Source organism: Mesorhizobium sp. ISC11 (assembly GCF_037162595.1).
GTDB classification, from domain to species: Bacteria; Pseudomonadota; Alphaproteobacteria; order Rhizobiales; family Rhizobiaceae; genus Mesorhizobium; species Mesorhizobium ciceri.
In genome coordinates, this window is record NZ_JAVSPW010000001.1 from 6087567 (window position 1) to 6145237 (window position 57671).

The window sequence follows — 57671 nt, forward strand, 5'->3', positions numbered from 1 at the left end:
CGTTTAAGCGGGCCCCATATCAGATGATTTCAATGTCGGTGTGGACGGCGATTTGTCAGGAAGCAATTCGAGGTATTTTCTGCCGGCTCGAGCTTGCCGGGCAATCAACAATTTCCAGCCGCTTTGCCGCTGCCAGAATCTCGCTTCCCGGCTATAAGAGGCCATGGTTCTTTTCGAACTGACACTCGTTCTGCTGTTGATCGCCGTTGCGCTGACGGCGCTGTCGCGGCGCGTGCAGGTTCCTTATCCCTCTTTGCTGGCGCTGGCAGGGGTGGCCATCGCCTTCGTGCCTGGCGTGCCGACCATCGAGATCGACCCGGAACTGGCGCTTGCCCTGTTCATCGCGCCGGTGCTGCTCGACGCCGCCTATGACACGTCACTGCGCGATCTCAACCGCTACAAGGTGCCGCTTGTGCTGCTGGCGCTTGGTGCCGTCCTTTTCACGACAGCGACGGTGGCGCTGGCCGGCTGGGCGATGGCAGGTCTGCCGATTGCCGCGGCCATAGCGCTTGGCGCCATCGTGGCGCCGCCCGATGCGGTTGCGGCATCGGCCGTGCTTGGCCAGTTCAAGGTGCCGCATCGCATCACTGCCATTCTGCAAGGCGAGAGCCTGCTTAACGACGCCACCGCGCTGCTGATTTACCGAATGGCGATTTCTGCGGCAGCAGGTTCCATTCTGCTGAGCAGCGCCGTTCCGATGATCCTGCTGTCCACGCTCGGCAGTCTTGCGGCCGGCTATCTGCTTGGCCGGTTGTCTCTGATGACGCTGGGCCGGATCGAGGACCCGGCGAGCGGCACTGTGGTGCAATTTGCCGGCACGTTCGGGGTCTGGATCCTGGCCGACAGGATCGGACTGTCGGCCATCATCACCATAGTCGTCTATGCCATGACGATCGCCCGCACCGCGCCGCGCCGCATGCCGGCCAGAAACCGCATCAGCTCTTATTCCGTCTGGGAAACGGCGGTCTTCGTGCTCAATGTTCTGGCTTTCGTGCTGATGGGCCTGCAGGCGCGTACGATCGTCGGCCGGCTTGCCGGGCAGGGGCAGACCGATGCGTTCGTCCTGGCCGGGACCGTGCTCGCCATCGTCATCGTCTCACGCTTCGTCTGGGTTCTGGGGTGCGGCGCGATCATCAGGTGGTTTGACCGTTTCGGCGTGGCTGATCGTCAGCGTGACGCTCCGTCGTTTCGTGGCGGCGTGCTGATCGGCTGGTGCGGGATGCGCGGTTTGGTGACGCTTGCGGCGGCATTCGCCCTGCCGGCTGAATTCCCGGCCCGCGACCCGATCGTGCTCGCTGCCTTCACGGTCGTCCTCGGCACGCTGGTGCTGCAAGGCATGAGCCTGAAGCCGCTGCTGCGCCTTTTGAATCTCAACCCTGACGAAACGGTCGACCGCGAGGTTGCGCAGGCGCGCGTTGTGGTCATGCAGGCGGCGCTCGACATATTGAGCGGCAAGACATCGGACGCTGCGGCCGCGGTGCGCGAGCAATATGCCGCTCAACGCAAGATCGCCAAAAACCCCGACGATGCCCAGGCGGCGACCGAATATGACCGCTTGCGTCTTTATGCGATCAAGAGCCAGCGCGACGCGCTGGAGGAATTGCGCCGCAACGGGACGATTGGCGACGAAGCCTATCATCGCCTTGAGGAAGAGATCGACTGGACCGAACTGGCCGCGTCGCCACCCGGCCGGTTCCAGCCGCTGAATACTTGAGGCATCGCACGCCGTTTTCCGGCGCACGGAAGATACCGAAGTGCTTCGGGATCGGTGCCTGATCCCGGTCAGGGGCAAGGCTGGTCCAAGCCACGTCCATTCTCCTGCACATTGCAACCGCGGCATCGAACCGCTACTGCCAACACGAAATTGAGCCGGATAAGCAATGAAGCTGGTCAGCTACAACATCCAGTACGGGTTCGGCAGCGACGGGCGCTACGATCTTTCGCGCGCCGCGCGCATCGTTGCCGGCGCCGACGTCATTGCACTGCAGGAAGTCGAGCGTCACTGGCAGCGCAGCAATTTCGACGATCAGCCGGAACTGCTTTCCAGCCTGCTGCCCGACTATCACTGGGTCTATGGCCCGGCCTTCGACATGGACGCCAGCGAGCGGCATGACGGCCGCCTGGTCAACCGGCGCCGCCAGTTCGGCACCATGGTGCTGTCGAAACTGCCGATCGTCTGGTCGCGGCTGCATGCGCTGCCGATGCGCCGCACGCAGCGGCCGCTCAACACCCGCAATGCAGCACTTGAATGCATGATCCGCACGCCGGCAGGGCCGGTGCGGGTGTTGTCGCTGCATCTCGCCCATATCGCGGCCGAGGAGCGGCTGGAGCAGATCGACTATCTCCTGGCCGAGCATCGCCGGGCACCGTCCGACGGCGGGCCGTGGAGCGGCGTCGACGACGAGCCCACGCGCAACTGGACCAGCGGCGAAGCGGAGCCGGAAAACCCGCTGGCGGCGATCTGGATGGGCGATTTCAACATGGAGCCGGGCAGCGCCGAATATCGCCACATCGTCGGCAGCACGCCCTACCATCGGGGTGCCGCCTATCTCAGCGGTTTCGTCGATGCCGCCGCCGTTGCCGGGGAGCCGGTTCCGGACTTCCACTTCCACACCCATGTGAAGACCATCGACGGCAGATTGGCAAAGCGCCGGCTCGACCATTGCTTCGTCGGCGGCATGTTCGCCGGGCGGGTGCGTTCGATCGGTGCCGATATCGGCGAGGTTGCGTCGGATCATTTTCCGTTGCGGGTCGACATCGACCTGGAAACGCCCGGCATTGCCACATGACGCTTTTCGTTTTTTTCGCAGTGCTTGCCGCCGCCGCCATGCACGCGATCTGGAATGCGCTGGTCAAGGTTCATCTCGACCGCTTCCTGTCGATCACGCTGATGACGCTCGGCATGGGCGCGGCGGCACTCGTGGTGCTGCCCTTCGTCGAAGTGCCGAAGGCGGAGGTGTGGCCCTACATCATCGCCTCCGTCATTTTCCACATGGGCTACCGCACCTTCCTGATCGGCGCCTACAAGGCAGGCGATTTCGCCCAGACCTATCCGCTGGCGCGGGGCACCGCACCTCTGCTCTCGGCCTTTGGCGGCATGTTCGTCGTTGCCGAGATTCCCGGCCCGTTCGCCATGCTCGGCATCTTCCTGTTGTCGGCCGGCACGCTGGTGATGTCGTTTCGTGGCGGCGCATATCTGGAAAAACTCAATCTGCGCGCGGTTGGCTTCGCACTGGGCACTTCCATCTTCATTGCCAGTTACACGCTGTCCGACGGCAGCGGCGCACGGCTGGCGGCAACCGCGCAGAGCTATGCAGCCTGGCTGTTCATCTGCGATGCTTTTGGCGCCTTGGTGCTGTGCCTCATCTTCCGCGGGCCGAAGGCGCTGCCGGTGTTGGCGCGCGACTGGAAGGCAGGACTGTTCACGGGCGTGCTCAGCGGCGCCGCCTACTGGATCGTCATGTGGGCGATGACCAAGGCGCCGATCGCCTCCGTGGCCTCGCTGCGCGAAACCTCGATCCTGTTTGCCATGATGATCTCGGTCTTCGCTCTCGGCGAAAAAATGACCGGCTGGCGCGGTGCCGCCGCGCTCAGCATCGTCGCCGGTGTCGTTGCGCTCAGGCTCGGCTGATTTCGACCCTAATTGAGTACGGTCATCAACTGGCCACGTCGTTCCGGACTGAAACGTATGACGACGATGATGCAGATGGCGACCACGCCTGCGAACAGCGCCAGGGCATAGCCATAGCTGCCTCCGGCGCTTTCCGCGATTCCTGCCTGATAGGGGCCGCCATAGGACGCGGCGAGATTGCCCGCCTGATAGATAAAGCCGGGCAAGGTCGCCCGCACCGCCCCGGGCGAAAGCTCGTTGAGGTGCACGGGGATGACGCCCCAGGCGCCCTGGACCGCGACCTGCATGACGAAGGCGCCGATGGCGAGCATGAACGGCGTGGTCGAGTAGGCCCATAGCGGGATCGACGGCAAGGCGATCAGGCAGGCCAGCGTGATGGCGTTGACGCGGCCGATCTTTTCGGACAGCGCGCCGAACGCCAGGCCGCCGACGATGGCGCCGATATTGGCGATGATGGTGATCCAGCTCACCGTATGCGGATCGAAGCCGTGCTGCTTCTTCAGGAAGGTCGGGTAGAGGTCCTGCGTGCCATGACTGAAGAAATTGAAGAACATCATCAGCACGACGGCATAGAGCGCGACACCCCAGTGTTTCTGCAGGGTTTCCCACATGCCCGGTCGAGCCGTCTTCTGCGCTTCGACGAAGGCCGGCGATTCCGGCACATGCGAGCGGATGAAGAGCACAATCAGCGCCGGCACGAAGCTGAGCAGGAACATGACGCGCCAGCCGATCGTGTAGCCGCCGATCGTCTGCTGATAGAGCAGGCCATAGACCACCGCCGCCAGCAGATAGCCGGCCGGATAGCCGCATTGCAGGATGCCGGAGACCATGCCGCGTGCGCTCGGCGGAATGGATTCCATGGCCAGCGAACTGCCAAGCCCCCATTCGCCGCCCATGGCGATGCCGAACAGCGCACGCAGGGCGAGGAAGATGCCGAGATTGGGCGAGAAGGCGGCCAGCGCGCCGATCACCGAATAGCTCACGATGTTGAGCATGAGGATCGGCTTGCGCCCGTACTTGTCGGCAAGCATGCCGAAGAAGAACGCGCCGATGAAGCGTGTGGCCAAGGTCAGGAACAGCGCCTTGGAGACCGCGGGCACGTCGGCGTGGAATTCGGTCGCGATATCGGTGAGCAGGAATGTCAGAAGGAAGAAATCGAAAGCATCGAGCGTCCAGCCCAGGAACGAGGCGAGGACGGTCTTCTTCTGCTGCGAATTAAGGGGCAAATCTTCCTCCTCCACCATCATCGATGTGAGGAATTATCAGCCAGTTCAGGGAAGACCGGTGGTCACTTTTTCGCGCGGCTCATTTGATCGAACGCCCCTGAGGTGCGATGAGGAGCGACCGGTGCCATCTGTCGATGAACTCGATCGTGGCTTGACGGTGAGTCTAGATTTCGAGATCAAACACCATCAGCCCGTCCGTGCCGCCTTCCAGGGCAGCGACCAGGCGTGCGCCGGCGCGCTGGTGCGCTTCATGCACAAGATAGGCATCGCGCGCGGCAGCATCGCGGAAGTCGATGGTGAAGCCATGGGTGAAGCCGCGTGCGAACGGCTCCGGGCTGACATTGGCGCTGAATTTTACGGCGTCCATGCCGTCGATCAGCTGTCGCAGCGCCTCGAGATCGGCATGGACCGCCGTGCGCTCGGTAGCGGCGACATCATTGCGAAATCTAGCGAAAACACAGTGCCTGATCATGTCTTGCTCCTCAGCGGCTAAGCAGCCCGGTTTCCGGAAAACACCGCCGGCGGCAGCGGCTCGCGGCCGAGGACCAGATCGGCTCCTTTTTCACCGACCATTATTGTCGGCGCATTGGTGTTGGATGAAGGCACGCGCGGCATCACCGAGGCGTCGCAAACGCGCAGGGCCTCGATGCCGCGCAACCGCAGATCCGGTGTCACCACGGCCATGTCGTCATGGCCCATGCGGCAGGTGCCAACCGGGTGATGGTCGGTTTTGGAGGTGCGGCAGGCATAGTCGAACAGCTCGTCGTCGCTGGCGAGCGACGGCCCGGGCAGCACTTCGCGCAGCACGTAAGGGGCAAGCGCCTTCTGTCGCATGATCTGGCGCGCCAGTCGCAGCCCCTTGATCGACATGGCGCGGTCATAGGGATCGGACCAGTAGTTCGGATCGATCAGCGGGTGGTCGGACGGGTCGGCACTCTTCAGCCGCACCGTGCCGCGTGAGCGCGGCCGCAGGAAGGCCGAGTTCAGGGTGACACCTGGATTGTTCAGCTTCTCGACGCCGGCCTCGATGCCGGATCCCAAGCCGAGATGGAACTGAATGTCGGGCGAGGCGGCGGTCGGGTCGGCGTACCAGAAGCCGCCGGTCTCGAACAGGCTGGAGGCCACCGGGCCTTTCTTCAGCAGCAGATATTGCAGACCGGCCCAGGCCGTGCGGTGCAGCTTGGCGTAGTTGTCATAGGTGTGATCGCCGGTGCATTCGGCGATGACGAACAAATCGAGATGGTCCTGCATGTTGGAGCCGACGCCGGGCAGGTCATGCACCGGCGTGACGCCGACCGACTTCAGATGGTCTGCGGGGCCGATCCCCGACTGCATCAGGAGCTTCGGCGAGCCGATGGCGCCGGACGAGACGATCACCTCGCGCTCGGCGCGCAGGATTTTCTTCTCGCCGCCCGGCCTGTCGACCACCTCGACGCCGATAGCGCGACCGTTCTCGACGACGATGCGCGTCACCAGCACATCGGTTCGGACGGTCAGATTCTTGCGGGCGCGGATCGGCTTCAAATAGGCGACTGAAGCGGACGAGCGCCGGGCATCCTTCTGGGTCAGCTGGTAGTAGCCGACGCCTTCCTGGGCAGCGCCGTTGAAGTCCGGGTTGAAGGGGATGCCCATCTCCTGGCCGGCACGGAAATAGGCCTCGCAGATAGGCAGCGGCGAAATCGGGTTGGACACGCCGAGCGGGCCCTGGTCGCCATGAAAGTCGTTGGCGTAGCGCTGGTTGTTTTCGGCGCGCTTGAAATAGGGCAGCACGTCGCGATAGCCCCAGCCGGCGAGGCCTTCTTCCTTCTCCCAGGCGTCGTAGTCGCGGGCATTGCCGCGCGTGTAGATCTGGGCGTTGATGGACGAGCCGCCGCCGACGACCTTGGCCTGCGTGTACCAGAAGACGCGGTCCTTCATGTGCTTTTGCGGCACGGTCGACCAACCCCAGGAAGCAATGCCTTTGGTCATCTTGGCGAAGCCCGCCGGCATGTGGATGTAGGGGTGCCAGTCCTTGCCGCCGGCTTCCAGCAGCAGGACCGAATTGCTGGGATCTTCGCTCAGCCGGTTGGCCATAACGCAGCCGGCAGGACCGGCGCCCACGATGATATAGTCAGTCATTTCCTGATCCATTCATAGCCGTGGCACCGAGAGCGCGCCGTCGACATTGATGATCGAGCCGGTCGAAAAGCCGAGCTTGCCGCCGGCGAGCGTCGCCACCACCGCGCCGATGTCCGATGCTTCGCCCCAGCGTTTGGCCGGAACCAGGCCGCCGTCGATAAGGGCGTCATATTTGGCGGTCACGCCTGAGGTCATGTCGGTGCGGATGATGCCGGGCCGGACTTCGAAGACGGCGATGTTTTCAGGCGCAAGCCGCAACGCCAGGTTCTTCACCCACATCGAAAGCCCGGCCTTCGAGATGCAGTAGTCCGGCCGTTCCGGCGACGCCATTTCAGCACTGACCGAGGTGATGGTGATGATCGATCTCTGATCGCCTGGCGCAGCCAGCATCGCCTTGGCCACCGCCTGGCTGAGGAAGACGGTGCCGCGCAGGTTGATGCCGAGCGTGCGGTCGAAATTTTCCGGCTTGAGGTCCAAGAGGTCACCGCGCATCACGGCGCCGACGCCGGCATTGTTGACCAGGCAGTCGATGCGGCCGAAGGCGCGCATCGCGGCATCGACAAGTGCTGTATGGGTGTCGAGGTCCGCGATGTCGCACCTGACATAGGCGAATTCTGCGCCACGCTTGGTGATGTCGGGGGCAAGTCCGTCAGCGGCTGTTTCGGCAAGGTCGGCGACCAGAATATCGAAGCCGGCATCCGCCAGTGCCTGGGCGCAGGCGAGGCCGATGCCGCGCGCGCCGCCGGTGACGATGGCGGCGGGGCGGGTCATGCGGCGAGGTCCGTCTTGCGGATGTGGTCAGCAACGCGCAGCGCTTGGGCTGCAATCGACAGCGCTGGGTTGACCGCCGCCGAGTTCGGCAGGAAACCGGCGTCGACGACGAACAGGTTCCGGTGGTCGAAGGAGCGGCAGTAGGGGTCGAGCGCCGCCGTCGCCGGATCGTCGCCCATCTTGACCGTGCCGCATTGATGCGACGGCGTGCGCTTGTCGAAGGGGCGCGACAGCACGATGGGATAGCCGCAGGCGCGGAAGTTTTCGCGCATTACCTTGTTCAGCCCGTCGAGCGACTGCATGTTGGAGCGCCGCCACTGCATGACGATGTCCTTGCCGTCGACCATGATGCGGCTTTCCGGGTCGGGCAGGTCTTCGCACATCAGGTACCAGTCGACGGCGTGGCCGGCCATGAAGTCGAGCGCGAATCCCGGCGTGTACTTGACATTGGCCCGCAGCATGTTGCCGTCGATCTTGCCGAGCAGTTGGACGTTCCCCAGCGGCTTACCGCCCTTGCCGTCGGACAGATAGTAGTCGTTGAGCATCAGCGTCTTCTGGTAGACGGCATCGTTGCGGCGGCGCGGATCGATCGCCAGCATGGCGCTGGAATTGTGGTTCATGAAATTGCGCCCGACCTGGTCTGATCGGTTGGCAAGGCCCTTGCCATCGGCCGAAGGCGAGCGCAGCAGGATGACGGCGGAATTGACCGCGCCAGCGGAGAGGATGACCAGTTTCGGCGCGACCTCTTTCAGCTCACCATTCTGCCGATAGTGGATGGCAGCAATGGTTTTGCCGTCGGTCGATGCCTCCAGGTACTCGACATAACAGCCGGTCTCGAGCCGGATGTTGGTGTCCTTCAGGGCCGCCGTCAGCGGTCCTGTCTGCGCGTCGACCTTGCCCTGGCCTGTGTTGGGAAACGCGTCCCAGCCGGTCTTGCCCTCTTTCAGCCAGGTGTCGATGTCGACGCCGAGCGGCAGCGAGGCCGGATGCAGGCCGAGGTTTTTCAGCTCGGCGCGGGCGCGGGCGATCGGCGCCTCGTCGGGCACCGGCTTGTAGGCGTAGGGGATCGAATGGAACGGCTCGGTCGGATCCTCGCCCAGTGCACCGCGCACGCGAAACAGCTGTTCGGCTTTCGAATACCAGGGCTCGAATTCCTCATAGGAGAACGGCCATGCCGGCGAGACCCCGCCAAAGTGCTCCATGGCGGCGAAATCTTCCTTGCGGTAGCGGATCAGCACCGCGCCATAGAACTTCGAATTGCCGCCGACATAATAATAATTGCCGGGGTTGAAGGCGGCGCCGCCGGCCTCACGCCACATCTCCTTCGGCCTATAATGGCCGTCGACGAAGATCGAGCGCGTGTCGCGCGCGTGCGGCGTCGCCGGCAACGGCTCGCCGCGCTCGAGCATCAAGATCGAGGCGCCGCTGCCGGCAAGGCCGGAAGCGATCGTGGCGCCGCCGATGCCGGAGCCGATGATGACGATGTCCGGATTTCTCATGGCCTAAATCGCGTCCCGACGCGCTTTAGTTTTTTGTTTTGATGCATGTCGTTGCCCCAAAACCGGATCCACTTTTGGGCGACATACATTAGCGAATACGGGTCTCGGTCGCCGGATCGAAGAACACCGCCTTTGTCAGGTTGAAGGCGAGCGGCGTGTTGGTGCCCGGCTGAATGTTGGCGTCGGCGCGCAGCCGCGCCACCACGCCCTTGCCGCCGAGATTGGTGACGGCGAAGGTGTCCGAACCTGCCGGCTCGACGACCTCGATGTGACAGTCCGCGGTTGCGATGTGCGAGGCGTTGCGCTCGGCACCTTCCGGATCGGTCAGGGCTTCGGGACGGACACCGAAGATGATCGGCTTGCCCTGGAATGCCGACAGGCCCGCCGGCGCATTGGCCATCGGCAGGTTGATCGGCTCGCGCGCCTCGCGCTGCAGCACGACGGACAACGCATTGCCTGACGTACCGATCGTCGCCGGGATCAGGTTCATCGCCGGCGAGCCCATGAAGTCGGCGACGAAGAGATTGCTCGGGTTGTTGTAGATTTCGGCCGGCGTGCCAAACTGCTGCACCTCGCCGTCGCGCATCACGGCGATCTTGGTCGCCAGCGTCATCGCCTCGATCTGGTCGTGGGTGACGTAGACGATGGTGGTGCCGGTGGTGGCATGCAGGCGCTTGATCTCGATGCGCATGTCGACGCGCAGCTTGGCGTCGAGGTTGGACAAAGGCTCGTCGAAAAGGAACAGTTTGGGGTCGCGCACCAGCGCCCGGCCCATGGCGACGCGCTGGCGCTGGCCGCCCGAAAGCTGGCTCGGCTTGCGCTGCAAGAGGTGGCCGATCTGCAGCACCTTGGCCACCTTGTCGATCGCCTTCTGGCGCTCCGCCGCCGGCACGCCACGCATCTCCATGCCGAAGGAGATGTTTCCGGCCACCGTCATGTTCGGGTAGAGCGCATAGCTCTGGAACACCATGGCGATGTCGCGCTTGGAGGGGTGCAGATCGTTGATGGCGCGGCCGTCGACCCGGATTTCGCCCGAGGTGATCGTCTCCAGGCCGGCGATGGTGTTGAGCAAAGTGGACTTGCCGCAGCCGGAAGGGCCGACCAGCACCAGGAAACCGCCTTTCTCGAGCTCGACATCGATCCCTTTCAGGATCTCGACCTGGCCGAAGCGCTTTCTCAGACCATCAATTTCCAGAAAAGCCATCAGATCATCCTTTGACGGCGCCAGCCATGAGACCGCGCACGAAGTAGCGGCCGGCGAGCACATAGACGAGAAGGGTGGGCAGTGCCGCGATCATCGCGGCGGCCATGTTGACGTTGTATTCGACGACGCCGGTCGACGTGTTGACGACGTTGTTGAGCGCCACCGTCATCGGCATCGCGTCGCCGGTGCCGGCGTAAGCCGAGGCGAACAGGAAGTCGTTCCAGATGTTGGTGAACTGGTAGATCACGGTGACGACGAAGATCGGCATCGAGTTCGGCAGCATGATGCGGCGGAAGATCTGGAAGAAGGATGCGCCGTCGACCTGTGCCGCCTTGACCAGTTCGGTCGGAAACGCCTCGTAGTAGTTGCGGAAGAACAGCGTGGTGAAGCCGATGCCGTAGACGACGTGGACGAAGACCAGGTTGACCGTCGGGTTGCCGAGACCGAAGCTCGTTCCGACCGAGTTCTGCAGTGTGACGCCGAAGCGGCCGAGGCTGCCGAGGATGGTCGCCATCGGCAACAGCACCGACTGGAACGGAATGAAGCAGGCAAACAGCATCAGCCCGAACACCAGCGTTGCGCCGCGGAAACGCCATTTCGTCAGCACGTAGCCGTTCAGCGCGCCCAGCATGGTCGAGATCAGAACGGCCGGAACCACCATCTTGATGGAGTTCCAGAAATAGCCCTTGATGCCGGCGCAGGTGAGGCCGACGCAGGTCTCGCCCCACGCCTTCAGCCACGGGTCGAAGGTCGGCGCCTTGGGCAGCGCCAGCATGTTGCCGTTCTGGATCTCGTCCATGGTCTTGAACGAGGTCACCAGCATGACGAACAGCGGCATCAGGTAAAACAGCGCAAACAGAGCCAGCAGCCCGTAGATGACGATGCGGTTGATGACCTTGACGTTGACGCCGCCGGAGGCCTGGCGGGCGGGAGTGGTGACGGCGCTCATCGCGGCTTCTCCCGCAGTTCCGAATAGAGATAGGGCACGATGATGGCGACGATGGTCATCAGCATGATCACCGCACTGGCCGAGCCGACGGCCATTTCGTTGCGCTTGAACGTGTACTCATACATGAAGTTGGACGGCAGCCACGCCGAGCCGCCGGGCCCGCCGCTGGTCAGTGCGACCACGAGATCGTAGGACTTGATGGCGAGGTGCGCGAGCACGATGAATGCCGACAGGAAGATCGGCCGCAGCAGCGGGATGACGATGCGGCGATAGAGCTGGAAGGTGGTGGCGCCGTCGATCTGCGCCGCCTTCATGATCTCGCCGTCGATGCCGCGCAGGCCAGCCAGGAACATCGCCATGATGAAGCCGGAGGCCTGCCAGACGCCGGCAATGACCACCGTGTAGATGACGAAATCCTTGTTCTTGATCCAGTCGAAATGGAAGCTCGTCCAGCCCCATTGATGCAAGGTCTGCTCGAGACCGAGGCCGGGATCGAGGAACCATTTCCAGGCGACGCCGGTGACGATGAAGGACAGCGCCATCGGATAGAGATAGATCGGCCTCAACACGCCTTCGCCGCGGATCTTCTGGTCGAGCAGGATGGCCAGGAACAGGCCGAGCGCCAGGCAGATTGCGATGTAGAGGAAACCGAAAATACCCATATTGGTGATCGACGTGTACCAGCTCGAGGGCGGGTCGGTATCGAAGGTCCAGCCCCACAGCCGCTGATAGGCGCGCGAGCCGGTTAGGACATAGGACGGGAAGGTCTTGGAATTGGTGAAGGACAGATAGATCGTCCACAGGATGAAGCCGTAGACGAAGACGATGGTGATGGCGAAGCTCGGCGCCAGCACGATCTTCGGCAATGCGTCCTGCAGGCGCGAGCGCACCGAGGCGCGTGGCCGCGCATGCTCCGGCGTCAGCTTGATCTGGCTTGTCGCTACCGTGCTCATGGGGCTCCTCCCGTCGACTCGCGGCCAACCAGCTTCGCGGATCTATGTTCGCGGATCTGGGCCTTCCCCGCCGGAGCGGGGAAGGCGTTTTTGGCGCGTGGCGCTTACTTGGCGTCGTCGATCGCCTTGACCAGCTCGGTCACGGCTTCGTCCGAGGTCTTGATCTGACCATGGACGAATTTGGAGACGACATCCTTATAGGCATTGGCGACCGCCGGAGGCGCGCCATAGCCCTGGGCCAGCGAGCCGAACAGCGTGCCGCCTTCATTGGCTGCCTTCAGGTCGGCGATGCCCTTCTTGCCGCAAGCGTCGAAGTCGGTGTCCGGAACGTCGGTACGGGCCGGGACCGAACCCTTGACGACGTTGAAGGCCGACTGGAAGCTCTTCGACAGGGTGGCGGTGGCCAGCGCGACCTGGGCGGCCTTGCGATCGTCGGGAACATTGAACATGCCGAACATGTCGGAGTTGTAGATCACCGAGCCGTCGGTGCCCGGGAAGCGATAGCACAGGAAGTCTGTGCCCGGGGTCTTGTTGGCGGCGTGGAACTCGCCCTTCGCCCAGTCGCCCATGACCTGCACCAGGGCATCGCCCTTGATGACCATGGCGGTGGCAAGGTTCCAGTCGCGGCCCGAGAAGTTGGGGTCGACATAGGTGACGAGCTTGGCCAGATTGTCGAACGACTTCTTCATCGTGTCGGACTTCAGGGACTCGTCATCGAGGTCGTTGAAGGCCTTCTTGTAGAACTCGGGTCCGCCGGTCGACAGCACGACGGAGTCGAACATGGTGGCTTCCTGCCAGTTCTGGCCGCCGAGAGCGAGCGGGATCACGCCTGCCGCCTTGGCCTTGTCGAGCAGGGCAACGAAGTCGTCGAAGGTCTTCGGCTCGGTGCCGCCGATCTTGTCCAGGACGGCCTTGTTGATCCACAGCCAGTTGACCGAGTGAACATTGACCGGCGCCGCGACCCACTTGCCGTCATAGACCGAAAACTTCTGCAGGGCTGCCGGAACGGACTTGTCCCAGCCTTCCTTCTTCGCCGTTTCGGTCAGGTCGCCCATGACGCCGGCGGCTGCATAGTCGAGCACGGTGTAGCCGAGCATCTGCGAGGCGGTCGGATAATTGCCGGCCGCGACCATCGCCTTCAGCGCGGTCATGGCGGCATCGCCGCCGCCGCCGGCCACCGGCACGTCCTTCCAGGCATAGCCTTCCTTGGCCAGATCACCCTTGAGGACGTTGAGAGCAGCCGCTTCGCCGCCCGAGGTCCACCAATGCAGCATCTGGACTTCCTTGACGTCCTCGGCGTGGGCCGCGAAAGCCAGGCCCGACGCGAGAGCCGTTCCGATAAGCAGTTTGCGCAACATGTACTTCCTCCCTTGTTGCATTACACGACCGGCGGATGCCGCCGGGTTCTTCTCAACTCAGCCGACCCACCACCCGGTGCGCTGGCCGCGATGAAACTGGATTGTCTTTTCCTCGGTATAATCCTCGACGGCGCGTTTGCCGAGTTCGCGTCCGAGACCGGACTGCTTGTAGCCTCCGAAAGGCAGCTCGGGATAACCTTCCATGAATGTGTTCACCCAAACGGTTCCCGAACGCACGCCGCGCGCGACCGACATGCAAGTGTCGATGCTGGCGCTCCACACGCCCGCCGACAAACCATAGGGCGTGTTGTTGGCGATGTGCAACGCCTTTTCAATCGATTCAAAAGTCAGCACCGAGAGCACCGGGCCGAACACTTCCTCGCGCGCTATGGCCATGTCCTCGGTGACGCCGCGGATGATGGTGGGATCGAGGTATTGACCGATATTGGAGGCCAATTGCTTGCCTCCGCTGTAGATGCTGCTGCCCTCGGTCGCGGCTGCCGCAACGTAACCGGCCACCTTGGCCAAATGGTCGGACGAGATCATCGCGCCGACCTTGGTTTGGTCATCGAGCGGATCGCCGACCGTGACCCTGGCGGTAAGCGCCTTGGCGGTGCTGAGAAAATCGTCGGCGATCGCCTCGTGCACGATCAGCCGGCTGCCGGCATTGCAGCACTCGCCGGCATTGAAGAAGCCGCCGAACACCGCCGCATCGGCGGCCGCTTCGAGGTCGGCGTCCTGGAAGACGATCTGGCCGTTCTTGCCGCCGAGCTCCATCGAGACTTTCTTCAGCGACTGCGCGGCGGATGCCATCGTCATCTTGCCGACGCGGGTGGAGCCGGTGAACGAGACCATTTCGACCAGCGGGTGGCTGACCATCGGCGCACCGACATCGGCGCCAAGTCCGGCCAGGATATTGACGACGCCGGCGGGCAGGCCGGCCTGCATCAGGATGTCGCCGAGCACGAAGGTCGAGGCCGAGGTCATTTCGCTCGGCTTGACCACCGCCGTGCAGCCGGCGGCGAGCGCGAAGGGCAGTTTCTGGCTGACGATCAGGAACGGGAAATTCCACGGGGTGATGATCGAGACGACGCCGATCGGTTCGCGCAGGACGACACCCAGCATGGCGTCGCCGAGATTGGCGTAGGTTTCACCATGCAGGGTGCGGGCAAGCGAGGCGGCATAGCGCCAGATGTCGACGGCGCCGCCGATCTCGCCGCGTGCCTGGGCGATCGGTTTGCCCGATTCCAGTGCGTCGAGCCGGGCGATGTCTTCCAGCCGGCCCTCGATCAGATCAGCTGCCTTGAGCAGGATCGCGGCACGTTCGGCCGCCTTCATGCGCGGCCATGGACCCGTTTCGAAAGCCCTGTGGGCGGCAAGCACAGCGGCTTCCACTTCGGCCTCACCGGCCCGCGCATAGTGCGAGACGGTGAAGCCGTGGCCGGGGCTGTTTCGAGCAATCGTGCGGCCGTCGCGGGCATCGACATGCTTGCCGTCGATCAGCAGCTTGTAGCCTTTCGGGGCTTCGGCCGCCTCGGCCGGCATGGCGATCTTCAGGGGTGCGTTCATATGTTTGCTCTAGGATCTCGAAAAGGCCGGCTTCTGCTTGGCCTTGAAGGCATCGACGCCGGCCTTCAGATCGCCGGTCAGGGCGATGAAGCCGCTGGCCAGCGCTTCGGTGGCGGCGGCACTTTCCTCGCCTTCGGCGACCGCGATCATCAGCTTGGCGGCTTCCGTCGCCAGCGGGCCGCGCTCGGCGATCTTTTCCGCCCACGCCTTTGCTTCTTCGTGTGCGTTGCCAGTCGCGACCACCCGGTCGACGATGCCCAGGGCGAGTGCCTCGGGGGCGAGAAGGATCTCGCCGCCCAGCGCCATGCGGCGCACCGTCTGCGCGCCGAAGCGGCGCACGGCGCGCTGCGTACCGGACCAGCCGGGCACGACGCCAATCGAGGTTTCCGGGAAGCCTAATTTCATTTGTGTTTCCGCCACGCGCAAGTCGCAAGCCGCAGCCAGTTCCAGGCCGCCGCCCAGCGCATGGCCGGACAGGACGGCGATTGTCGGCTGCCGCAGCCGCGCCAAGCGGTCGAAGACGCGGTGGCCGTAGCGCACCCACTGCACCTGGAAATCGGCGGCACTCATCTGCGCCCAGGCTTCGACATCGCCACCGGCGCAAAAGCCCTTGCCTTCGCCGCGCAGCAGCACGACGCGGACGCCCTCGGCCATCTCGGCCGCGTCGAGCGCCGTCTCTAGCGCCCGCAGCATCGGAATGTCCAGTGCGTTGAATTTCTCCGGCCGGCGCAGCGTGATGGTACCGATGGCGCCATCCTGCTCGAAGGTGACGAGAGGCTCAGCCACGCGCGCCTCCGAGCGAGGCGCCGCCATTCAGCGACAGGCCTATCGGTTGCTCCTGATAGAGGGCTGCCGGTGTCGTCTTGAGGTCCCTGGCAACGCCCAACGGAATTTCCGACTGGGCCAGCACATCACGCTGCAGATCGATGCCGGGTGCGAGTTCTGTGACGACCAACCCCTCCGGCGTCAGCTTCATCACGCAGCGCTCGGTGACATAGGTGATGTCCTGTCCCTGCGCCACCGCGCGCTTGCCCGAAAACGAGATGTGCTCGACTTCGTTGACCACCTTCTTGACCTTGCCCTCGTGGTCGATGCGGATGCCGCCATCGGCCAGAGACAGCTTGGCGCCGGCATTGAAGAAGCCGGAGAAGACGATCTTCTTCGCCCGTGCGGTGATGTCGACAAAGCCGCCGGCGCCGGCGGTGACATGCGGCCGCGCCGAAAGCTTCGAAACATTCACAGAGCCGTGTCGATCGATCTGCAGGAAGGACAGCAGCGAGGCGTCGAAGCCGCCGGCCTGGAAATAGATGAACTGGTGCGGCGAGGGCATGAAGGCGTCGGCGTTCGATGAGCAGCCGAATTTGAAGTCGAGCAGCGGCACGCCGCCGACCGCGCCCTGTTCGATCACCCAGGTAATTTTGCCGTGCTGGCCTTCCTCGAGAAGGATGCGCGGCACATTGGCGGAAATGCCGAACCCGATATTGACGGCCATGCCGTCGCGCAACTCCATGGCGACGCGGCGCGCGATCACCTTCTGCACGTTCATCTCCGGCGTGCGGAAGCTCGACAGCGGCCGGAAGATTTCTCCGGAGATCGCCGGGTCGTAGGGTGTCAGCGTCGTCTGCAACTGGTCGGGCGCGACGACGATATGGTCGACCAGGACGCCGGGCACGCGCACGTCATGCGGTTTAAGCGTGCCGTTCTCGACGACGCGCTTGACCTGCGCGATGACGATGCCGCCATTGTTGCGGGCGGCGAGCGCCTGTTCCAGTCCGCCGAGATAGGCGCCCTCATGCTCGTAGGTGAGGTTGCCGCGCTCGTCGGCCGACGTGGCGCGGATGATCGACACCTGCGGCACGATGGAGCGGAAATAGAGCCATTCCTCGCCGTCGAACTGCTGCACCGAAACGATCGGCTCGCTGGCGGCGGCGTTCATGGCGCAGCCCTGGTGGCGCGGGTCGGCGAAGGTGTCGAGACCGACCTTGGTCAGCACGCCCGGCCGCTTGGCCGCGGCTTCGCGGTGCATATCGAACAGGATGCCGGACGGCACGTTGTAGGCGGCGACCGAATTGTCGCCGATCATCTTCCAGATCTGCGGCGGTTCGGAAGAGGAGGGGCCGGACGGGTAGGAGCCGCACAAGGTACGCTTCAGCAGTCCCGGCTTGGCCAGATGGTCGATGCCTTTGATGCCATACATGTCGCCGGCTGCGATCGGGTGCAGCGTGGTGATGTTCTTCGGATGGCCTTCTGCGTCGAAGCGTTCGCCGATCGCGGCGAGCACCGCATCGGGGCAGCCGAGGCCGCTCGACGAGGACACCGACACGACCATGCCGTCCTTGACCAGGCCGGCTGCCTGCGCCGCGGAGACCACCTTGCTCAATTCACACTCCCGAGCTTAGGCTCGATTGCGACCGCCTTGCCTGATTTCGCGGTTTGCAATGCTGCTTCAACTGACGCCGATGACCAGATGCTGTCCTCGCCTTGCGCGCGGATGGCGTTGATCATGAACTGCCTGACGATCGTGCTGGCACCGATCAAGCTCCATTTGACGCTCATGCAGCGCCTCCCGAACCGGCCGCCCTGTTTCGAATGCGGCGATCCGGGCCGCAGCTTTCCCTGACCACCAGATTGACCGCGCCGATATGGTCTTCGGCCCGTGTTGTGCGTGACTGGATCATTTTCAACATGACATGGGCGGCGCGTTCGCCAAGACCCGCCGAGTCCACCGCGACGCTGGTCAGAGCCGGCATGTAATGCTCGGCCTCGGCCACATCGTCGAAGCCGACGATGGCGAAATCAACTCCCGGCTCAAGCCCGCGCTTGCGCAGCGCCAGCATGGCGCCAAAGGCGACGGCATCGTTGAAGCAGAGTGCCGCGGTCGGCGGTTCAGCCATTGCGAGAGCAGTTTCGAGGCATGCGATACCACCTCTGCGGCTGGTCTCTCCCTCGACGACCAATGCGTCGCGGTCAGAGATGCCCTGCGTCTCGCAGGCTTCGCGAAATCCGCCAAGCCGCTCGTGATAGACGACGAGATCGGACGAGCCGCCGAAGAAGACCAGCCGGCGATGTCCCTTGCCGATCAGATGAGCGGTGGCGAGATAGGCGCCGCGATGATTGTCGGGCGCGATGACCGGAATGCGGCTCTCGGGAAGCCGGCGCATGGCGAAGACCACCGGCAGACCTGCCGTCTCGATCCGCCTGAAGGCGCCCGGCGTCGTGCCGCGAGCCGGCGACACGATGAGGCCGGCGACGCCTTGCTCCATCAGCGACTTCAGTACTTCTTCCTGGCGCACCGGATTTTCCGCCGTGTTGGCGATGAACGGCACGATGCCGGCCGACTGGAAGACCCGCTCCATGCCGACCGCCAGCTCCGCGAAGAAAGGATTGGTGAGATCGTTGATGACCATGCCGATGACGTTGGAGTGCGCCTTGCGCAGATTGGCGGCGCCGCGGTTGTAGACGTAACCGACATCCTCGATCGCCTTGCGCACCTTGCTCGCTGTTTCGGGCCGGATCAGTCCGCTGCCCTGGAGCACGAGCGATACCGTCGATTTGGACACGCCCGCCTCGCGGGCGATGTCGAATATCGTCGCCTTGGCCCGGTTGGCCATCCAGATGCATCCTCCCGACTGCAGGCCCAAAACTATTGGAACGTTCTAATCTCTGCTCCGCTCGTGAGTCAATCGGGATTTTTCCCGCGCCTCGAACAGCGATTGTGCGTACTCAAATGGCATGCTCCATAAGGCTTTCTTGTTGCAATGCAGCATTTCATCCTGCAGGGAGTTCGAATCTTAAAGGTCCTTGATTTATTGGAACGTTCCATTTAGTACGTTGCGGAGGGAGCGATGGATGGACATTTCCTTGCCTGGTGAGGGTGGCGGCAGCACCCGGTACACGCTGGTTGGCGAGCCCGTGCAGCCTGACATCGGCGCGCGATTTTCGCGTATCGCCTATGCCGCCGCGCACGTCGTTGCCGATCCGCTCGCCATGACCGATCCGTGGTCCAGACCGGTGATCGACTGGGAGAGGACGATGGCGTTCCGTCACCATCTGTGGCGGCTGGGCTTTCGCATCGCCGAAGCGATGGACACGTCGCAGCGCGGCATGGGCTTCGACTGGGCAAACGCGCAGGAATTGATCCGCCGCTCGATCGCCGAGGCGCGCACGGTCGATGGCGCCGATCTCGCCTCGGGCGCCGGCACCGACCATCTGGCGCCCGCCGCCGCCAAAACAATCGATGACGTCATCAAGGCCTATGAAGAGCAGTTCGCTTTTATCGAAGGGCTCGGCGGCAAGGCGATCATGATGGCCAGCCGGGCGTTGGCGGCAGTTGCCAAAGGGCCGGACGACTATGTCAGGGTCTACGACCGCATCCTGTCACAGTCCTCCGGCAAGGTCATCCTGCACTGGCTGGGCGACATGTTCGATCCGGCGCTCAGGGGCTATTGGGGCAGCGAGAATTTCGAGGTCGCTCTCGATACAGTCGTTGCCATCATCGAATGCCACGTTGGCAAGGTGGAGGGGATAAAAATCTCACTGCTCGATGCCGGCAAGGAGGTCGCGCTGAGGAACCGTCTGCCGGACGGCGTCGTCATGTTCACCGGCGACGATTTCAATTATCCCGAACTGATCGCCGGCGACGAGAAAAGGCACTCGCACGCATTGCTGGGTATTTTCGACGCGATTGCGCCGGTTGCCAACGCGGCGCTGGCGAAACTGGCGGAAGGCGACCGCGCCGGCTTTGACGCGTTGATGGCGCCGACCGTGCCGCTGTCGCGAAAGATCTTCGAGGCGCCGACCGAGTATTACAAAGCCGGCATCGTCCTCATGGCCTGGCTGAACGGCCATCAGGATCATTTTGCGATGGTCGGCGGTATGCAGTCGGCGCGCGGCATCCGTCACTATGCCGACGTGTTCCGCCTTGCCGACCAGGCCGGATTGCTGGCCGATCCGGAACTGGCGGTGACCAGGATGAAGAGCCTTTGCACCGTCGCGGGTGTTTGAAGCGCGGAAAGTGGTTCTCATCATCGACGTAACAGGCCAGGAATGCCGGGCGTCGCTAATGTCTCCGCCACAGCCAAAAAGGCGCGATTGCCTCGTCTGGATGAAAAATGGGCTTGGTCGCCCTTCCCAGATCGGCAGGTGGCATTCCTGCGGGATCATGGTGCGTCAGGTCGAGAAGCAGCGGCCCAAGCCGATCCGGATCGACAGTTTCGGCCGACATGGTGTGTGGCTTGTTCTCGTGCGCAACAAGCCAGTGCAGCGCCTGGACCAGTCCCAGCCCCTCGGCTGTCTTGTGTTGCCAGAGATTGTCACCGACCGAAGACAGGACACGGGCCAGCGACGTCCAGCCTTGCAAGGTAAACATGGCGTAGTGCCTGGGGCGCGTGCGGGACAGTTCCCTGGGCAAGGAGCCATCGGCTGCGATCTGGGTTGCTAGTCTCTCCCGAGCATAGAGGCTGATCTTGGCCAGGGTGGCGCTGTCGCCAAGAAACGTGGCGATCGATGCCCGCTGCAAATCGTAATATGTTCCTTGGTTGCTGCTGCTGCAGAAGGCCGTCGCGGCTGCCGGCGCGGTGTCCAGCCATTCGCAGTAGGAACCGAGCCAGGCTCTGAACGCCTCGCGATCCTCGTCGCCCAGTACTCCTGTTCCCTCGAGCAGGCGTACGGCATCCAGGAAGAAATAGAAATCCTTCAGCTCGATGATGCCGTGGCCGGACCCTTCATTGTTGTCGTGGCCCGACCGCACCTGCGCATAGCGCAAATGCGGGTTCATTCTTGTCCTGGGATCGATAAACCATGCGCGAATGAGCCTGGCGGCGTGGACGGCATAATGATGTCCATCAAGCACGGTTGCGGCGAGCGCAAGCACGGTTGTGTCGTCGAAGACGCGCTGCAAGCGTGTGCGATCGTAGGTTTCGCTTCCTGCTGCATACAATGCCGTGCCGGGCACGCGTTCGCCATCGCGCCGGATATAGGGCAGGCCGTCGGGTCTGTCGGGGTCGGGCCACCAGTAAGGCGCGGGGTGAAAATAGTCCTGGGGATCCCCGCTGGGGGCTAGGCCAGTCTTGTCGAGCACGCTGAACGGACCGCGGGCGAGTGCCTGTCCGGCCGCGGTTTCGAGATGGTGCAGGATGGGCCCGTCCTTCACCGCGTGGGCCAGGGCGTCTTCGTCATAAAAGGCCAGGCGGGAGGCATCAAGCCGAGCGGCGACTGCCTTGGCGTCACATTGATCGACCATATCGACGATCGCCTGATCGCGGCTGACCAGACGCGCGACGAAGCCGGCCTTGCCGATCTCCAGATGCGAACGCCCTGAATCCAGGCGCGCCACCCAGCCCGCTTTCTGGAGCAGCCCGGCATCCGCTGCCCGGACCGGGCGTGGAAAATCCCAGGCATCGTCGCGGTAGCGGTCCCAGGGGCCGGGAACTGCCAACCGCCACAGCATCTCGATTTTTGGCCGCCTTCCGTAACCATAGTTTTCGTCGAACAGGTGCGTGGTATCGGCTCGAAATATGATCTGCGGCTCCTCCTCGGCCGGCGGCTGGAAGCTCTGGTCCAGCAGAAGCGCATTGTCGACAATGCGCGCCATGGGCACCACAGCGTAGGGAAGGTGCGGGTTTTTCTCGATCGCGGACCGTATCCGCTGGAACGCAGAGTCTGTCAGGTAGCAGTTCCCGTCCCAGGGCATCAGCCATTTTGCCCTGTCGCGGGCAATCGCGAGCGCGGCGTTGCGAGCCCCATTGTTGTTCATCACATAGAGGTTCTTGCTGCGGCGGATGTGCGTTTCGTAACGCGCGGACTGTCCGCTCGCCCGGCCCTTCTCTGAGAATCGGAGGTCGCCGGCAACAAGCTGCTCGACGTCCCAGGATATCTTCCGGTACTGATCGAGTTCGAAGGGGATTGTATGAAAATTCTGGCGGCGGCTTTCGAGCAGGCCGATGATCCGGGCTTCCTCGTCGGTGTCGACTATTCGATTGACGATCCAGAATTTTTCGCAGGCGTCGAAGACCGGTTCGTTGTCCAGAATGAACAGCACGTTGTCGAATGACTGGCCCTTGCGGTGTCGCGGTTCCAGATCATTGCCGATGATCCGGACAAGCATGAAGCTGTCGGCAATCTGCGAGATCGGCGACGCCGTGTAAGTCTCGCGGGCGGCCTCGATCCGCTTGCCGAGTCCGCGCCGGTATTCAGCATTCTGCTTTGCGGAAATGAGCGCGTTGCCCAATGTCGACCACGGCGACCGCAATTGCGTGCGCACACGGTTCAGTTCGCGATATATCTTCGGCCAGGACGATAGTTTTATCCTACCGGACTGTGAACTCATGACGGCACGCAGGGAGACCGGATCCCGATCACCGCCTCGGGGATGCGCGCGGTTTCGCCAATCATTCCGACTTCGATTCCGGACCATTTCTGAGCGTGAGGCGACCAAGCCCTGAATTGTGCGACACGATCAATCATGGAAAACGTCTCTCGCATGTAACGTTGCAAATGTCCTGTTACGTTCTGCTGCATAAGTGACGGCAGGTTGCCAGGCAACGCCGACAGGACAATGCGATAAATCAAATCCGAAAACCACATAGCATGGCAAATGCCCCGGCATCGGCGATTCGCCTTCACGCAAAGGCAAGCTCGCAAAAGATGCGCCGGTGATCGCAATTTTCTTGGAACCAATCCTCCTGGCGCGCGACCAAGCGATGTGTCCAAACATGGTCAGCTTGTGGCGGCCGCATTCGACCGCCATTGCATCGAATGCATGAGTTATCTGCCACTCCCCGCATATCACCTCACGGCCCTAGCCTCGTCCGTCCTGCATTGTTGAACCCGACAACCCTTTGCTTACTATATGGTTTTCCAGGCCTTGCCGGCTGCTCCTATGCGTGCTTACTTGTGGTTGTTTTCATGAGGGGGATACAATCATGCGTTTTCTACTTGCTGCGGTCGCCATGCTGTCGTTCGCCGCCACCGCGGCTCTGGCCGATCCAGCTTCGGACTTCAAAAGAGCCGATCAGGCATTGAACCAGACCTTCAAGCAAATCCAGAAGCGGCTTACGGATGATTCCGACGGCAAGGCACGGTTCGTGAAAGCGCAGAGAGCGTGGATTGCGTTCCGCAACGCCGAATGCACGTTTCAATCCAGCGGTGACGATGGTGGCTCCGCGGCGCCGATGGTTGCCGCTGCTTGTCAGGCTGACCTGACCAAGGCCCGCACCAGGCAGTTGAAGGCCTACCTGAACTGCCAGGAGGGTGACCTCTCTTGCCCGGTGCCATCAGAATAATCTGGAGTGACAAAATGCCGAATTTCAAGATGAGATATGTGCTGATCGCGCTTGTGCCGTTGGCGGTTGCCGGTTGCGTCAGCGCTGAGGATCAGCGCGCAATGGATCAGCAACAGTGCGCGTCTTACGGCTACAGGCCAGGAACCAACAGGTTTGCCGACTGCATGATGCAACAGACCTCACAACGTTCAGAAGATGAGCAGCGCTCATTGGATCGCATGGCCGCGCAAGAACAGAGAGACAAGGATCGCAAGGAAGCGCGTCGAAAGGACGACAGCTACATCGATCCAAGGCCGAGTTACGACAAGGACGGCAATCCGAATTTCGACACTCAAGGCAATTACCAAGGGTGTCACGGCGCGGGATGCTTGGTCGACAATCCAGACAATAACGATGACGATGACCAGTAGGCTGGCTCCGCGAGGCTCTCCTTCCTGCCCCCTATAGTTCGGACCTCAACCCAATCGAGAAACCACCCTTCGCCAACTTCAAGCACTACATGCGGCGTTGCGCCAGGTGCAGGCTGGAAGTCAATCTAAATGTGAACCGCTCTACCTCGGCGAACAGCCGGGAAATGCCGATCCTGCACACGCGATCCGCGATTCCATCAGCTTGAAGGATGGTTCCGGAACTTTTTGCCGCAATGGCAGGTTCGAGCGACATGACGAAACTATCTGACCCTGGCCCGCCGTTCCCAGCAAGCTGCACGGCGGCCAGGATATCCCGGAAGAGAGCATTTCTATCCATTCTCATACCGCAGGCAGAAGGTTGACCAGTGCGATTTACTCCAGGTGTTCTGGAGGAAGAGCCGGGGCATTGAGCGCTGAACCGAGCCAGCTGCAACGATCATCGAACTCCCCCGAAGAAAGTGCCTGCCTCTAGAAGCGCTTTCGGATCAGGGGCCGTTTCAGGGCAAAGCGGGCGATATTGTCGAGCGTTCTTGGCACCGCCATCTCCCCGATGCCCTCAATGGCGCCCTTGGCCGCTGCGTCCTCACGAAAGCGCACTATCCATTCTTCCGTGAGGCTGTCCCGTTGAATAGTGAATCTCGAATTGGCGGTGTCTTCCGGGACCTGGACGCCCATATAATCCGCCACAGCTTCCAGATAGGGCCGTGGGTCTTGCTGCAAATCTTCGTAGATGAATTGACGACAATCCAGCCCCGCAAGTTGTAGGTAGGACCTCCAGAACGCATAGCTTCGATCAATCTGGAAATACGCTTGGCTGATGTCGGCGAAGCTATAAGGAACAGAGCGCGGATTGACTTTCCCTTCGTGCCGGCTCGTCCACACTCCAGACATCCTAGCTCGGTAGAACGAAATAGCTTGCTGAATTCGGTCGCGACGTTCCAACAAAATGAATTCCAAGCCGTGTTTTCTTCGAATCTCGAATAGAAAATCCTTTCCGAATTTCTCCTTACACCAGGCCAGATGGCGCGGAAACAACTTGATCGCAAACCGCCCGTTGTCGGTCGACGCTCTCTCGATGACCGCTTTTTCAAGATCATCATAGGTGCGGGGATCGAAACGTAGATAGGCCGGATCAAGCCATTCCTCCGACCGTCCCATCAGGCCAGTTGCGTTCGTCAGGCTTCCCAGCCAGTTCGAACCGCTTCTTCCCTCTGTAAGAATCGCAACGCCTCGCATAAACTCCTCACTTCACCTTGTCCCGGAACGCATGCCGCAAGGCCCGCTTACCTTCAACCCAAATCAGTGCTGCGTTCCCGCCCCAGGTCCAGGAACACCGTGCTCAGCTTATTGCCGCCGTGATCTTCGTTGCCATCTTGTCGGCATCACCAGGGCTTTGGCCGGATTCCAGACCAGATGACCACGCAATTCATCTAGGACGCCGCATCGGCCGCCATCGTCATCGTGGGCGTGTTCGCCGTCGCCGACACGTCGCCACGCGATTGCTGCGCCTGCCCAGGAGTGTCCTCTGTCGAACAACCGTGAGGGTTGTTTTCGCCGCCATCACTATTTTTGTGAACCAATTCACCCGAGGCGCGACCAAGTGATGTGTCCAAACATGGTTCATCAAAGAGAACGTCTTATGTTTACTGTCTCGAGAAACGTCTTTTTGGCCGCCATCGCCGTTTCGGTGCTGGCCGGCTGCAAGACAACCGCTCCCAGGGAATGCGACAAGCTGAAGCCTGGCGTCACCTATAACGGCAAATGCTGCGGCATCGGCGAGCCTTGCCGCGAAGGCAAGGGCGGCGGCGACAGGCCGGGAAATACGCCTGATCCAGCGCCGCAATGATCTGATTGCGTGTCGCCCGTTCCGGTCAGCGCTGGGACGGGCGCGTTGCGCTCGAAAGCTCGCCAACGTCCAGCCTCCCCTTGAGGCACCGAAATCGTCCACCTCTGTGTGACGCGCCCCCTGGACGGCCCTGTGCCACGCTGTGCCCAGCTTATCCCAAGTGAGGCGTTCTTCCGCCAGCACCTCGACGCTGCTCATCCCGCGCGTCATGCCCACGCGCTTTGTCTGGCGAGCCGGCCAGCATGTCGATCCAAGTCTGATTTGTCTGGTTGGATGGTGGGCGTGACAGGGATTGAACCTGTGACCCCTGCAATGTCAATGCAGTGCTCTCCCGCTGAGCTACACGCCCATCCGAAGCCGCGCATACACCATTTTTGATCCAGCGCGTCAATAGCAGGAAAAAGGAAAGAAGGCGTCGTCTCGCCGCAGTGGCGAAGAGGTGCGGCGCCTCGCCTAGAAAACGGCTCAGGCCGCCTGCAGCATCTTCTCCACCTCGTTGACGAGGTCGCGCAGATGGAATGGCTTCGACAGCACCTTGGCGTCTTTCGGCGCCTTGGAATCCGGGTTCAACGCAACGGCGGCGAAACCGGTGATGAACATGACTTTCAGATCGGGATCGATCTCGGTGGCGCGGCGCGCCAGCTCGATGCCGTCCATCTCCGGCATGACGATGTCGGTCAGCAGCAGCGAGAACGGCTCTTCGCGCAGCCGCTCATAGGCGCTGGCGCCATTGTCGAAATCGCTGACCTGGTAACCGGCGCGCTCCAGCGCCTTGACGAGGAACCGACGCATATCGTCGTCGTCTTCCGCCAGAAGAATGCGTGCCATGATATCCTGTCCGAATCACCCGCCCGAGATTGCCGTTGGGCAAGCCCGTTAACCATCCTGTATATGAGGAGGTGAGGGTAAACATCAAGTGAACGCGGACGGCGATGATCCATATTTGCCGCGGGTGTGCCGCCGCTGAAATGCTGGACACGCGGCCTGCAAGGTGGCACTTTCACATCATGATGCACTGGTGTTTTCGGGTTCGTTCAAATTGAAGACGGCAGCCGAGGATTTTTCGGTCTTTCCACCCTTCGAAATCCGGTCGGGCGCCGAGCAGCGCGTCCCCTTCCTCTTCAACTCGCCGCATAGCGGCCGCTACTATCCCGAACGCTTCCTGGCCATGGCAAGGCTGGACCGCAACGCCATCCGCCGGTCGGAAGACTGTTACGTCGATGAGCTGTTCGGCGGTGCCGTGGCGCTCGGCGCGCCGCTGCTGGCGGCGAATTTTCCGAGGGCCTATCTCGACGTCAATCGCGAGCCGTGGGAGCTCGATCCTCGCATGTTCGCCGAGCCAGTGCCGTCCTTCTGCAACATCCGCTCGGCGCGGGTGGCGGGTGGGCTTGGCACGGTGCCGAAGCTGGTCGGCGAGGGGCTCGACATCTATTCCGGCCGCCTGCCGCTGTCGGAAGCCGTTGCCCGGATCGAAACCGTCTACAAGCCCTATCACGAGACGCTGAAGCGGCTTTTGACCCGGACCCATGCGCGGTTCGGTTTTGCCGTGCTGATCGACTGTCATTCGATGCCGGCGAGCATCCGTGTCGGCGACAGCGGGCTGCGGCCCGACTTCATCATCGGCGACCGTTTCGGCATCTCGGCAACCGCCGCCCTGACCGAGACCGCGATCGGCCTGCTCAGCGCCATGGGCTATTCGGTTGCCCACAACAAACCCTATGCCGGCGGCTTCATCACCGAGCATTACGGCCGCCCGGCGCGCCATCTGCATGCGCTGCAGATCGAGGTCAATCGCGGGCTCTACATGAACGAACGGACATTCGAGAAGGCCGCCGGCTTCGATGCGCTGGCCGACGATCTGACGCGGTTCTCAGCCGACCTGATGTCGATGCCCGACCATCATTTCATCGACCTGCCGCTGGCCGCGGAGTGAAATCGCGGCGTAAAAAAAGACCGCATCGTTTGCACGATACGGTCGAAGTCTAGGGAGGAAACGCCCAAGGAGGGCATGGACAGGAAACCCTGTCCGAGGTCAAGGGTATTGTGCGTTGCACAAATGTCAAGCGACCTTCAGGCTTTTTTAATTCACTCTGATGTGGAAATTGCGTTTCGACGACGCTTATGTGACATCCGGGCAACAGATGCCGTCGCGGAGAAGTCGTCGAACACACTTGTTTTGGTACGAAATTGGCGGCAGAGCACGGCTCGGACATGCTGCAGTGCGGGAGAATCAGTTGGACATCAGTGTCGATTTCATGCGCCGCATCGCGCAGGTGGCGGCGGCGGAGACCTTGCCGCGCTTTCGTGCCCAGGGCGCGGTCGCCAACAAGGAACAGGGCAGTTTCGATCCGGTCACCGAGGCCGATCGCGAGGCCGAGCGCGCTATCCGGGCGTTGATCTCTGCCGAGTATCCCGACCATGGCATTCTTGGCGAGGAGCATGGCAGCGAGAACATTTCGAGCCGGCATGTCTGGGTGATCGACCCGATCGACGGCACGCGCGCCTTTATTTCCGGCCTGCCGGTGTGGGGCACGCTGGTCGGGCTGACGGTCGACGGTGACGCCGTTGCCGGCATGATGGCGCAACCCTTCACCGGCGAGCTGTTCTACGCCAACGCCTCAGGTTCGCACTATGAGGGGCCGGGCGGGCCGCGAAAACTGACGACCCGCAAGACGACGAAGTTGGACCAGGCGACGCTGTTCACCACCACGCCGGCGCTATTCAAAGGCGAAGCGCGCAACCGTTACGATGCATTCGAAAGACAGATCCAACTCGCCCGCTATGGCGCCGATTGCTATGCCTTCGCCATGATCGCTTCGGGAAGCGTCGATATCGTCGCCGATCCCGGTTTGAAGCCATACGACATCGTGGCGCTGATCCCGATCATCGAGAAGGCAGGCGGTGTGGTCACCACATTCGATGGCGGGCCTGCGGAAAAGGGCGGCGATGTCCTGGCGGCTGCAACGCCGGAACTCCACGCAGCTGCCATGGCTGCCTTGCGCGGCTGACCAGCGACCGGCGGCCGTCAGGCCGTGGGGTCGTCGCTGCCGGGAATGAAGGCGTCGAAGGCGGCGAGCAATTGCTCGCGGTAGATGTCGGCTTCCTGCAGGATTTCGTGGCGGGAGCCGTCGATCATCAGCAATGAACCGAGCCGCAGACGCCTGGCGTAGGCTTCGACAGCCCTGGTCGAGACGACCTGGTCGGCGCCGGCGGCGATGATCAGCAGCGGGACCTGGATCCGGGCCATGAAGTCGGGGTCGTTGACGGCTTCCGAAGCTTTCGCGGCTGCCCGCAGCCAACGGATCGTCGGCCCGCCAAGCGCCAGTTGCGGGTATTCTTCATAGATCCGTGTGTTGCGCCGATAGCGTTCCGGGTCCGATGTCAGCTTGTTGGTCTCGAAAGGGGCCGTTACCCTCGGCCGCGGACCCCAGGCGGCATAGAGCCGGCCGAGGCCGAGAGCGCAGAACAGGGAACAGACGCGGCGAACCGTCGAGATCGAGACCGGCAGGTCGGGCAGCGTCAGGAAAGGCGCGATCAGCACCATGCGCCGGACGCGGTTCACCATCGACGGCGCGGCCAGCAGGGTGATCAATGCGCCTGCCGAATGGGCCAGGATGTAGTAGGGTCCGCGGCAATCGGGCAGCACGATCTCCTCGAAGAACTGTTCGAGGTCGGCGGTGTAGTCGCGGAAGCTGCTGACGTAGCCGCGCTGGCGATCGCGGATCAGCCGGTCTGAATCGCCCTGGCCGCGCCAGTCGAGCGTGGCGACGCCAAAGCCACGATCGGCAAGGTTGCGGATGGTTTCGAAATATTTCTCGATGCACTCGTTGCGGCCGGTGAGCAGGACCACGGTGCCCTTCATCGGGCGAGCGACCGCGCCGAACAGGCCGTAGCGGATATTCTTGCGGTCACGCGTGGTGAAGAAGCCGCCGGTGGCGTTTTCCGGCCGCGGATTGCCCTCGATTTCGTGAAAAAGGGAGTTTTCGGTGAAAAGATCCGTCATTCGGCGCTTCGTGCTCGGCGTCTCGCATGCCCGCCTGCGCTGGCCGGCTCCGCTAAGGTGATAGACGCCCATGCGCCAAAAGCCAAGGAATTCCCGGTGACTGACTGGGCTGCAACAGGGAAGGCCGGAAGCCGCTTGAAAGCGTGCTTCCGGTCTCTGTCGATCCGGGAGGAAGGGACGTTACACCCGGTCGGCCTCGTTGCGGTGCCTGTTGTGCAATCGGCGCCGCCAGTCCTTGATCGTGGAATGGACTTTAGCGCCGGCTGCCTGAACGCGCGCCGAAGTGCCGGTTCATCTGCCGTTCATCAAGGGTCCGGCCGCCGTGGCTTTTGCCGCCAGGTGAAATCTTGAAATGCTTTCCAGCGCTCCCCAAATGTCTCGTGCGGTCGCCAATGTCGGGGCCGCTGGCCCACCCGAAACGCCGCTCAAGGGTTTCGCACCGGCCATACGCAAACCATGTTGCTCAACAGGAGAACACCTCATGCGTCACGTTGATTTTTCCCCGCTTTATCGCTCGACCGTCGGCTTCGATCGTCTGTTCACGATGCTCGATTCGCTTGCGCAGCCGGATGGCGCGCAGACCTACCCGCCCTACAACATCGAGCGCACCGGTGAGGATTCCTACCGGATCTCGATGGCGGTTGCCGGCTTCTCTGACGAGGAAATCTCGATCGAAGCCCATCGCAACGTGCTGACCGTCAAGGGTGAGCGCAAGGACGAGGGCACCGGCGAAGGCTCTGAACTGCTCTATCGCGGCATTGCCTCGAGAGCCTTCGAACGCCGCTTCCAGCTTGCCGACCACGTCGAAGTTGTCGGTGCTTCGCTGAAGAACGGCCTGCTGTTCGTCGACCTCAAGCGCAACATCCCCGAGGAGCTGAAGCCGCGCAAGATCGCCATTACGGCATCTTCGGCCAAGGCCAAGCAGATCGAGGCCAAGACCGCTGCCTAAAGTACAAGTCTCCTCCCGAGACGGAAGCGGCGCCGAAAGGCGCCGCTTTTTTGTTGTCGGGGATTTCGGTATCAGGCGATCAGCTGGCCAAAACGGTCGACCTCATCGGCCGTCGTCGCGAAGCTGGTGACGAAGCGATACAGCAACTCGTCCTCGCTGATGTGGCCGTCAAAGCCGTGCGGCTTGTGCCAATCATAGAACGCCGCACCCGCTGCCTGCAGCTTTTCAGCTTCGGCTTTCTTGATCACAGCGAAAACCTCGTTTGCCTGCGGCAGCCATGCCAGCTTTGCCGTGGCCGAATCCTCGATCGCGGCGGCAAGGCGTGCGGCCATGGCGTTGGCGTGGCGGGCGGTGTCCAGCCACAATCCGTCTTTGAAATAGGCCTCGAACTGCGCCGCGACGAAGCGCGATTTCGAAAACAGCTGGGCGGCGCGCTTGCGCAGGAACGCCAATTCCCTGGCACGATCAAGATCGAACAGCACGATCGCTTCGGCGCACCAGCAGCCATTCTTGGTGCCGCCGAAGGACAGGATGTCGACGCCGCGTTTCCAGGTCATTTCGGCTGGCGACGTGTCGAGCGCGACCAGCGCATTGGCAAAGCGGGCGCCGTCCATGTGCAAGGGCACCGAATATCGTTTGGCGATCGCCGCGATCGTCTCGATCTCATCCAGGCCGTAGATGGTGCCGACCTCGGTCGACTGGGTGATCGAAACGGCCATCGGCCGTCCCCAATGGACGATTTCCGGTGCGAAACGGCCGATGGTCCTTTCCAGATTGTGCGGATCGATCTTGCCCAGCGCGCCATCGATCTCATGCAGGCGTGAGCCGCCGGAAAAATACACCGGCGCGCCGCATTCGTCCTCGATGACATGCGATTCGCGATGAGCAAAGGAAATGCCGCCCGGCTTGTTGTAAGCGGTCAGCGCCAGCGAGTTGGCGGCCGTGCCGGTGGCGACGAAGAACACCGCGACCTCGCGTTCGAAAATCTCGCTGAAGCGCTGGTAGACTGCCTGGTCGAGCGCTCCGTCGCCATAGGCGGTGGAAAAGCCGCCGGCATTGGCCGACAGGCCGGCGGCAATGTTGGGGTGGGCGCCTGCCCAATTGTCGGAAGCGAAGAACATGCATCTGCCTATGTCTTGGGAGAACGGGGGGTTGGGGAAAATCAGACTGAAGTTGACCGGTTTCGCGTGCTGATCGCAAGGGCCAGGCGCCGGAAAAACAGTAAAGCCAGCCAACGGGCAAAGCCCAGGCCGGCGACTGAAGCTTACGTTTTTCCCCAGCTTCACGACATTTTCTGTCGCGAATGCCCCAAGTTTTTTGCAAATCGGTCTTGTGTGCGTCCGGGATTTCTGCCATAAAAATTTAGGACAGTAGTGCTGTCTTATTTTGTCGCACAAAACGAGCTGGATTGGCGTATCATTTGGGCCTCTCCGGCTGTTGCCGCGAGCGACAGGTGGACAGCCAGACTCTGGCCTGTACGATTACCGGATGCGATCCATGCGGAAAGCCGCCTGGTTCGACAGGATTTCGCAAGACGTGCCACAAGGATCAGGGTGAGCCAAGCGCTTGCCGAGGCAAACCAGCGCCTGAATGGCTGGGAAGGAGGACAGGAGATGACGGACATGACGCACTCTGCGACGAACGGCCAGGCCGCGCAGACGAAAGCGGCAACCGTCAAAACCGCCTTGCGATCCAATATTGGCCGAAGCGCCAACGGATTTTCCGCCCAGGGCCTCTACGATCCGCGCAACGAGCATGACGCCTGCGGCGTCGGCTTCATCGTCAACATGAAGGGCGTGAAGTCGCATCAGATCGTCGAGGACGGGCTGGCTGTGCTCGAAAACCTGACGCATCGCGGCGCCGTCGGCGCCGATCCGCTGGTCGGCGATGGCGCCGGCGTGCTGGTGCAGCTTCCCGACCAGTTCTTCCGTGAGGAGATGGCAGCCCAGGGCATCGAGCTGCCGCCGGCGGGCCAGTACGGCGTCGGACACTGGTTCATGCCGCAGGACGCGGCCCTTCGCGCCCATATCGAGGACATCATTGCCGAATCGGCGCAATCCGAGGGACTTCCGCTCATCGGTTTCCGTGACGTGCCCGTCGACAATTCGTCGCTGTCGAAGGCGCCCGACATCGTGGCATCCGAGCCGTTCCATCGGCAGATCTTCATCGGCCGCACGCCAGACATTACCGATGACGAGGAATACGAGGCCAGGCTCTATCTGCTGCGCAAGGTCATCTCGGGCCGCATCTATGCCGAGAACGACAACAAGGACATCGGCGCCTATTGCGTGTCGCTGTCGGCGCGCACCATCGTCTACAAGGGCATGTTCCTGGCTTATCAGGTCGGGGCCTACTACAAGGACCTCAAGGACCCGCGCTTCGAAACCGCGCTGATCCTCGTCCACCAGCGCTTCTCGACCAACACGTTCCCGTCATGGAAGCTGGCGCATCCCTACCGCATGGTCGCCCACAATGGCGAGATCAACACCGTGCGCGGCAACAACAACTGGATGGCTGCGCGCCAGGCGTCGGTCGATTCCGAACTGTTCGGCAACAACATCTCGAAGCTGTGGCCGATTTCCTATGACGGCCAATCCGACACCGCCTGCTTCGACAATGCGCTCGAGTTCCTGTTCCAGGGCGGGTACAGGCTCAGCCATGCCATGATGATGCTGATCCCGGAAGCCTGGGCCGGCAACAAGCTCATGGATGCCGATCGCAAGGCCTTCTACGAATACCATGCGGCACTGATGGAGCCGTGGGACGGACCGGCGGCGGTGGTCTTCACCGATGGCCGCCAGATCGGCGCCACGCTCGACCGCAATGGCTTGCGCCCGGCACGCTACATCGTCACCGACGATGACCGCGTCATCATGGCCTCGGAAGCCGGCGTGCTGCCGGTGCCGGAGGAGAAGATCGTCAAGAAGTGGCGGCTGCAGCCCGGCCGCATGCTTCTGATCGACCTGGAGAAGGGGCGCATCGTCTCCGACGAGGAGCTCAAGTCGGAGATCGCGACCAAGCATCCCTACAAGACCTGGCTCGCCAACACGCAGTTGATCCTCGAAGATCTGAAGCCGGTCGAACCGCGCGCGTTGCGCAAGGATGTCAGCCTGCTCGATCGCCAGCAGGCATTCGGCTACAGCCAGGAGGACACCAAGCTGTTGATGTCGCCTATGGCGACGACAGGCCAGGAAGCGGTAGGCTCGATGGGCACCGACACGCCGATCTCGGCGATGTCGGACAAGTCGAAGCTGCTCTACACCTATTTCAAGCAGAACTTCGCCCAGGTCACCAACCCGCCGATCGACCCGATCCGCGAGGAGCTGGTGATGAGCCTGGTGTCGTTCATCGGGCCGCGGCCCAACATCTTCGACCTTGTCGGCAATTCGCGCCGCAAGCGGCTCGAAGTGCGCCAGCCGATCCTGACCAATGGCGATCTCGAGAAGATCCGCTCCATCGGCCACACCGAGGACCGTTTCGACACCAAGACGATCGACATCACCTATGGCTCCGCCGAAGGCGCCGCGGGCATGCAGGGCGCCATCGATCGGTTGTGCGAGCGGGCGGAGGCGGCGGTTGCCGGCGGCTACAACATCATCATCCTGTCCGACCGCCAGGTCGGGCCCGACCGCATCGCCATCCCGGCGCTGCTGGCGACGGCGGCGGTCCATCATCACCTGATCCGCAAGGGGCTGCGCACCTCGGTCGGCCTCGTCGTCGAATCCGGCGAGCCGCGCGAAGTGCATCATTTCTGCTGCCTCGCCGGCTATGGCGCCGAGGCGATCAATCCCTACCTCGCCTTCGACACGCTGCTCGACATGCACAAGCGCGGCGAACTGCCGAAGGAAGTGGACGCCTACGAAGTCGTCTCGCGCTACATCAAGTCGATCGGCAAGGGCATCCTCAAGGTGATGTCCAAGATGGGCATCTCGACCTACCAGTCCTATTGCGGCGCGCAGATTTTCGACGCCATCGGCCTGAAGACCGATTTCGTGCAGCAATACTTCACCGGCACCGCGACGCTGATCGAAGGCGTCGGCCTGGACGAGATCGCGGCCGAGACGCTCAGCCGCCACAATGACGGTTTCGGCAACGACCCCGTGCTGCGCAACAGCCTCGAGGTCGGCGGCGAATACATGTTCCGCATGCGCGGCGAGGCGCATATCTGGTCGCCCGATGCTGTCGCCACCTTGCAGCACGCCGTGCGCCAGGGATCGTGGGAAACCTTCAAGGACTATTCCGCCCAGATCGACAGCGAGACGGCCCGCGCCCAGACCATTCGCGGCCTGTTCAAGCTCAAGCTGGCCGGGGAAACCGGCCGCAAGAAGGTGGCGCTCGACGACGTCATGCCGGCGGCCGACATCGTCAAGCGGTTCTCGACCGGGGCGATGTCGTTCGGCTCGATCTCGCGCGAAGCGCACACGACGCTGGCGCGCGCGATGAACCAGATCGGCGGCAAGTCGAACACCGGCGAGGGCGGCGAAGAGGCCGACCGCTATCTGCCGCTGCCGGGCGGCGGCAAGAACCCGGAACGCTCGGCGATCAAGCAGATCGCCTCGGGACGTTTCGGCGTCACGGCCGAATACCTCGTCAACTCCGACATGATGCAGATCAAGGTGGCGCAGGGTGCCAAGCCCGGCGAGGGCGGTCAGCTGCCCGGCCACAAGGTCGACGCCACTATCGCCAAGGTCCGGCATTCGACGCCGGGCGTCGGCCTGATCTCGCCGCCGCCGCATCACGACATCTATTCGATCGAGGATCTGGCACAGCTGATCTACGACCTGAAGAACGTCAATCCGGCAGCCGACGTGTCGGTCAAGCTGGTGTCGGAAGTCGGCGTCGGCACGGTCGCGGCGGGCGTCGCCAAGGCGCGCGCCGACCACATCACAATTTCGGGCTATGACGGCGGCACCGGTGCCTCGCCGTTGACCTCGCTCAAGCATGCCGGCAGCCCGTGGGAAATGGGCCTTGCCGAGACACACCAGACGCTGGTGCTGAACGGCTTGCGGTCGCGCGTTGCGCTGCAGGTCGATGGTGGCTTGCGCACAGGGCGCGACGTCATCATCGGCGCGCTGCTCGGCGCCGACGAGTTCGGCTTCTCGACCGCACCGCTGATCGCGGCCGGCTGCATCATGATGCGCAAATGCCATCTCAACACCTGTCCGGTCGGCGTCGCGACGCAGGATCCGGTGCTGCGCAAGCGCTTCAAGGGCACGCCCGAGCATGTCATCAACTTCTTCTTCTACGTCGCGGAAGAGGTGAGGGAGCTGCTCGCCGAGATGGGCTACACCCATCTCGACCAGATCATCGGCGACACCGATCTTCTGGAAAAGCGCGACCTGATCGTGCACTGGAAGGCGCGCGGGCTCGATTTCTCGAAGATGTTCTTCAAGCCGGATGCGCCGCATGAAGCGGTGCACTGGACCGAGCGGCAGAAGCACCCGATCGACGACGTGCTCGACCGCAAGCTGATCGAACTGGCCAAGCCGGCGCTCGAGAGCAAGCTGCCGGTCAAGATCGAGGTCGATATCCGCAATGTCGACCGCTCCGCGGGTGCCATGCTGTCGGGCGAAGTGGCCAAGCGCTTCAAGCACAAGGGCCTGCGCGAGGATACGATCCAGGTGAAGCTGACCGGCACTGCCGGCCAGTCCTTTGGCGCCTTCCTGGCGCGCGGCATCTCGTTCGAGCTTGTCGGCGCCGGCAACGACTATGTCGGCAAGGGCCTGTCGGGCGGACGTATCGTCATTCGGCCGCCGGAAGAGGCCAAGATCGTCGCGGCTGAATCCATCATCGTCGGCAACACGGTGCTCTATGGCGCAACCGAGGGCGAGGCCTATTTCGCCGGCGTCGCCGGCGAGCGTTTCGCCGTGCGCAATTCGGGCGTCGCCGCCGTCGTCGAAGGCGTCGGCGATCATGGCTGCGAGTACATGACTGGCGGCATCGTCGTCGTCATCGGCAAGACCGGCCGCAACTTCGCCGCCGGCATGTCTGGCGGCGTCGCCTACGTGCTCGACGAGGCGGGCGATTTCGCCGAGCGCTGCAACATGGCGATGGTCGAGCTGGAGCCGGTTCCGGAAGAAGACGATCTGATGGAAAGGCTGCTGCACCATGGCGGCGACCTCGACCACAAGGGCCGCGTCGACGTCTCCGGCGACATGACCAGCCATGACGAGGAGCGGCTCTACCAGCTGATCTCGAACCATGTGCACTACACCGGGTCGGTACGTGGTCGCGAGATTCTCGACGACTGGGCGACGTTCCGGCCGAAGTTCCGCAAGATCATGCCGGTCGAATACCGCCGCGCCCTGATCGAGATGGAACGCATGCGCATGGGCGTTGCGGCGGAATAGGCTTTGCAATGGCCGGGGAGCCCAGGCTTCCCGGCCCATCTTCATCGACAGTTTGACCTCCGGCGCAAGGTTGCCATGGCTGCCTCAAGGGGTTAACGGGTGCGGCGAAAACCGCACCATCTGGACAGCAGGAACTGGACTATGGGCAAGGTAACAGGCTTTCTCGAAATCGACCGGCAGGTGCACAAGTACCAGCCGGCCTCAGACCGCATCCGGCATTTCCGCGAGTTCACGCTGCCGATGTCTGACAAGGAGGTCGAGAAACAGGCCGCGCGCTGCATGGATTGCGGCATTCCGTTCTGCCACGGGCCGACCGGCTGCCCGATCCACAACCAGATTCCAGACTGGAACGACCTCGTCTACAATGGCGACTGGGACAACGCGATCCGCAACCTGCATTCGACCAACAATTTCCCGGAGTTCACCGGCCGCATCTGCCCGGCGCCTTGCGAGGAAGCCTGCACGCTGAACCTCGAGGACATTCCCGTCGCCATCAAGACGGTCGAGCAGGCGATTGCCGACAAGGCCTATGAAACCGGCCATATCAGGCCCTATCCGCCGGAGAAGAAGACCGGCAAGCGGGTCGCCGTCATCGGCTCCGGCCCGGCCGGCATGGCGGCTGCCCAGCAGCTTGGCCGCGCCGGCCACGACGTCCATGTCTACGAGCGCGAAAGCCGGCCCGGCGGGCTGATGCGCTACGGTATTCCCGACTTCAAGATCGAGAAGCACTATATCGACCGGCGCATCGAGCAGATGCAGGGCGAGGGCGTGACCTTCCATTGCGGCGTCAATGTCGGGGTCGACAAGCCGGTCGCCGAACTGCTCGCCGAACATGATGCCGTGCTCTATTGCGGCGGTTCCGAAACGCCGCGCGCGGCCGGTATTCCCGGCGACGATCTCGGCGGCGTGCATGACGCGATGCCCTATCTGGTGCAGCAGAACAGGCGGGTCGGCGGCGAACCGATCCAGTCGGTGGCGTGGCCGTCGCATCCCATCATCGCCGGCGGCCAGCATGTCGTCGTCGTCGGCGGCGGCGATACCGCGTCCGACTGCGTCGGCACGGCCTTCCGCCAGGGCGCGGTGCGCGTCACACAGCTCGACATCCGCCCACAGCCGCCGGAGAAGGAAGACAAGCTTTCGGTCTGGCCCTACTGGGCGACGAAGATGCGCACCTCGTCCTCGCAGGCCGAAGGCGCCGAGCGCGAATTCCAGGTGGCGACGCTCGAATTCATCGGCGAAGAAGGCCAGCTGACCGGCGTCAAGTGCTGCGAGGTCGACGACAAGCGCAAGCCGATCGCCGGTACCGAATTCGTCATTCGTGCCGATCTCGCTTTCATCGCCATCGGCTTTGCCGGGCCGGCCGCGGCCGGTGTGGCAAAGGAATTGGAGGGTGAGATGAAGATCTCCACCGACAGCCGCCGCTCGCGCAATGTCGAGGCCAATGACCGCGACTACAAGACCAGCGTCGACAGGCTCTATGCGGCCGGCGACGTGCGTCGTGGCCAGTCGCTGGTCGTCTGGGCGATCCGCGAAGGCCGCCAGGCGGCGCGTTCGATCGACGAGGCGTTGATGGGGTCGAGCGTTCTCCCGCGCTGAGCCCGGCCTCAGAGCCGCGCTGCGAGACTAACGATTGATCGCGGTCGTGGTGTCGGTCGCGGCTGCGGCCTTCGGCGGCCAGGAGAAATCGTCGGCGCGGCCGGGCGATGCAATCGGTGCCTTGCCCTCGACCACAAGCTTTTCACCGGGCAGGTCCGGATTGGCCTTTGCCGGCGGTGCCGCGCCAAGCAGCTCCGAGCCGCCGTCGAGTGCCGGATCGCTGAGCAGCATCGGCGCAGTGCGGTCGATGACGATGGGGGGCGCGGCCGGCGCCGGCGTCTCGACAGGGGCGCCCGCCGGAGCGGACGGTGTAATCATGCTTCCCGGCGCGGTCAGGCCGAGGATCTTCAGCAGCGGTTTTTCGGTGTAGAAGGCGAGCTTGCGCTTGCCCGCCTTCGAGATATTGATGCCGTCATCGGCGCGCAGCCGCACCGGCTGGCCGTTGATGTCGGGGCCGCTGGTGACGAAGGCGCCGTTCTCGTCGACAAAGCCGTCCCAGATATCGACGAATTCGCCGCCATGGCTTTCTGCGGCCTGATGGTAGATGTCGTTGAAGGCAAGCATATCCGAGGTCATCTTCGGCACCCGGAACGCCGGCATGCCGACCCAAAGGAAGGGGACCTTGGCCGCGGCGATGGCTTTGCCCAGCGCGTCGGTCCTGCGTTCATATTCCTTGGTCCAGTTCTCGGAGCGTGGCTGTTCGCGCACGTCGCCCACCTTCATCGACTGGCGGTCGTTGGAACCCAGCATGACGATCACGGCGGCGGGTTTTTCGGTCTCGATCAGCGATTTGATCTGTTCGGGCCAGTTGTAGAAATCATCGCGCACGAAGCCGGACGAGCCATTGCTGCGAACGACGATCCTGACGCCGGCATTCTCTGCGAAAGCGGTGTCGAGGCCTTCGGCGAGGCCGGCCGCCATGAAGTCGCCGACCACCAGGACGGTGCGGGCGTCCGGCGCCTTGTCGACCACCGGGATTTCCGGTTCCGCGGGCGGGCGCGGGGCGCGGGGTTTTTTCGCCTTGGGCCTGGGCCTCGGCTTCTGGATATCCAGGGGCGGCTCAATGCGCTCGCTGCGGCGCGGAAACAAAAGGTCGCGCAACGACCAGCCGCGGTTTTGCTGCTCCTGCGCCATGGCCGGCGCATGAAAGGCGCCAGCCAGGCCGACGGCAAGCACGACCACGGCCAGGACGAGCACCGGCATGCGACGAACAAGCCCTGCGATGCGCGCAGCCGAAGCCAATCGTTTCCTCCGTCCCTTGGCGCAGTCCTGCCGAAAAACCGCATCGGTTTCTCGGCAAATGCCGCGCCAACCAGATTGCTACGGTGTCCTTTGCGCGCCCGGAAGGCCGCGCGGCACCGCAGGCGGCTCTATTTCTGCCGGAGCCACTTCAGCACTTCCATGCTCGGATAGCCGTCCTGGGTCAAGCCGGCCTTGGCCTGGAAGGCCATGATGGCAGTCTTCGAGCCGTCGCCGATCTTGCCGTCGAACTTGCCGTCGTAAAGGCCATGCTGGGAAAGCCGCTTCTGCAGCTCCTGTCTTTCCTCGAAAGTAAGCTTGGTGAAAGGCCGCTTCCAGTCCTGCACCAGACCGCTCGAGCCGGCGATTTCGTCGGCAAGAAGGCCGACGGCCAGCGCATATTTGTCGGCGTTGTTGTAGGCCTTGATGACCGTGAAATTCTTGATCATCAGGAAGGCTGGCCCGCTGCGGCCGTCCGGCACCTTCAGCGTCGCCTTGTCGGAGCCGTTCTTGAACGGCTTGCCGTTGGCCCTGACGACGCCGAGCGCCTGCCACTGCGACAGTGTCTTGGAACCGCCGGGAAGTTTTCCGGCTGGCAAGGCGACCTCATAGCCCCAGGTCTTGCCGGCTTGCCAGCCATTCTTCTTCAACAAATTGGCTGATGTCGCCAGCGCATCGGGGATCGAATTCCAGATGTCTCGCTTGCCATTGCCGTCCATGTCCACGGCATAGTGCAGATAGCTGGTCGGGATGAACTGGGTGTGGCCCATGGCGCCGGCCCAGGATCCGCTCAGATGGCTTTCGTCGATGTCGCCGGTCTGCAGGATCTTCAGCGCGGCGATCAGCTGTGTGCGGGCGAATTTCGCCCGCTTCGGATCGGCGTAGGCCAAGGTCGCCAGCGAGCGCACGACGTTGCGCATGATGTCGTCGCGCTTGAGGATCTCGCCATAATTCGATTCCATCGACCAGATGGCCAGCAGGATGTAGCGGTCGACGCCGAACTTGGCCTCGATCCGATCCAGCCACGGCTTCCATTTCCTGGCCATCTGCTGGCCGACGGCGACGGACTGATCATGGACGCGGTTGTCGAAATAGTCCCAGGCAGGGGCCGTGAATTCAGGCTGCGTGCGCGCCTTTTCCAGCACCACGGGATCGATATCCCTGATGTTCCTGAAGGCCTGGTCGTAGAGGGCGCCGGAAACGCCGCTCTGCACGGCGGTGGCGCGGAAGCCGGCGACCCATTGCCGGAAGCCGGCATCGGCGAAAGCGGGGCCAGGCATCAGCAGAGCGAGCGATAGGCTGGCTGCCGCCATGACGCTGGTAAAAATTTTTGCGGCATTGCGAACGGACATCTTTTCCTCCTTCTCTGTCTCAGGAAAGACCATTCATCGCCGAACCAGGTTAGGAATTAGTTTACCATAGGTGCCACCGGGAACGAAAAGACGCTTCGAAGCTTTACCGGTGGACGTTCCCCTCAGTTTCCCAGTAATCCCCAATTCCGGCGTGAAAATGTCTTGAAACGGGGATTGCGGAGCTGGCCCTCAAACGGATAATTGAAAGCATGAAGAGAGTTCGCAAGGCAGTCTTCCCGGTCGCCGGTCTCGGCACACGGTTTCTTCCGGCCACCAAGGCTGTCCCCAAGGAAATGCTGACCGTCGTCGACCGGCCGGTGATCCAGTATGTGGTGGATGAGGCGCGCGAGGCCGGCATCGAGCATTTCATCTTCGTCACCGGTCGCAACAAGGCCGTCATCGAGGATCATTTCGACATCCAGTTCGAACTCTATGACACGCTGGCCCAGCGCGGCAAGGACGACCAGCTCGCCCGCCTGCAGCGGCTGCAGCCGGCGCCGGGGCAGACCAGTTTCACACGCCAGCAGGTGCCGATGGGACTTGGCCACGCCGTCTGGTGCGCCCGCGAGCTCGTCGGCGACGAGCCCTTCGCGCTTTTGTTGCCTGACATGATCATGCAGTCGGAGAAGAGCTGCACGAAGGCAATGGTCGAGCTCTACGAGGAGACCGGCAACAACATCATCGCGGTGCAGGAATGCGATCCCGCCGAAACCCACAAATACGGCATCGTCGGCCGCGGCGAGGACACGCATCACGGCTTCCGTATCACCGAGATGGTGGAAAAGCCGAAGGCCGGCACCGCGCCGTCCAACCTGTACATCAACGGCCGCTACATCCTGCAGCCGGAGATCTTCAAGATCCTAGAAGGTCAGGAAAAAGGCGCCGGCAACGAGATCCAGCTCACCGACGCCATGCTGAAGCTGGAAAAGCAGCAGCCTTTCTACGGCTACCACTATCGAGGCCGCACGTTCGACTGCGGATCGCCGGAGGGTTTTGTCGAGGCCAATGTCGCCTTCGCGCTGTGGCGCAGCGACATGAACGAGAACATGGCGGGCGTCATCCGCACGCTTCTCGACGAGCTGAAGCCGTCAGAGCGCCGTGGCGCTGCGTTTTAAAACATCCTAGCGAGCGGCCGGATGTCGTTGGTGCGGCCGTTCAGCGCTGCACCTTGACGCCGAGGAAGATGCTGTTGGCGGTGTAGTCCCGGCCCGGCAGGTTGCTGGTCAGTTTCTCGCTCCTCACTCTTGTGGTCAGGCCGGCGTAGCGGTTCAGCCACCAGGTCAGGCCGGCCTCGGCGCTCAACACCCTGTCATGGCCGTCGATGCCGATGTAATCACGCCAGTCGAGACCCAGAGCCGCGTTGGCGGTGAGGTTGGCGCGAATCTGGCGTTCGCCTGTCAGGCGACCGGAATAGAGGATATCGCCGCTCTCGCCCGATGTGGTCGTGGGCTCGACGGTGGTCCGCCCGGTCAGGCCGATTATGGTGCCGCGCTCGGGTGACCATTTGAGGTCGGCGTTGACGGTGGCACCCGAGATCGCATCAAGGTTTTTGTCGTCGATCGCTTCCCTGAGCCAGCCGGCCGAGAATTCGCCCGACAGCTTCTCACCCATGTCGAGTGCAAGGCCGGCGCGGGCGCCGAGCCGCGTCGACGAGCGCTCGAAGCCTTCATTGTCGATGCGTTGATCATAGGTCCGGCGGCCGACCTCGATTTCGGTGAAGGGGGTCAGGGCGGGGGAGATCTCGTAGCCGGTGCGCAACGTCGCCGTGTAGAGCGTCGAGTCCTGATCCTTCTGCGACAGCGAGGTGCCGTCCGAGAGCTTGGCGTCGCCGTAGAAGTCGTGCGAGACCGCGCCGGTCAAGGTGTACTGCATCTTGCCGAGATGCTTTTCGACGGCCAGGCTGCCATCGATGGTCTGCCGCAGCGGCTGCTTGCTGACGCCTGCAATGGCATCAGGCGATGATGCCGATTCCGGCACGGCCTCGTAGCCGAGCTTGGCGATGGCGCGCAATTCATTGTCGAGATCGACATTGAGCTGGCCTTCGATGCGGCCTTGCTCGTCGTGAACCGGGTAACCCGAGACGGTCTCGCGAAAAAGGCCATAGCCGTCGATCGTAGCGGAGTTCTCGCGCCAGTCGGAGGCGGCGGAAAAGCGCAGCGCCGTCTCGGACAGCAGCGCCGACTTGCCTGCACTGCTCGAATCGCCGTTCGAGGTGGCGGTCAGGCCCTGTTCGATCGTCGGCCGGATGACGAAGGAGCCCCATTTGATGCCGGTGGCGGCAAACGGATCATCCTCCAGCTTCTTCTTCTGGCCTTCGATGGCGTCCGTACGCTCCGCTCCTGGGTCGAGCTTCTGCCTGTCGGCGCTGTCGATGGTGAGTGCGCGGCGGTTGGCCGTGTCCGCATCGGTCTCTGCAGCATCGGTGGCGTCCGTCGTGGAGGCGGTCGTGGAAGCGGTGATGTCGGAGGTGTCGGCCGTCGATTTCTTCTTCTTTTTCGACTTGTCGGCAGCCCTGTCCTTGGCCTGGTCAGCCGCATTCTGCCTGGCGCTCGATGAGCGGCGGCGAGGCTTGGGCGGCGCCGCAGTGTTGGCGGACGTGTCGTCAGTGGCTGCCGGCGGGTCAAAGAGGCTGCCGGTCGCGGTGGCGTCGCCAGTGTCAGCGTCGTCAGGCACGGCACCGGCGCTGGCCGGCAGATAGGTGCGGGCCGGCGCATTGTCCTGCGCGGCGTTGGCCGGCTGTTGACCCTGCGCTGCCAAGGCCAGCTGTCTCGCCTTGCGCTGCTGGTCGGACAGGATCGCCGATTCCGAAACTTCGCCGCGCAGTTCGGTTTCCTGGGCATGGAGCGCCGTTGGGCGCAGCAAGGCAAACATGCTGGTTGCCAGCAGCAAGGCGCAGACCGCCTTGCCTCCACGTCCCGTCGAATTTTCTGGCTGGACCCCGGACATCGCCACCACTGCTTGCGCGGCGCACGCGCGCCATACTTACCGAACCGTAAATGGGGATGGTTAACGGAGGGTTGAGGCAGCGGCCCGTCAGCTGCCTGAAGCGCTGATTTCCAAAGGGATTCATACCGCGTGCGTTTCTCGCCTGCCGTCGTCTGAAACCACCGCACACGTTTGGGCGATATGCCTGGGGCCATTTCCGTTGGACAGCGCGCCGGCAAAGCGCTAATCGCATCAGCCATGCATGCGGGATCCCTGGATAAGAAGCCTTTGGACAGGCAAGCCTCGATCGCTTCGGCGCTGAGGACGGTGGCGACAGAACAGGCTGGTGTCGCAGCCCTCGCCGAGGCGCTGGAGAATGGGCTGGCCGCGCCTTTCGCCCAGGCGGTCGAGATGATCTCGGGGATTGAAGGCCGGCTCATCGTCACCGGCGTCGGCAAAAGCGGCCATATCGGTTCGAAGATCGCCGCGACGCTGGCCTCGACCGGCACGCCGGCTTTCTTTGTCCATCCCGCCGAAGCCAACCACGGCGATCTCGGCATGATCGCCAGGGACGACGCCATCATCGCCATGTCGTGGTCGGGCGAAAGCAAGGAACTGATGGGCATCGTCGCCTATTCCAGGCGCTTTTCCATTCCGCTGATCGCCATCACCGCCGGAGAGACATCGGCGCTGGCGCGGGCGGCGGACGTGGTGCTGCTTTTGCCGCGCGCTCCGGAGGCCTGTCCGCACGGCCTGGCGCCAACGACATCGACGCTGCTGCAACTGGTGATGGGCGACGCGCTGGCGATCGCGCTGCTCGAAGCACGCGGCTTCACGCCGGACCATTTCCGCACCTTTCACCCGGGCGGCCAGCTCGGCGCCAACCTGACGCAGATCCGCGAGATCATGCATGTCGGCGACAGGCTGCCGCTGGTGGTTGCGGGCACCGGCATGCAGGACGCGATCCTGGAACTGTCGCGCAAAGGGTTTGGCTGCGTCGCGATCACCGATGTCGACGGTGCGCTGGTCGGCATCATCACCGATGGCGACATCCGCCGTCACATCGGCAGCAATCTGCTGGCGATGACGGTGGATCAGGTGATGACAAGAGGTCCGAAGACCGCGACGCCGGACACGCTGGTGGCAACGGCGCTGCAGACGATCAACAATTCAGCCATCACCAGCCTGATGGTGGTGGAGGGCCGGAAACCAGTCGGCCTCATCCACCTGCATGATCTGCTGCGTATCGGCGCCGCCTAAGGCGCGTCGATGTTCAGGTGATGCCGGCCTGCAAACGACGGTTTCCTGCGCTTCCGGTGCTCACGTACGAAAAGTACGCTCCGCTCCGGTTCTCGGAACCCACCGTTTTCGACTCGGCCTGACCTGAATCTCAACACACCTTGTCCAAGCGGCGGGTTTCCAGAGTTCAGACCGCCTCGACGGTCAGTTCCAGATCCGTATCGGCCGCACCCGTCACGCGCACTTGCGTGCCGGCCGGCAGGTCAGGGCCGGAGACACGCCACAGTGTGTCGCCCAGCTTGATGCGGCCGCGCCCGTCACGGATCGGTTCGGCAAGTGTCGCCATCCTGCCGACCATTTGCGCGCCGCGCCGGTTGAGCAGCGGCTGATCGGTCGGGTCGTTGCGGCTGCCGACCAGCTTCTTGCCGACATACGCCGAGACCAGCGACAGCGCTAGGAAGGCGAGGACCTGGACCTGCCATGTCCAGAAGCCGGTGTCCCAGATCAGCAGCGACACAGCGCCGATGATCAGCGCGGCGATGCCGATCCACAGCATGAAGATACCCGGCGCGATGATTTCCATCACCAGCAGGACGAAACCGAGAACCATCCAGTTCCACGGGCCGAGTTCGGAAACGATGCGGTCGATCATTGGTTTCGACCTCAGTTGTCGGTTGGGCGAACGACCGGCGGGCGCGCGGCCTGCCTCTGCGAGCCGGTCGTGCCTTCGCTGCGGAAGACTTCCTTGGCGATCTCGCCAATGCCGCCGAGCGAACCGATCAGCGACGATGCCTCGAAGGGCATCAGCACGATCTTGCTGTTGGTCGCGGTGCCGATCTTGCCCAACGCTTCGGTGTATTTCTGGGCGACGAAGTAGTTCAGCGCCTGCACATCGCCTTTGGAGATCGCTTCCGACACCACCTGGGTGGCGCGGGCCTCCGCCTCGGCCGAACGCTCGCGCGCCTCGGCATCGCGGAAGGCGGCTTCCTTGCGGCCTTCGGCCTCGAGGATCTGCGACTGCTTGAGGCCTTCGGCGGCAAGGATCTGGGCGCGCTTGTTGCGTTCCGCGGTCATCTGCCGGCCCATCGATTCGATAAGGTTGGCCGGCGGGTTGATGTCCTTGATTTCGACGCGGGTGATCTTGATGCCCCACGGGTGGGCCGCTTCATCGACGACGCGCAGCAGGCGCTCGTTGATGGCGTCGCGGTTCGACAGGAGTTCATCGAGATCCATCGAACCCATGACGGTACGGATGTTGGTCATCGTCAAATTGAGGATGGCGTTCTGCAGGCCGGAAACCTGGTAGGCGGCCTGAGCGGCGTTGAGGATCTGGAAAAAGGCGATGCCGTCGACACCGACGATGGCGTTGTCGCGGGTGATGATTTCCTGGCTTGGAACGTCGAGCACCTGCTCCATCATGTTCATCTTGGCGCCGATGCGGTCGATGAACGGGTAAATGAAATTGAGACCCGGGCTCAGTGTCTTGGTGTAACGGCCAAAGCGCTCCACCGTATAGTTGTAGCCTTGCGGGATTGTCCTGATGCCTTTGATCAGCAGCACCAATACCAGAAGGGCAAGTGCACCAACCGCAATATCGAAACCACTGAAATCCATTTGGCTCTCCCTCAGGCGAAGGCCGCACAAGCCATTCTCGCGCGGCCGACTTCACCAAAGACTTAAGTGTGTTTCAGATGCGTTACAATCAGGTGATGACGGATTGTTTGCGGGTGCGATCAGCGGTTGAAGGCAAACAATCTTGCATCCGTGTCCTCCAGCCCGTTGATCGAAGCCGGGACAATCTCGGAAGCGATCTGCGAGAAGGTGATGCCGTTGCCGCCGTAGCCCATCACTGCATAGATGCGCGGGTGGCGGGGAATGGCGCCGATATAGGGCAGGCCGGTGGTTGTGGTGCCGAACGAACCGGTCCAGGCAAAATCGGGCCTGGTGTCGAGATGCGGAAATACCAGGCCGAGCTCCTCGGCGATGCGTGTGCTCTTGTCGGCGATCAGCTCGTCGCGCCGCGCTTCGTCGACAAAATCCTCGTCCTCGCCGCCGCAAATGACCCGGCCGTCGATCGTCGTGCGCATATACAGATACGGCTCCGACGCTTCCCAGATGAACGCTGCGTCCGGCCAGAGCTTTCGCGGTTGCGGGCATGTTGCGATCGCCCATGTCGAGATGATCCGGTGGGCCGCGGCCGGCACGATCTCCACAAGTTCGTAGCCGGTGGCCAGAACAACATGTCGCGCGGTTATGGTCGGGCCATCCCTGGTCGCGACGACAACAGCTTCGGCGCTATCCTCGATCACTGTCGCTTCGACGGGGGCGTAGAAGCGAGCCTTGCGCTGAAGGGATTTCAGCAGCAGCCCAGCCGTCAGCTTACGCGGGTCGAGCGCGATGTTGCCGTGGCTGAGAATGGCGCCTTCGCGGTCGATGCCGAATGTCTCCGCCAGCGGCGCCGGCGTCAGATAGGTCGCGGCGATGCCGGCTAGCCGCCGTGCCTTGGCCTCGTCGCGCAGTTCCGACGGACCAAGTATCGTGCCAGACAGATAGAGCGACGGCGCCCGGCTCAGGCCACAGTTGATGCCGAGTTCGGCGATGCGTCCGGCGAGATTGGAGACGGCGAGCCGCGAGCGCCGCCAGGCCTGCTGCGCCGAGGCTCTGCCGACCATCTTCGAGAGCGTGGAGAGAGGCTGGTCTATTTCGAATGCCACCAGTGCGGTGGTTGCGGCCGTCGAGCCCTTCAGCGGACCGCGCCGGTCGATACAGATCACCCGATGGCCATCGGCCGTCAGCGCCTCGGCCATCATGGCGCCGCTGATGCCCATGCCGACGACCAGCACATCTGCCTTGACGTCCCGGACCAGGCCGTCCGTCGGCACCGCAGGCGCGCGATAGGCTGACCAGACGGGCTGGCCAGTTCTGAGGTCGAGTTTGCGGGACATCGCATTCTCCGGCGGCGCGCCTTAACGCCCCGGAGCTTGTGTTGTTCCGGAGTTAGAGCGGCGAGCTGCTCTAACTCCCGTTGACGAAATTCCCAAGGGAAAGCGCTATTCGCTTTTCCCGGGAAAACCGTTTCACACTTTTCCTGGAATTTCTCCTAGACCCAGCCAGACAGTTCGCGCCGCACCATCGCCTCGATCACCGCCATCCCCTCCGCGCTGTCGTTGAGGCAAGGGATATGGGCGAAATTCTTGCCGCCGGCATGGTGGAAGGTTTCGGCCGCCTCGCGGCCGATCTCATCCAGCGTCTCGATGCAGTCGACGGAAAAGCCGGGATTGACGACGGCGATCGACTTGACGCCGTCCTGTGCGAGTTTCTCCACCGTCTTGTCGGTATAGGGTTGCAGCCATTCCTGCGCGCCGAAGCGCGACTGGAAGGTGATGATCAGTTTCTTGTCATCCCAGCCGAGCCGTTCGCGCAACAGCCGCGTCGTCTTCTGGCAGTGGCAATGATAGGGATCGCCCTTCTCGAAATAGGGTTTTGGAATGCCGTGATAGGAGGTGATGACCACCTCCGGCTCGAAATCCAGCGTCGCCAGATGCCGTTCGATCGAACGCGCCAGCGCCTCGATATAGACCGGCTCGTCATAGTAGGGCGGCACGCTGCGGACGGCCGGCGCGCGGCGCATCTTCATCAGCGCGCGAAACAGCTGGTCGTTGGCTGTTGCCGTGGTCGTCGCCGAATATTGCGGATAGAGCGGAAACGAAAGAATGCGATCGCAGCCCTGGTCGGCCAGACGCTGGGCAATGCTTGCAGTCGAAGGATTGCCGTAGCGCATCGCCCAGTCGACGACGACATCAGGCAGGTCGCGCAGCGCTTCGGCCAGCTTTTCGGCCTGGGCACGGGTGTAGGTGCGCAGCGGCGACTCGTTCTTTTCCCGGTTCCAGATCCGGGCGTAATTGGCGCCGGACTTCTTGGGGCGCGTGGTGAGCACAAGTCCATAGAGGATCGGATACCAGATCGCCCTGTTGAGCTCGATGACGCGCGGATCGGACAGGAATTCACGCAGATACCGCCACATCGGCTTGAAATCGGTGCCATCGGGCGTGCCCAGATTGACCAGCATGACGCCGATCTTGCCCGCCTTGACCGGCGGATGCCCAGCGGGCAACGGGCCGAGCGCTTTTGCGACCTTGGGATCGGCAGGGGTGGGAAGCGTCATAAGGGTTCTCCGGGAGACGCGAACCTAACCATCTTGCGCGCGCATTCAATGCAGCGTCTGGCCGCACCTTAAAGCGGATTGTCCGAATGGATTCAGACGGCCCGCTTTAAGTCTTTGTTTTTATGCATGTCGTTCTCCCAAAACCGAGGTCACTTTTGAGCGACATGCATTAGCCCGAAAACAGGACGCCCGTCCGGTTTTCGGACGGGCGGTGTCATTCAGGCATATAAGCGAGCTATTTCGGCGGGATGGTCAGGGTTGCGCCGACAGGAAGCCGGCGGGGTTCGTAGCCCTTGTTGGCGCCCGAAATGACCTTCCACCTGGCGCCGTCGCCATAGGCTTTCTTGGCCAAATCCCAATAGGTGTCGCCGGCAACGATGACATGGCTGGCTTCCGCTGGCGCGGCCTCAGCAGGCTTTGCCGGCTCGGCCGGTGCCGGCGCGGCTGGTTGCGCTGGCGGGGGAGGTGCTCCTTCCGTCGATATGGCCGGTGGTGTGTTGGCGATATCGCCCGAGTTGGCCGGCAATTCAGGCATTGCCGGTGCCGCTTCGGCAGGCTTGGCGGCTTCAGCCGGTGCGGGCGCCGGGGTGGCCGGGGCTGCTTCGGCTGGCTTGGCCGGATCGCTTGCCGGGGCCGCAGGCGCCGCGGCGACGGTCGCGGCTATTTCGGTGATGCGGCCGTCGAGCTTCGGCGTGTAGGGCCGGTGGGCGCCGAGATAGTCGGCAACCACCTGTTCGAGGCCGGGGCCGTAGTCGTAGGCATTCCTGGCCTTGTCGGCGAAGATCTTGTAGCCGTCGCCGCCCTGGCGAACATAGTTGTTGGTGGCGACCAGATAGTCCTTGTCCGGCTTGATCGGCGTCCATGCACCGCCTTCCAAGACCTCCACCGATTTGACCCGGCCGGCATTGGGCGCAACGGATTTGTCGAAGGAATATTTCAGGCCGGCGACCTGGGGGAAGCGCCCGGCGCCGTCCTCGACCTGACTGAGACCCCCCTCGAGGCCGGCCACCAGATCCTTGCCCGAAATCTGGAAGGTCGCCAGCGTGTTCTGGAAGGGCAGCACGGTCAGCACCTCGCCCATGGTGACGGTGCCCTTGTCGATCGAGGCGCGCAGGCCGCCGCCATTGGAGATGACGATCTCGACGCCCTGTCCCTTGACGCGGTCGAGGATGGCGTCGGAGACGAGATTGCCCATCGCGCATTCGCGGGTGCGGCAGCTCTCGCGACTGCCGTCGATGACGTCGGTGGTTTCGGCCACTTCCTTGTTCTTCAACGCCTCGATCGGCGCACCAAGCTCCTTGATGCGGGCGAGCACGGCCGGGTCGGGGGTGATCGACTTGTCGAGATAGATCGGGTCGCCGCTGGCCGATTTGACGACGCCATTGTCGTCGAACACCACCTTGAACTCGCCGAGATATTTCGAATAGGAGGCCGCCTGCACCACCGGCACCTTGTAGCCGTCCGGATTGTCGACCATCGTCGGGTAGGGGCCTTCCGCCTTCGGGTCGGTGTTCGACAGCAGGGAATGGCTGTGGCCGCCGACGACGACATCGACGCCCGGGATCTTGGCGATGACGTCGCGTTCGCGCTTGTAGCCGATATGGGTCACGGCGATGATCTTGTTGACGCCTTCGCCCTTGAGCTTCTCGACTTCGGCAGTGATCGACTTGACGTCGTCCTCGATGGCGACGTTGGGACCCGGCGAAGCGAGGTCCGGCGTGTCGTTGGTGATCGCGCCGATGATGCCGATCTTCTGGCCGCCGACCTCGACGACAACAGATGGCTTGACGCGGTCGCCGAGCTTGGATTGCGCGTTGGCCTTCACATTGGCGCCGAGCACGGGGAACTTGATCATGTCGAGGAACGGCGCCAAGGCGGCCTCGCCGTCGTCGAATTCATGGTTGCCGAGGGCCATGGCATCGAACTTCATGTCGTTGAGGAATTCGCCTTCGACCTTGCCCTTATAGGTCGTGTAGAACAGCGAGCCCTGGAAATTGTCGCCGGCGCTGAGCAGCAGCACGTTCTGGCCTTCCAGCTTCTTGCGTTCCTGGGCAATCGCGGTGATCAGCCGGCCCGCGCCGCCGATGCACTCGCCCTTGGTCTCCTCGTCCGCCGAGCAGGTCGATTCATATTTGTTGTTGCCTTCGATGCGGCTGTGCCAGTCGTTGATATGCAGGATGTTCAGCGTGTAGTCGGCAAAGGACGCGCCGGCCGACAGGCCGAGGGCTGAGGCTGACAGGGCTGCAATGGCGGCAAGCTTCTTCATCTTCGTCTCCCGGAAAGCTGATCAGAGGCCATTAGCGCTCTTGCTTGACTGGAACATAACAGCCGGCGCTTTGGCCATGTTCCCATCGCGTTCCGGATGACGCAAGCGGAATCCGGGACCCTTTGCCGGCACAAAAAAGGACGGCGGCCAACCAGCCGCCGTCCTTGGAAAACGAATGGTCGTGGGTTCAGACGCGCCTTGTCAGCACGAAATTCTGACCGCTGGAGCTCGTGCAGTTGAGCTGGCTTGTCGACACCATCAGGCAGTTGAAGCTGACCGCGGTCTGGCGGATCAGCGAGGTGCCGTTGATCTGCACCGATGTGGCGCCGGTCATCGTGTAGCTGCCGTCGGCAAGCTTCTGGCCGGTGTCGGTGGCTACCGTCGTGAAGGTGCCGCCGGTGAAGGTCGACAGGCCGGTGCCCTTGGCGTCGATCCACGAGCCCTCGACGCCTTTCGGCGCCGCTGCCATCGGCGGTTGATCGGGGCCGCTGGTCGCACAGGCGGCGAGCATCGCCGCAATGGCACCCGCCACGCTCATCGAAAGAATTTTGCGCGCAATGATCATGTGAAAATCCTCTCCTCTCGCTTCGGCCCAAAAATCGGAAATCGATTTTCGACAAGCACGAGGCGTGCATCCAAGTTTCCAGAGCGACGTGCGTCCAGATGAATACGTATCGCTATGGTCCGCATCCCTTCAATCGCCCGATTTCCGGGCGATTGCAAGGCAGTGAGGCAGGTGGGCGGTGCTGCTATCGCACAAGGATGTTGCGGAACTGCCACGGGTCGTTCCGGTCGAGGTCTTCCGGGAACAGGCCGGGACGGTTATCGAGCGGCGTCCAGTCGGTGTAGTAGCCCTTGACCGGTCCGAGATACTGGGACTGCACTTCCAGGCACCGCCTGTAGTCCATCTCGTCGGCTTCGACGATGCCGGCCTCGGGATTCTCCAGCGCCCAGACCATGCCCGAGAGCACCGCCGAGGTGACCTGCATGCCGGTGGCATTCTGGTAGGGGGCCAGCTTGCGCGCCTCGGCGAGCGACAGCTGCGAGCCGTACCAGTAGGCATTCTTGTCGTGGCCGTAGAGCAGCACGCCGAGTTCGTCGACGCCGTCGATCAACTCGTTCTCGTCGAGCACATGATGCACCGGCTGAGGCTTGCCGGCGGCGCCGAACATCTCGTCAAGCGACAGCATCGCGTCGTTGCAGGGATGATAGGCATAGTGGCAGGTCGGGCGGTAATGCACCTTGCCCTTCTTCGAACGCACGGTGAAGAAATCGGCGATAGAGATCGCCTCGTTATGCGTCACCAGCAGGCCGTATTGCGCGCCGGGCGTCGGGCACCACGAGCGCACGCGCGTGTTGGCGCCCGGCTGCTCCAGGTAGATGGCTGCCTTCGAGCCGTGCTTGTGCTTCTTGGCGTTCTTCGGCATCCATGTCTCGTGTGTGCCCCAGCCAAGTTCCGCGGGCTGCAGGCCCTCGGAGATGAAGCCTTCGACCGACCATGTGTTCCAGAACACATCCATCGGTTTCGGCTTCTTGGTGCGCTGGGTGTCGCGTTCGGCGATGTGGATGCCCTTGACGCCTGCCTTCTTCATCAGCTTGGCCCAGCCCTCGCGGTCGTCCTGCGCGGGCTCCGAGAACTCCAGGCCAAGATCGGTGGCGAGATTGACCAACGCCTGCTTGACGAACCACGAGACCATGCCTGGATTGGCGCCGCAGGTGGAGACCGCCGTGGCGCCGCCGGGCTTGTCGTGCTTTTCCTTGAGCAGCGACTCGCGCAGCGCGTAATTGGTGCGGCTGGCGTTATCGGCCTTGGCGTCGAAATAGAAGCCGAGCCACGGCTCGACGACGGTGTCGATGTAGAGCACGCCGAGCTTGCGGCAGAGCCGCATCAGGTCCACCGAGCCGGTATCAACCGACAGGTTGATGCAAAAGCCCTGGCCGCCGCCATTGGTCAGAAGCGGGGTCAGGAGCTTCTTGTAGTTCTTCTCGGTCACCGCTTCCTGGACGAAGGTGATGCCGCGCTCGTCGAGCAGCTTGCGGTCGGTGTCGCGCGGATCGATAACCGTCATGCGCGACTTGTCGAACTTGAAATGGCGTTCGATCAGCGGCAGCGTTCCCCGGCCAATCGAGCCGAAGCCGATCATCACGACAGGGCCGCTGATCTCACCGTAAACGGGCCAGTTTTCATTCGCCATTTTATCGAGCACTCCTTCAAAGCCCAGGAAACTGGGAAAACGCACACACAAAACCGGGCATCTTTGCCCGGCGGCCATGCGCTACATCACAGATCATTGTCACAAACCAGCGAAAAGCGCCAACCAGCGATCAGTCGTCATTGGCCATGTGGTTAAGGACCGTCATCAGCCGGTCGCGGTCCGATGTCAGGCCCTTGTAGTCGAGCTGGGCGAGATCGAGTGCTTCGAGCTGGGCGGCGAAAGACACCGCGAGCTTCGCCCGATCAGGGTGCCTGGCCAGCACGGCGAGCGGGTCGAGATGGATGCGGATGGTGAACAGGATATCGCGTGAAACAGGCAGTTTGCGCAGGGTTTGCCGCTCGACGCGAATGAAGGCATGGGCGTCGATGTCGCCATCGGGAAAGCGCGACGGCCGGTTGGTGGCGCGGTCGATGCGCTGCAGGTCGGAGAGCGGATGGTAGAGCGCGTTGTCGGACTGGATCGACCAGTTGTAGCGTTCGACGGCCTGCCCCTGGAGGCCATCGAACATCCGGTTGATGAGTTCCGCCGGACGCGTGCCAGGGCCGAAACCCGGCACCGGCGCGTGGATGTCCTGCAGCGGCTTGCCGAACTTTTCCAGGAGCGACCAGGAGGAGGGAAAGCAGAGCGAGCCGGCGACCAGCCGCCAGCCGCTGTCACTGCTGCGCATCAGGATCAGGTCTTCCTGGACGAGCAGTGAGGCTTTGGCCAGCGGCGCATCGGCGAGGGAAGCAGGCAGACGGCTCGCCGCGCCCGCCACCTCGACGCCTGATCCGCCGAGCCGATGGGTTTCGGGGAACCTCTCCAGGAGATGCGCAGCGAGCAAGTCGAGCACTTCCTGCTGGGCGTCGCGCGTGCCGTCCTCTTCGACGAAAATGCGCTCTGGGATTTCGGCATAGAGCCGGTGCTTTTCGGCGAGATACGGCAGCAGATGGCCGTCGACCTCGATCCAGGCCGCCGGGTCGAGCGGCTTCAGCCCGATGCTGAACAGTTTCGACGAGCCGTCATAGGGCGTGTGGGTGGGCAGCGTATGTTTTGGGGACGTCATGTCTCAGGTCAGTCTTGCCGGGATCAGTCCGCGCAGCGAATTGCCGACGAACAGGGACTTGGCGGATTTCAGATCGTCCAAGCTGTAGATCGCTTCGCGGGCGCGGCCTTCATCCAGAAGCTGCGCGCGCAATACGCCAGGCAGCAGGCCGCAATCGAGCCGGGGCGTCGCCAGCACGCCGTCGCCGAGATCGGCAAAGACATTGGTGATCGTGCCTTCACAGATCTCGCCACGCTCGTTGGCCATAAGCACCTCGTCGGCCTGCGTGATGAGGTGTTCGGCACGGGCACGCGTGTAAAGCTGTCGCCGGCTGGTCTTGTGGCGCAGCAGCGTGTCGTTCGAATCGAGCCTCGTCCGCGCCAGCCGCAGCATCCAGACCTTGTCGGCGGCGAGCGGTTCATAAGGCTGCGCAGAGGCCGTCACCTCGCCATCGTGCGACAGGACGAGGCGCGTGCGCATGGCAACGCCGGAACCGCCGACCGCGCTGCTCAGCGCCTCGCCGACCGTGCCTGGATCACAGCGGAAGCCGAGTTCCGCCGCCGAGCCATAGAGGCGCGCAAGATGACGATCGAAGCGCAGGAAGCCCGAGCCGGGTTCCCAGCGCATGGTCTCGATCAACTGAAAGTCGGCGGTGTTCCCGTCGCGAAGCGCGCTTTCAGCAGACACTCCTGATACTCCTCCTGCGCCGTCGAATCGAAGACGACGCCGCCTCCGACATTGTAGACGGCCTCGCCGCCCGAAAAGAGCGAGATGGTGCGGATCGCCACGGAAAAGCGCATCGGGCCGCCGGGCGCGATCCAGCCTATGGCGCCGCAATAGGCATCGCGGGGCGTGCCTTCCAGGTCGCGCAGGATCTCCATGGCACGGATCTTAGGCGCGCCGGTGATCGAACCGCAAGGAAACAGCGCCGCAAAGATCTGGCGGATAGAGAGACCCGGCAGCAATTTGGCCCTGACGTCGCTCACCATCTGATGCACGGTCGGGTAAGTCTCGATGCGGAACAGCGCCGGCACGTCCAGCGTGCCCACCTCGCTGATCAGCGAGATATCGTTGCGCAGGAGATCGACGATCATCCGGTTTTCGGCCTGGTTTTTCTCGTCATTGCGCAGGAAGATCTTCTGCCGTTCGTCTTCGGCTTTGGTGGCGCCGCGCGGCGCCGTTCCCTTCATCGGATGCGTCTCGATCATGCCCTCGGCGTCGATCTCGAAGAACAGTTCAGGCGAGCGCGACAGCACGATGGGTTCACCGAGCGCGATCAGCGCGCCATATTTCACCGGCTGACGTTCAGTCAACGCATCGAAGGCGGCCAGCGGCTCGCCTGACCATTGCGCATGCACGGGAAAGGTCAGATTGCCCTGGTAGCAATCACCTTGCCGGATGTGCTGGTGCAGCCGCGAGAAGCGTTTTTCATAATCCTCGGGCGACCACGTCGCACGGGCGTCGAAGATCGGGCCATTGGTCGCCGCCGTATTGCGCGGCGGCACCGCCTGTTCGACCGGGGCATCGAAAACCCCGAGGCACACGAGTGGAGCGCGGCGTCCGTTCGGCAGCAGGGGAACGAGCTTGGGTTCGAGCAGGTAGCCCGCCTCATACGAGAAATAGCCGGCAAGCCATTTGCCTGCATCATGCGCGGCTTGTGCTGCTTCCAGAGCCGGCCCGAAATCGCCTGCATCGTGCGCCACGATGATATCGGCCGGCCGGTCGAAAACGAGCTGGCGCGCGCTTTTGTCATTGCGAAAAATTGCGGCGGGCAGGGACATGGGCACCGAATGCTGCGGTCAATGAAGCCATCAACCGCTCTATATGGGGTGCCGCCCGCGCGCAATCGAGGGAACGGCACGCTGCCTCTTAAAGCCGACCTTTGGGCCAACTCAGGAACCAAGAGCAAACGGCGACGCCGATATGGCGCCGCCGCTTGCAATCTTCAGGTCGTGCCTGGCGATCAGCTGTTGCTGGAGGTTCCGGCTGTTGGAAACTGCTTGGCGAATTCCTTCTCGTTGCCGGCGGCGAGCAGCTTGGCCTGCTCGATCCAGCGTTCGCGCGCGATGCGGCCATCGAAATTCATGACGTCCTCGATCCGTTTGATATCGGCCGCTGTCCAGGACGCGATCTGGGCGAAGCTGGTGACGCCTTGTGCCTTGAGCAGTTTCTCATTGACCGGACCGATACCGATCAGCCGACGCAGATTGTCGGGCTTTCCGGATGCTGGTTTGGCTGTTGCAGGCTTGACTGTTGCAGGCTTGCTCGTTGCGGATTTGGCTGGAGCCGAGGTTTTGGTGGCGGCGGGTTTCGCCGCCGGCTTGGCAGGGACCGCCTTGGCAGAGACCGCTTTCGCAGCGGCCGGTTTGGCCGTCGCGGGCTTTGTGGTGGCGGATTTGGCCGTCGCGGGGGTCGACATCAGGGCCGCCGGCGCCTGGCTTGCCGGTTTTGCCGCGCTGCTTCCGGCGGCAGGTGCGGCCGACGCTTCGCGCAGCCGGCGCTCAAGGTCGGCGCGGGTCTTGCCGCATGCA

General features: G+C 62.9%; 49 protein-coding genes and 1 tRNA gene (1 of these 50 only partly in view). 14 read left to right on the forward strand and 36 right to left on the reverse strand.

Translation table 11 applies throughout. From position 1 onward, the window contains the following. Nucleotides 1-163: 163 nt before the first annotated feature. The 3 genes from RPF88_RS29475 (at nucleotide 164) to RPF88_RS29485 (ending at nucleotide 3631) form a co-directional block, all read left to right on the forward strand. Nucleotides 164-1714: a cation:proton antiporter gene (locus RPF88_RS29475; RefSeq protein ID WP_027161381.1), complete on the forward strand. Its 1551-nt coding sequence runs from the start codon at nucleotides 164-166 to the stop codon at nucleotides 1712-1714. Nucleotides 1715-1880: 166 nt separating this feature from the next. Further along, nucleotides 1881-2789 carry an endonuclease/exonuclease/phosphatase family protein gene (locus RPF88_RS29480; protein ID WP_337123682.1) on the forward strand — a complete coding sequence of 303 codons (909 nt, stop codon included), beginning with the start codon at nucleotides 1881-1883 and terminating at the stop codon, nucleotides 2787-2789. After that, nucleotides 2786-3631 (forward strand): EamA family transporter, encoded by an 846-nt coding sequence (locus RPF88_RS29485; protein ID WP_337123683.1) that lies wholly within the window; start codon nucleotides 2786-2788, stop codon nucleotides 3629-3631. Before RPF88_RS29480 ends, RPF88_RS29485 begins: the two co-directional genes overlap by 4 nt. 8 nt (nucleotides 3632-3639) lie before the next feature. Here RPF88_RS29485 and RPF88_RS29490 read toward each other — a convergent pair whose 3' ends face one another. The 14 genes from RPF88_RS29490 to RPF88_RS29555 form a co-directional block, all read right to left on the reverse strand. Continuing rightward, nucleotides 3640-4875, reverse strand: a complete 1236-nt coding sequence (locus tag RPF88_RS29490; protein ID WP_442921309.1) for an MFS transporter — start codon at nucleotides 4873-4875, stop codon at nucleotides 3640-3642. A gap of 145 nt (nucleotides 4876-5020) precedes the next feature. Then, nucleotides 5021-5329, reverse strand: a complete 309-nt coding sequence (locus RPF88_RS29495; RefSeq protein WP_013529693.1) for a Dabb family protein — start codon at nucleotides 5327-5329, stop codon at nucleotides 5021-5023. Nucleotides 5330-5346: 17 nt separating this feature from the next. Next, the gene (locus tag RPF88_RS29500) at nucleotides 5347-6975 is read right to left on the reverse strand and encodes a GMC family oxidoreductase (protein ID WP_337123686.1); all 1629 of its coding nucleotides are present in this window, start codon (nucleotides 6973-6975) and stop codon (nucleotides 5347-5349) included. 12 nt (nucleotides 6976-6987) lie between these two features. Further along, nucleotides 6988-7746, reverse strand: coding sequence for a 3-ketoacyl-ACP reductase (locus RPF88_RS29505; protein WP_337123687.1), 759 nt, complete (start codon nucleotides 7744-7746; stop codon nucleotides 6988-6990). Further along, nucleotides 7743-9245, reverse strand: a complete 1503-nt coding sequence (locus tag RPF88_RS29510) for a GMC family oxidoreductase (protein ID WP_337123688.1) — start codon at nucleotides 9243-9245, stop codon at nucleotides 7743-7745. Before RPF88_RS29510 ends, RPF88_RS29505 begins: the two co-directional genes overlap by 4 nt. Before the next feature lie 88 nt (nucleotides 9246-9333). Beyond that, nucleotides 9334-10449 carry an ABC transporter ATP-binding protein gene (locus RPF88_RS29515; protein WP_013529698.1) on the reverse strand — a complete coding sequence of 372 codons (1116 nt, stop codon included), beginning with the start codon at nucleotides 10447-10449 and terminating at the stop codon, nucleotides 9334-9336. 4 nt (nucleotides 10450-10453) lie between these two features. Then, nucleotides 10454-11398 carry a carbohydrate ABC transporter permease gene (locus tag RPF88_RS29520; protein ID WP_024502751.1) on the reverse strand — a complete coding sequence of 315 codons (945 nt, stop codon included), beginning with the start codon at nucleotides 11396-11398 and terminating at the stop codon, nucleotides 10454-10456. Continuing rightward, nucleotides 11395-12351: a carbohydrate ABC transporter permease gene (locus RPF88_RS29525; RefSeq protein ID WP_024502750.1), complete on the reverse strand. Its 957-nt coding sequence runs from the start codon at nucleotides 12349-12351 to the stop codon at nucleotides 11395-11397. Before RPF88_RS29525 ends, RPF88_RS29520 begins: the two co-directional genes overlap by 4 nt. A gap of 104 nt (nucleotides 12352-12455) precedes the next feature. Further along, nucleotides 12456-13709 (reverse strand): ABC transporter substrate-binding protein, encoded by a 1254-nt coding sequence (locus tag RPF88_RS29530; RefSeq protein ID WP_013529701.1) that lies wholly within the window; start codon nucleotides 13707-13709, stop codon nucleotides 12456-12458. A gap of 57 nt (nucleotides 13710-13766) precedes the next feature. After that, entirely contained in the window at nucleotides 13767-15278 is a 1512-nt protein-coding gene (locus RPF88_RS29535; protein ID WP_337123691.1) for an aldehyde dehydrogenase family protein, read from the reverse strand. 9 nt (nucleotides 15279-15287) lie between these two features. Further along, nucleotides 15288-16064, reverse strand: a complete 777-nt coding sequence (locus RPF88_RS29540; protein ID WP_337123692.1) for an enoyl-CoA hydratase/isomerase family protein — start codon at nucleotides 16062-16064, stop codon at nucleotides 15288-15290. Continuing rightward, the gene (locus RPF88_RS29545; RefSeq protein WP_127370818.1) at nucleotides 16057-17658 is read right to left on the reverse strand and encodes an acyl CoA:acetate/3-ketoacid CoA transferase; all 1602 of its coding nucleotides are present in this window, start codon (nucleotides 17656-17658) and stop codon (nucleotides 16057-16059) included. The genes RPF88_RS29540 and RPF88_RS29545 overlap by 8 nt, the downstream gene beginning before the upstream one ends. Further along, the gene (locus RPF88_RS29550) at nucleotides 17655-17834 is read right to left on the reverse strand and encodes a hypothetical protein (protein ID WP_013529705.1); all 180 of its coding nucleotides are present in this window, start codon (nucleotides 17832-17834) and stop codon (nucleotides 17655-17657) included. The genes RPF88_RS29545 and RPF88_RS29550 overlap by 4 nt, the downstream gene beginning before the upstream one ends. Continuing rightward, on the reverse strand, nucleotides 17831-18889 hold the full coding sequence (locus RPF88_RS29555) for a LacI family DNA-binding transcriptional regulator (protein ID WP_024502745.1): 1059 nt from the start codon (nucleotides 18887-18889) through the stop codon (nucleotides 17831-17833). Before RPF88_RS29555 ends, RPF88_RS29550 begins: the two co-directional genes overlap by 4 nt. Before the next feature lie 238 nt (nucleotides 18890-19127). Between RPF88_RS29555 and RPF88_RS29560 the strand changes: the two genes are divergently transcribed. Continuing rightward, the gene (locus tag RPF88_RS29560; RefSeq protein WP_337123693.1) at nucleotides 19128-20282 is read left to right on the forward strand and encodes a dihydrodipicolinate synthase family protein; all 1155 of its coding nucleotides are present in this window, start codon (nucleotides 19128-19130) and stop codon (nucleotides 20280-20282) included. Nucleotides 20283-20337: 55 nt separating this feature from the next. On the opposite strand, the gene RPF88_RS29565 is transcribed toward RPF88_RS29560, so the two are convergent. After that, nucleotides 20338-22605: an alginate lyase family protein gene (locus RPF88_RS29565; RefSeq protein ID WP_337123695.1), complete on the reverse strand. Its 2268-nt coding sequence runs from the start codon at nucleotides 22603-22605 to the stop codon at nucleotides 20338-20340. A 129-nt stretch (nucleotides 22606-22734) separates the two neighbouring features. Further along, entirely contained in the window at nucleotides 22735-23025 is a 291-nt protein-coding gene (locus RPF88_RS29570; RefSeq protein ID WP_337123696.1) for a hypothetical protein, read from the reverse strand. 175 nt (nucleotides 23026-23200) lie between these two features. Here RPF88_RS29570 and RPF88_RS29575 point away from each other — a divergent pair, with 175 nt between their 5' ends. Then, on the forward strand, nucleotides 23201-23560 hold the full coding sequence (locus RPF88_RS29575; RefSeq protein WP_024502741.1) for a lysozyme inhibitor LprI family protein: 360 nt from the start codon (nucleotides 23201-23203) through the stop codon (nucleotides 23558-23560). A gap of 14 nt (nucleotides 23561-23574) precedes the next feature. Then, on the forward strand, nucleotides 23575-23970 hold the full coding sequence (locus RPF88_RS29580; RefSeq protein ID WP_013529710.1) for a hypothetical protein: 396 nt from the start codon (nucleotides 23575-23577) through the stop codon (nucleotides 23968-23970). 85 nt (nucleotides 23971-24055) lie between these two features. On the opposite strand, the gene RPF88_RS29585 is transcribed toward RPF88_RS29580, so the two are convergent. Together RPF88_RS29585 and RPF88_RS29590 are read right to left on the reverse strand one after the other, a co-directional pair. Beyond that, the gene (locus tag RPF88_RS29585; protein ID WP_337123697.1) at nucleotides 24056-24307 is read right to left on the reverse strand and encodes a hypothetical protein; all 252 of its coding nucleotides are present in this window, start codon (nucleotides 24305-24307) and stop codon (nucleotides 24056-24058) included. A 131-nt stretch (nucleotides 24308-24438) separates the two neighbouring features. Next, nucleotides 24439-25206, reverse strand: coding sequence for a Stf0 family sulfotransferase (locus RPF88_RS29590; RefSeq protein ID WP_337123699.1), 768 nt, complete (start codon nucleotides 25204-25206; stop codon nucleotides 24439-24441). Between the two features lie 403 nt (nucleotides 25207-25609). Here RPF88_RS29590 and RPF88_RS29595 point away from each other — a divergent pair, with 403 nt between their 5' ends. Beyond that, the gene (locus RPF88_RS29595) at nucleotides 25610-25816 is read left to right on the forward strand and encodes a hypothetical protein (RefSeq protein ID WP_013529712.1); all 207 of its coding nucleotides are present in this window, start codon (nucleotides 25610-25612) and stop codon (nucleotides 25814-25816) included. 274 nt (nucleotides 25817-26090) lie between these two features. Here the strand turns inward: RPF88_RS29595 and RPF88_RS29600 are convergent. Further along, a tRNA-Val gene (locus RPF88_RS29600) sits at nucleotides 26091-26165 on the reverse strand. 116 nt (nucleotides 26166-26281) lie between these two features. Next, a complete protein-coding gene (gene cpdR, locus RPF88_RS29605) occupies nucleotides 26282-26644 on the reverse strand; it encodes a cell cycle two-component system response regulator CpdR (RefSeq protein ID WP_006199474.1) in 363 nt (120 codons plus the stop codon). 163 nt (nucleotides 26645-26807) lie between these two features. Between cpdR and RPF88_RS29610 the strand changes: the two genes are divergently transcribed. Together RPF88_RS29610 and hisN are read left to right on the forward strand one after the other, a co-directional pair. Continuing rightward, the gene (locus RPF88_RS29610) at nucleotides 26808-27749 is read left to right on the forward strand and encodes an N-formylglutamate amidohydrolase (protein WP_013529713.1); all 942 of its coding nucleotides are present in this window, start codon (nucleotides 26808-26810) and stop codon (nucleotides 27747-27749) included. A 301-nt stretch (nucleotides 27750-28050) separates the two neighbouring features. Further along, the gene (gene hisN / locus RPF88_RS29615; protein ID WP_024502739.1) at nucleotides 28051-28824 is read left to right on the forward strand and encodes a histidinol-phosphatase; all 774 of its coding nucleotides are present in this window, start codon (nucleotides 28051-28053) and stop codon (nucleotides 28822-28824) included. A gap of 17 nt (nucleotides 28825-28841) precedes the next feature. Here the strand turns inward: hisN and RPF88_RS29620 are convergent, their stop codons facing one another. Then, a complete protein-coding gene (locus RPF88_RS29620) occupies nucleotides 28842-29819 on the reverse strand; it encodes an alpha/beta hydrolase (protein ID WP_337123700.1) in 978 nt (325 codons plus the stop codon). A 481-nt stretch (nucleotides 29820-30300) separates the two neighbouring features. On the opposite strand from RPF88_RS29620, the gene RPF88_RS29625 reads away from it, so the two are divergent. Next, nucleotides 30301-30768: an Hsp20 family protein gene (locus tag RPF88_RS29625; RefSeq protein WP_013529716.1), complete on the forward strand. Its 468-nt coding sequence runs from the start codon at nucleotides 30301-30303 to the stop codon at nucleotides 30766-30768. Nucleotides 30769-30839: 71 nt separating this feature from the next. Here RPF88_RS29625 and RPF88_RS29630 read toward each other — a convergent pair whose 3' ends face one another. Further along, complete coding sequence (locus tag RPF88_RS29630; RefSeq protein ID WP_013529717.1) at nucleotides 30840-31889, reverse strand: threonine aldolase family protein; 1050 nt, start codon at nucleotides 31887-31889, stop codon at nucleotides 30840-30842. Nucleotides 31890-32381: 492 nt separating this feature from the next. Here RPF88_RS29630 and gltB point away from each other — a divergent pair, with 492 nt between their 5' ends. Beyond that, nucleotides 32382-37118: a glutamate synthase large subunit gene (gene gltB, locus RPF88_RS29635; RefSeq protein ID WP_337123701.1), complete on the forward strand. Its 4737-nt coding sequence runs from the start codon at nucleotides 32382-32384 to the stop codon at nucleotides 37116-37118. A 141-nt stretch (nucleotides 37119-37259) separates the two neighbouring features. Next, nucleotides 37260-38714 carry a glutamate synthase subunit beta gene (locus RPF88_RS29640; protein WP_275954474.1) on the forward strand — a complete coding sequence of 485 codons (1455 nt, stop codon included), beginning with the start codon at nucleotides 37260-37262 and terminating at the stop codon, nucleotides 38712-38714. Nucleotides 38715-38741: 27 nt separating this feature from the next. On the opposite strand, the gene RPF88_RS29645 is transcribed toward RPF88_RS29640, so the two are convergent. Together RPF88_RS29645 and RPF88_RS29650 are read right to left on the reverse strand one after the other, a co-directional pair. Then, nucleotides 38742-39956: an SGNH/GDSL hydrolase family protein gene (locus tag RPF88_RS29645; RefSeq protein WP_337123702.1), complete on the reverse strand. Its 1215-nt coding sequence runs from the start codon at nucleotides 39954-39956 to the stop codon at nucleotides 38742-38744. A gap of 128 nt (nucleotides 39957-40084) precedes the next feature. Further along, nucleotides 40085-41305: a lytic murein transglycosylase gene (locus RPF88_RS29650; RefSeq protein ID WP_337123703.1), complete on the reverse strand. Its 1221-nt coding sequence runs from the start codon at nucleotides 41303-41305 to the stop codon at nucleotides 40085-40087. Nucleotides 41306-41514: 209 nt separating this feature from the next. Between RPF88_RS29650 and galU the strand changes: the two genes are divergently transcribed. After that, complete coding sequence (galU, locus tag RPF88_RS29655) at nucleotides 41515-42420, forward strand: UTP--glucose-1-phosphate uridylyltransferase GalU (RefSeq protein ID WP_013529722.1); 906 nt, start codon at nucleotides 41515-41517, stop codon at nucleotides 42418-42420. A 40-nt stretch (nucleotides 42421-42460) separates the two neighbouring features. Here galU and RPF88_RS29660 read toward each other — a convergent pair whose 3' ends face one another. Then, nucleotides 42461-44251, reverse strand: coding sequence for an outer membrane beta-barrel protein (locus tag RPF88_RS29660; protein WP_337123704.1), 1791 nt, complete (start codon nucleotides 44249-44251; stop codon nucleotides 42461-42463). Nucleotides 44252-44488: 237 nt separating this feature from the next. On the opposite strand from RPF88_RS29660, the gene RPF88_RS29665 reads away from it, so the two are divergent. After that, nucleotides 44489-45490, forward strand: a complete 1002-nt coding sequence (locus RPF88_RS29665; RefSeq protein WP_024502733.1) for a KpsF/GutQ family sugar-phosphate isomerase — start codon at nucleotides 44489-44491, stop codon at nucleotides 45488-45490. Between the two features lie 166 nt (nucleotides 45491-45656). Here the strand turns inward: RPF88_RS29665 and RPF88_RS29670 are convergent, their stop codons facing one another. The 11 genes from RPF88_RS29670 to RPF88_RS29720 form a co-directional block, all read right to left on the reverse strand. After that, nucleotides 45657-46121 (reverse strand): NfeD family protein, encoded by a 465-nt coding sequence (locus RPF88_RS29670; RefSeq protein WP_013529725.1) that lies wholly within the window; start codon nucleotides 46119-46121, stop codon nucleotides 45657-45659. A gap of 11 nt (nucleotides 46122-46132) precedes the next feature. Continuing rightward, nucleotides 46133-47083 carry an SPFH domain-containing protein gene (locus RPF88_RS29675; RefSeq protein ID WP_013529726.1) on the reverse strand — a complete coding sequence of 317 codons (951 nt, stop codon included), beginning with the start codon at nucleotides 47081-47083 and terminating at the stop codon, nucleotides 46133-46135. A gap of 119 nt (nucleotides 47084-47202) precedes the next feature. Further along, nucleotides 47203-48414, reverse strand: a complete 1212-nt coding sequence (locus tag RPF88_RS29680) for an NAD(P)/FAD-dependent oxidoreductase (RefSeq protein WP_337123705.1) — start codon at nucleotides 48412-48414, stop codon at nucleotides 47203-47205. A gap of 155 nt (nucleotides 48415-48569) precedes the next feature. Beyond that, nucleotides 48570-49634 (reverse strand): ferrochelatase, encoded by a 1065-nt coding sequence (gene hemH / locus RPF88_RS29685; protein WP_027161401.1) that lies wholly within the window; start codon nucleotides 49632-49634, stop codon nucleotides 48570-48572. 235 nt (nucleotides 49635-49869) lie between these two features. Continuing rightward, nucleotides 49870-51900, reverse strand: a complete 2031-nt coding sequence (locus tag RPF88_RS29690) for a 5'-nucleotidase C-terminal domain-containing protein (protein ID WP_337123708.1) — start codon at nucleotides 51898-51900, stop codon at nucleotides 49870-49872. A gap of 187 nt (nucleotides 51901-52087) precedes the next feature. Continuing rightward, nucleotides 52088-52465: a hypothetical protein gene (locus tag RPF88_RS29695; protein WP_013529730.1), complete on the reverse strand. Its 378-nt coding sequence runs from the start codon at nucleotides 52463-52465 to the stop codon at nucleotides 52088-52090. Between the two features lie 184 nt (nucleotides 52466-52649). Continuing rightward, nucleotides 52650-54095, reverse strand: a complete 1446-nt coding sequence (locus RPF88_RS29700; RefSeq protein ID WP_013529731.1) for a homospermidine synthase — start codon at nucleotides 54093-54095, stop codon at nucleotides 52650-52652. A gap of 130 nt (nucleotides 54096-54225) precedes the next feature. Beyond that, nucleotides 54226-55161: a heme-dependent oxidative N-demethylase family protein gene (locus RPF88_RS29705; protein ID WP_337123711.1), complete on the reverse strand. Its 936-nt coding sequence runs from the start codon at nucleotides 55159-55161 to the stop codon at nucleotides 54226-54228. Nucleotides 55162-55164: 3 nt separating this feature from the next. Next, on the reverse strand, nucleotides 55165-55827 hold the full coding sequence (locus RPF88_RS29710; RefSeq protein WP_127368891.1) for an aminotransferase class IV family protein: 663 nt from the start codon (nucleotides 55825-55827) through the stop codon (nucleotides 55165-55167). Then, the gene (locus tag RPF88_RS29715) at nucleotides 55776-56921 is read right to left on the reverse strand and encodes an aminodeoxychorismate synthase component I (RefSeq protein ID WP_024502728.1); all 1146 of its coding nucleotides are present in this window, start codon (nucleotides 56919-56921) and stop codon (nucleotides 55776-55778) included. The genes RPF88_RS29710 and RPF88_RS29715 overlap by 52 nt, the downstream gene beginning before the upstream one ends. A 182-nt stretch (nucleotides 56922-57103) precedes the next feature. After that, on the reverse strand, nucleotides 57104-57671 hold the 3' portion of the coding sequence (locus RPF88_RS29720; RefSeq protein WP_337123714.1) for a proton-conducting membrane transporter. 173 nt of this gene lie beyond the right edge of the window; only the last 568 of its 741 coding nucleotides appear in the window; the start codon falls outside the window, past its right edge; its stop codon occupies nucleotides 57104-57106.

Coding starts and splice junctions, on each gene's coding strand:
- RPF88_RS29475 (WP_027161381.1), top strand. CDS start 164: ATGGTTCTTTTCGAACTGACACTCGTTCTGCTGTTGATCGCCGTTGCG.
- RPF88_RS29480 (WP_337123682.1), top strand. CDS start 1,881: ATGAAGCTGGTCAGCTACAACATCCAGTACGGGTTCGGCAGCGACGGG.
- RPF88_RS29485 (WP_337123683.1), top strand. CDS start 2,786: ATGACGCTTTTCGTTTTTTTCGCAGTGCTTGCCGCCGCCGCCATGCAC.
- RPF88_RS29490 (WP_442921309.1), bottom strand. CDS start 4,875: ATGGTGGAGGAGGAAGATTTGCCCCTTAATTCGCAGCAGAAGAAGACC.
- RPF88_RS29495 (WP_013529693.1), bottom strand. CDS start 5,329: ATGATCAGGCACTGTGTTTTCGCTAGATTTCGCAATGATGTCGCCGCT.
- RPF88_RS29500 (WP_337123686.1), bottom strand. CDS start 6,975: ATGACTGACTATATCATCGTGGGCGCCGGTCCTGCCGGCTGCGTTATG.
- RPF88_RS29505 (WP_337123687.1), bottom strand. CDS start 7,746: ATGACCCGCCCCGCCGCCATCGTCACCGGCGGCGCGCGCGGCATCGGC.
- RPF88_RS29510 (WP_337123688.1), bottom strand. CDS start 9,245: ATGAGAAATCCGGACATCGTCATCATCGGCTCCGGCATCGGCGGCGCC.
- RPF88_RS29515 (WP_013529698.1), bottom strand. CDS start 10,449: ATGGCTTTTCTGGAAATTGATGGTCTGAGAAAGCGCTTCGGCCAGGTC.
- RPF88_RS29520 (WP_024502751.1), bottom strand. CDS start 11,398: ATGAGCGCCGTCACCACTCCCGCCCGCCAGGCCTCCGGCGGCGTCAAC.
- RPF88_RS29525 (WP_024502750.1), bottom strand. CDS start 12,351: ATGAGCACGGTAGCGACAAGCCAGATCAAGCTGACGCCGGAGCATGCG.
- RPF88_RS29530 (WP_013529701.1), bottom strand. CDS start 13,709: ATGTTGCGCAAACTGCTTATCGGAACGGCTCTCGCGTCGGGCCTGGCT.
- RPF88_RS29535 (WP_337123691.1), bottom strand. CDS start 15,278: ATGAACGCACCCCTGAAGATCGCCATGCCGGCCGAGGCGGCCGAAGCC.
- RPF88_RS29550 (WP_013529705.1), bottom strand. CDS start 17,834: ATGAGCGTCAAATGGAGCTTGATCGGTGCCAGCACGATCGTCAGGCAG.
- RPF88_RS29555 (WP_024502745.1), bottom strand. CDS start 18,889: ATGGCCAACCGGGCCAAGGCGACGATATTCGACATCGCCCGCGAGGCG.
- RPF88_RS29560 (WP_337123693.1), top strand. CDS start 19,128: ATGGACATTTCCTTGCCTGGTGAGGGTGGCGGCAGCACCCGGTACACG.
- RPF88_RS29565 (WP_337123695.1), bottom strand. CDS start 22,605: ATGAGTTCACAGTCCGGTAGGATAAAACTATCGTCCTGGCCGAAGATA.
- RPF88_RS29570 (WP_337123696.1), bottom strand. CDS start 23,025: ATGGCGGTCGAATGCGGCCGCCACAAGCTGACCATGTTTGGACACATC.
- RPF88_RS29575 (WP_024502741.1), top strand. CDS start 23,201: ATGCGTTTTCTACTTGCTGCGGTCGCCATGCTGTCGTTCGCCGCCACC.
- RPF88_RS29580 (WP_013529710.1), top strand. CDS start 23,575: ATGCCGAATTTCAAGATGAGATATGTGCTGATCGCGCTTGTGCCGTTG.
- RPF88_RS29585 (WP_337123697.1), bottom strand. CDS start 24,307: ATGGATAGAAATGCTCTCTTCCGGGATATCCTGGCCGCCGTGCAGCTT.
- RPF88_RS29590 (WP_337123699.1), bottom strand. CDS start 25,206: ATGCGAGGCGTTGCGATTCTTACAGAGGGAAGAAGCGGTTCGAACTGG.
- RPF88_RS29595 (WP_013529712.1), top strand. CDS start 25,610: ATGTTTACTGTCTCGAGAAACGTCTTTTTGGCCGCCATCGCCGTTTCG.
- cpdR (WP_006199474.1), bottom strand. CDS start 26,644: ATGGCACGCATTCTTCTGGCGGAAGACGACGACGATATGCGTCGGTTC.
- RPF88_RS29620 (WP_337123700.1), bottom strand. CDS start 29,819: ATGACGGATCTTTTCACCGAAAACTCCCTTTTTCACGAAATCGAGGGC.
- RPF88_RS29625 (WP_013529716.1), top strand. CDS start 30,301: ATGCGTCACGTTGATTTTTCCCCGCTTTATCGCTCGACCGTCGGCTTC.
- RPF88_RS29630 (WP_013529717.1), bottom strand. CDS start 31,889: ATGTTCTTCGCTTCCGACAATTGGGCAGGCGCCCACCCCAACATTGCC.
- gltB (WP_337123701.1), top strand. CDS start 32,382: ATGACGGACATGACGCACTCTGCGACGAACGGCCAGGCCGCGCAGACG.
- RPF88_RS29640 (WP_275954474.1), top strand. CDS start 37,260: ATGGGCAAGGTAACAGGCTTTCTCGAAATCGACCGGCAGGTGCACAAG.
- RPF88_RS29650 (WP_337123703.1), bottom strand. CDS start 41,305: ATGTCCGTTCGCAATGCCGCAAAAATTTTTACCAGCGTCATGGCGGCA.
- galU (WP_013529722.1), top strand. CDS start 41,515: ATGAAGAGAGTTCGCAAGGCAGTCTTCCCGGTCGCCGGTCTCGGCACA.
- RPF88_RS29660 (WP_337123704.1), bottom strand. CDS start 44,251: ATGTCCGGGGTCCAGCCAGAAAATTCGACGGGACGTGGAGGCAAGGCG.
- RPF88_RS29665 (WP_024502733.1), top strand. CDS start 44,489: ATGCATGCGGGATCCCTGGATAAGAAGCCTTTGGACAGGCAAGCCTCG.
- RPF88_RS29670 (WP_013529725.1), bottom strand. CDS start 46,121: ATGATCGACCGCATCGTTTCCGAACTCGGCCCGTGGAACTGGATGGTT.
- RPF88_RS29675 (WP_013529726.1), bottom strand. CDS start 47,083: ATGGATTTCAGTGGTTTCGATATTGCGGTTGGTGCACTTGCCCTTCTG.
- RPF88_RS29680 (WP_337123705.1), bottom strand. CDS start 48,414: ATGTCCCGCAAACTCGACCTCAGAACTGGCCAGCCCGTCTGGTCAGCC.
- hemH (WP_027161401.1), bottom strand. CDS start 49,634: ATGACGCTTCCCACCCCTGCCGATCCCAAGGTCGCAAAAGCGCTCGGC.
- RPF88_RS29690 (WP_337123708.1), bottom strand. CDS start 51,900: ATGAAGAAGCTTGCCGCCATTGCAGCCCTGTCAGCCTCAGCCCTCGGC.
- RPF88_RS29695 (WP_013529730.1), bottom strand. CDS start 52,465: ATGATCATTGCGCGCAAAATTCTTTCGATGAGCGTGGCGGGTGCCATT.
- RPF88_RS29700 (WP_013529731.1), bottom strand. CDS start 54,095: ATGGCGAATGAAAACTGGCCCGTTTACGGTGAGATCAGCGGCCCTGTC.
- RPF88_RS29705 (WP_337123711.1), bottom strand. CDS start 55,161: ATGACGTCCCCAAAACATACGCTGCCCACCCACACGCCCTATGACGGC.
- RPF88_RS29715 (WP_024502728.1), bottom strand. CDS start 56,921: ATGTCCCTGCCCGCCGCAATTTTTCGCAATGACAAAAGCGCGCGCCAG.